This is a genomic window from Desulfoplanes formicivorans, from assembly GCF_001748225.1.
GTDB lineage: Bacteria > Desulfobacterota > Desulfovibrionia > Desulfovibrionales > Desulfomicrobiaceae > Desulfoplanes > Desulfoplanes formicivorans.
Genome location: NZ_BDFE01000016.1, coordinates 230687 through 286024 on the forward strand (window position 1 = coordinate 230687; position 55338 = coordinate 286024).

The following is a 55338-nucleotide window of genomic DNA, read 5'->3' on the forward strand; positions in this document are numbered from 1 at the left end:
CCAGGAAAAAGGCCAAAAACCCCGTGAAATCGGGTACGACAAGCTGGTCCTGGCAACGGGAAGCCGTCCTCGGCCCCTGCCCATCCCCGGGACCGATCTGCCCGGCTGCCTGGCCGTGGGTTCCATGGAAGACGCCCTGACCATCAGGGAGATGGTCACCACGGGAAAGGTTTCCCGAGCGGTCATCGTGGGTGCCGGGTTCATCGGGCTGGAAATGGCCGAGGCCCTCACGGACATGTGGGGAATTGAAACCTCGGTCATCGAGGTTGCCGACCAGGTTCTTCCCGGTGTTGTCAGCAGGACCCTTGCATCCATGGCCCAGAAGCACCTCGCGGACAACGATGTTTCCCTGCACCTCGCGGAAATGGTCACGGCCATTGAGGGTGAGGGCAAAGTGGAACGGGTCATTACCACCAAACGGACCCTGGAGGCAGATCTGGTCATCCTGGCCGCAGGCGTGCTGCCCAATGCCGAACTGGCCCGGGATGCCGGATTGAGCGTGTCCTCGTCAACAGGCGCCATTCTCGTCAACAAGACCATGCAAACCTCGGATCCAGACATCTACAGCGGCGGTGACTGCGTAGCCATTGAGAATCTGATCACAGGCAAACCGGCCATGTTTCCCCTGGGCTCCATGGCCAACCGCCAGGGAAGGGTCATCGGGACCAACCTGGCCGGAGGACGGGCAACCTTTCCCGGAGCAGTGGGTTCCCTGTCCATCAAGCTCTTTGATGCGGGTATCGCCGGAACCGGCCTGACCCTGAAACGAGCCCAGGCCGAAGGATTCGATGCCATCAGCGCCCAGGTCATTCAGTTCGACCATGCCCATTTCTATCCGGAAAAAACCCTCATCACCCTGGAACTGGTGGTGGAAAAAGGCACCCGGCGTGTTCTCGGCATCCAGGGCATGAGCAAAAACCTCGAAGGTGTGGCTGGCAGGATCAATGCGGTTGCCGCCATCCTCAAATACAAACCCACCATCGAGGATATCAGCAATCTCGAACTGGCCTATTCCCCCCCGTTTGCCGCAGCCATGGACGTGCTCAACGTGGTGGCCAATGTGGCTGACAACATCCTTGCCGGACGAAACACACCCATCACGCCGGATGAATTCGCCCGCATGTGGGCCGGCCGCAAGGATGACAATTTCATTGTCCTGGACTGCCGCGACAGGGATAATGCCATCAAATTCCTGGAAAAACATCCTGATTTCTGGATGAACATCACCGGAGAAACCATTCAGGAACATGTGGACGAACTCCCCAAAGACAAAAAGATCGTTTTGATGTGCAACACCGGAGCCCGTTCCTACGAAGCCCAGGTCAAACTGACCAAGGCGGGACTGAACGACACGGTCAACCTCCAGGGCGGGTGGGGCAACCTGCGTCAATGGGGACTTGATCCCACAACGGAGGACTAAGCCACGGTTCTCCCCTTGCTGAATAATCAACCAGACAAGGGGGAACCGGCCGAAGCACACCCTGTTCACGTCATCCCGGACCTGATCCGGGATGACGTGAACACGAAAACCCGTTTTCATCATTCCCTTTGACCGGTGCAGCATTCCGGACCAATACAACCTGCGCACTGCGCACTTTCCACCAGGAGTTTTACATGTCCCCCTGCCCAGCCCACCATCTGCGATTGACCCGGGAAGATATCCGCCAGATCCAGCTTGAGCGGCTGCAATCCACCCTGCACAGGGTTCGACGCCGGGTGGCCTTTTACAAGCAACGCTTCCAGGAGACGGGATTCAATCCCGACCAGTTCGAATCTCTGGATGATATGGTCAAGCTCCCCTTTACCACGGAGCAGGATCTGTCCGATGCCTATCCCTATGACATGTTCTGCATCCCCTTGCGCGATGTTGTCCGCATCCATACCACCACGGGACGGGGCAACTCCCCCATTGTCATTGGCAATTCCGAACGCGACCTGACCAACAGGGCCAAGCTTCTGGCTCGGGTCTACACCTCCATCGGTTTGACCAGTGAAGACGTTTTCCAGATCACCCTGCGCTATGGCCTGGGGACCGGGGCCTTTTCCTTCCACGATGCAGCCCGGGAAATCGGCGCATCAACCATTCCCACCTCGGTGGGTCATACGGACAAACAGCTCAAAATCATGCGCGACTTCGGCACATCCTGCCTCATCGCCACCCCGGGATACGCCAGGATTCTCCTGGAAGCCATGGAATCTCGCGGTATGACCCCCTCCATGCTCCGGCTCAAGGCCATTCTGCTCACGGGCGAGCCCTGGTCCACCAACCTGGCGGCCGACCTGGAGCAGGGATTCCAGGCCCCTGTCTATGACATCTACGGACTCAGCGCGGTCTGCGGACCTGGCATTGCCGCCCAATGTCAGGAAAAAACAGGGCTGCACCTGCAGGAAGACATGGTTTATGCGGAAATCATTGATCCCCAATCAGGCAAGCCTGTCGCGCCCGGCCAATGGGGCGAACTGGTACTGACCACCCTGGTGGAAGAGGCCGTTCCGGTGATCCGCTACAGGACAGGAGATAGGGCCAGATTGCTTACCTCACCCTGTGCCTGTGGCAGCACGTTCCGACTTTTGGACCATGTTCCGGGCAGGATCGACGATGTTCTGATCGTCAAGGGAATCAATATCGCCCCGGAAATGATCGAACGGGTGCTTACGGATGTTTTGGGAACCGCGGTTTCCTGGAAAGCCGAAGTCACGGGAGAAGGTCCGACCCAACAGCTTGTTCTGCGCATCGGTATCACCGAACCCCTGTTCTTTGATCAGATGAAACGCCAGCGGGCCATGGTGGATCGTCTCCGTCACGCCTTTGCCCAGTGGATCGGTGTCACGCCCAGAATTCTCCTGGTAGAACCCCAAAGCGTGAACAACGGGTAACAGACAAAATCAACCGGTAACAACAATCCCCTGGTTTTCCCGATCATGGAAACCAGGGGATTGTTGTTTGGACGAACATGCCGAAAATCCGGCAACTTCAGGTCCTCGTTCTCCGGTCATACAGCGAATGGCTTCTGATTCTTTACGAAACTGTTGCAGAACGACTTTCAGCGTGGGAACAATTGTGTGTCACCTGCTTGAGCACATCCATCTCCTCAACCAGCCGGGCAATGATTCCCAGAGCCTTCTGAACATCGGAACAGGTGGTTGCAGCAAACAGATTCATTTTGTGCAGGGCAGAATCCACCTGCTCGGCAGTGGTGGACTGGGCTTCCGACCGAAGCAGAATCTCTTGGGAACCCGCTTCAGCCTCCCTGGAAAGGGAAACAATTTCTTCAAGACTTTCACGGGATGCAGCAGACATGGTCACGCAATGATCAACAGCCTTGGCTGCATTTTTCATCCGCGTCGTGCTTTGCAGAATCACCGAACGCGTGGAATCCACATTGGCGGTAACTTCCTTGGTTGCGGACATGGTTCGTTCCGCAAGCTTGCGCACTTCATCGGCCACAACGGCAAACCCTCGCCCGGCCTCTCCGGCACGAGCCGCTTCAATGGCCGCATTCAGGGCCAGCAGGTTGGTCTGGTCAGCAATGTCTCCGATAATCCCGGCAATGGACGTGATCTGACCGAGCATATTACCCAGCCCATCCAAATCAGCCTTCAACTTGTCCGTCATTTTGCTGACCGAAGAAACAGCATCCACGCTGGCCTGGACGCGCTCCAATCCGTCATCGGCCTTCTGCCTGACACACCGGGATCCCTTGACTCCATGTCGAGCTGCCGCAGCAACATCTTCCACCGCTTGGAGCATCACGGTCATGGCTTCGGAGATCTGGGAAGCGTGCTCTTTTTGGTCCCTGGCCCCGCCACCCACGGTGTTGAGTTCCAGATTGAGTTCTCCGGCCAGATCAAGGATGACCAAGGTCAGCTCATCAGCCTTGCGAACCAGGGTATTCAGGGTTCCAAGCATTTTGGCCAGCTGTTGCTGCTGGGCCTCGGTCTCGGCCTCGGATTCCTGGGCGCGCTTGGCATGTATCTCGGCCTGTTCGGCTTTGTGTCGAGCATCGTCAGTCTGCGTGCGCAGATTTGAAACCATGATGAAAATGGCCTTTTTGAGGACCTCCCATTCAGGCCTGAATGTCGCGTCCATCTTGGCTTCCAAATCACCTTGGGCCACAGCACAGGCAAACCCCTTGATACGCTCCAATGGTCTGAACAATTCCCGGCTGAGAAAAAAAACAGCCAAAACAACCACAACCACTGACAGCAGCATCCCCAGAATGAAAACCTGATGTCTGAGATGGACCGTGGACTCAAGGATCGTGCCCATATCCGCGCGGGTAACCAGGGCCCATGCATTGGAGCCCATGTTAAAAGGAGCAAAGGCCACAAGGAGTTCATTGCCCAAGCGGTCCCTGGCCGGAACAATCCCGGTCTCCCCCTTGAGAGCTCGTTGGACCGGATCATTCAACCCGGGCAGAAAAAACGTGGCAACCGGCTCCTGTTTTCTATGGCGCCCCAAAAGATCCTGACCAAAAGCCAGGGTCTTGACCCCGTCTGCCTGGACACCCGTACTGTCCAGAATGGATGCCAGATGATTCGGCCCGACAACAAGGATGGCTGCTCCGGCGTGCTCGCCGGTATGGTCTAGAACCGGCGCACCCACAAAGGCACAGGGCTCCCCACCGGCGGGTTCATAGGGCAACAAATCCGAAACGCTTTGACGGCCCTGCATGGCCTGCTTCCAGACATGAGCAAGGGGCTTGTCACACAAAAATTCATGGTTGAGGTCTTGGCCAAGATCACTCCTTTTTTTCAGACTGAACACAATACGACCATAATCATCAATCAGGAGAAGATCTTCGTAGCCCAGCAGCCCGGAATAGGCCTGGAAGGAAGGGAGTACATAGGTGTAATTGTCTTCATATTCGGGAGTGTCCACATTTGCAGGCTCCCCTTTTTGGGCAGAAGCATCACTGAAATAATCCTGGAACATGACAATGGCGTTGTAGACCTCGCTTCTGCCTGCAAGCAGCGCAACCTCCCGCTTCCACACCTCAAGCTTCTGATGTAGACCATCCCGGGCAATATCCCGTTCCATTGCCAGTCGCTCTTTGGCCTGCTCAAGGAGACTGTCCGCGGCTTGACGTACGGCAATCTCTCCTACACAACCCACCGGAATGATGGACATACTCAGACAAAACATCAGGAAAACGACTCGAATGGAACGCTTCATGGCATGACTCCGAAAAAATGAAAACCAGAGTTCATTTACCCGGAGTTTGTGACATTTTCTTGCCCTTTGTATGACAATTTGCGAATTGGATTCTGTTTTTCCTGTTGTAAACGGTTTTGACACAAGGGCTATCAAACTCCTGCGCAAAAAATTCCCGCTCATGGTAAAGATCACACTCAATTCACAGATTTTTGCACGTTGTCTTACCAAAATAGACTACGACTGTCCCCTGTTCCCAGGAATCACTCCTTGACGAAACGCGCAATATAGTCCATCGAATCATATAGTTCGTTACTCAATAATTGATATACAAATACAATACAAAATATTGGCCACTGTTTCATGATACCTGCTTCCACATTGCGTTCACCTCTTTCCGCCAAGAGCCAATTCCATGTCCACGACTGGCTCCTGGATCGACTACGCGCAATCGAACTGTCTGTCAGGGCGAACGACCGGGATCAGGCCCTGAAACTTCTGGAAGATCTCCGCAAGGGTGTGGCTGCAACGGAACAAGGCGACGACCTTCCAGATTCCGTGTCAATCAATGTTATGGAATCTGAAATCTGCCGACTTCAAGACCTTGTTGCCACTACCCGGGACAAGCTTGAGACTGTTATCGCCATACAGCGCGGCAACGCAGAAACCTTTGCCCGGTTTGACCAGGCCATCAAAATGCTTCAAAACGCAGAAGATTTTAATCAAGTTCCTGCTATCATTGTAAAAATCGCCAAACTGCTTAATACGGACGGTATACGGCTCTTCCTTGACAAGGATTTATATGGAGACTTTGTGCCCGAGGGCATAGACATTCTTAACCAGGAGACCTTGCAGGCGATTTGCGCGCGGATCGCTTCGACAGAAGAACAACTTTTTCTTGGACCGTGCAGGGATATGCAGCACATTGATATGCCGGGAGGTATGGCGGATTTGTTCGCTTTTCGGAATACAGCATACCCCCGGGGATCCTGCCTAGTGTATCCGTTTTACGAACGGAGAAACAATGATTGCCCGGCTGGCCTCATCTGTCTGCACGACCAGGCGCCGGATCGGTATTCCCCCAATAAGGCTACGGATTATCTCAAACATTTCTGCTATATTTTCGGCTGTACCGTTTCCATGCTCCGGGCCCAGAAATTTCTGGAAAAAGAACGATTCACCGACCCCCTCACAGGGGTTCCCAACAGGGCTTATCTCATGGCCTACGGGCAACAGATACTGGAATTTGCCGAACGGAAAGCCTTTCCGGTTACCCTGCTGTTCATCGATCTGAATGAGTTCAAGGCCGTCAACGACAACTATGGACATCATATCGGTGACGATCTTCTCAAAAAAGTTGCCTCATGTCTCAAGAATCTGGTGCGCAAGTATGACATGGTCGTTCGTTTGAGCGGAGACGAATTCGTGATACTTCTTCCTGGAGTGGCCCATGAAAAAACCAAACGGCTCATCGCACGGATGGAAGCCCGTATTGCTGACATTCCCGTGGGCAACGAAACTTCTTCCACAAGTCTTTCCGCATCTATTGGTGTTTCCGGATTCAAACCGGGTCAGACCATGCAGGAACTCATGGTGCATGCCGACCAGGCCATGTACGCTATCAAGCGTCAACGATACAAATAGCCCCCTCTTCAGCATTATCCCCTCCTTTGCTCTCCGGGGTGCGACCTCATCCCCATTGACAACATGATATCCGCTTGCCCTCAAGCGTAACGATTTCGTTCGTGCAGGCCATGATCCGATCAAAAAGGGCTTTGCGAAATCGGGGCAGGGGAAACCATTTGTTTCTTCCAGCCCCGTAAAGGACGCCTTCGTTGCACAGTCGAAGCAGGATGTCCGCTCCCAATCGATCCCGACCGCCCCTGCCGCGAGCCGCATCAAGAACCTCAAAAACGGTTTTCTTCGGGGTATCCACCACACAGCCTTTGAAAAAATTGATAATCCGTGCGGTCACAAACAGGGTGTAGATATCATCCCGAGTAAAGGCTTCGGTTGTAACGGCCATGGCTGTGGAGCGCGAGGCAAAAATGTCCTCGGCTGTCATGGGCGGAAAATCCCGGGCAAGGGCACTCCCCGGTGTGAGATAAAAAATGGAGGCCCCCACAAGCACCGGAAGCCGGGCCAAAAGCACCAGGGTTTGGATCATTTCATCCAGGGTTTCCCCTGGCAGGCCAAGGATGAGGTAGGCCACGGTGTGCATTCCGATTTCACAGGCGGCCAGGGCCACCTCCTTGAATCGGGCCACGGGATGGGGCCGATGCATCCGGGAAAGGGTTGCCGCCTGGGCCGAAACAAGGGAGAGGTTGACGTGGGTGAAACCGACCCGACGCATCTTTGCGAGCAGCTCCCTGTCCAGATGCAGATAGGAAATCCCATTCATGGCCAGAAAGCGAACCTGTTTGCCGGCAAAGGTCTCCATGAGCAGATCCAGGAGGGTCGAAAAATCGTGTTTGTTCAAGGTCAGGTTGTCGTCCTCAAAATCAAAGACACGATAGCCCTGAGCGTATCGCAAACGGATTTCCTCCACAATATCAGCTGGATCACGGTGCTGATACCCATGTCCAAAGGTCAGGTGTACGGAGCAGAAAGCGCATCGATGGGGACAGCCCCGGGATGTGGTCACAAAACACATGGGCTGCCCCTGAAATGTGTAGTCCCGGGGATCAAGATCCGAGAGATCGGGAAAAGGCAATGAAGCAAAGGGATAATTGGGTTCCACCGGATTGAGAATGCACCGGCCCTTGTTTTTCCATCCTAGGTTGGGGACCCGTTCCCAGGCCCGGTCACTGGTCAAGGCTTGCAAAAAGGCGACAAAAGGCCGCTCTCCCTCACCCTGGATGACAAAATCCACGTTCCTGTCTTCAAGCAGGGTCAAGGGCGCCGCACTGGCATGACTGCCCCCAATCAGAATGGGAAGATCAATGCACTGTTTGATGGCCCGGGCACAGGCAAGGACTTCCCGATAATACGGAGAAAAAAGTGAAGAGATTCCCACAAGATGGGGTTGGTATTCCTGCACGAAATGGGCTATGGTGTCCACATCGGCTCCAAAATGGAAGTATTGGGAAAATGACGAGAACGGACTTTGATCGTGCCCGGGGTAATAGGTCTTGAGATAGCGCAATTCTCTGGGCAGGGAGATGGTCCGACGACCACACCCCTGATGAAAATCCTTGACCAGAACCTCTATTTCAGGGAATGCCCGGTTAACGACAGCCTTGAGATAGCAAAGTCCCAACGGCTGGAGACGAACGTCGGTATCGTAGAAATCCTCTATTGGCGGCTGTATGAGAAGTATCTTCACGCCATACACTCTCTTGGAAACGGGGGTTGGGGCAACCGTTGCTGTCTGCTGCTGCAGGCATCAACCAACAGGATGATTGCCATGGACAAGGTGCTCAAGATATTGATCGTGGACGATGAAGCAGGGGTCCGCGAAAGCCTGGCCGACTACCTGGAGGACCTGGGATTTACGGTGTTCACGGCAGAAAACGGCGAAAAGGCATTGGACGTGCTCGCCGACCATCCCATGGACTTGGCCATTGTCGATGTTCGACTGCCCGGCATTGACGGAACCCAAACCATTGTCAAGGCAAGAAACATCCAGCCAGACCTCAGGTATATCGTTCATACGGGCTCGGTCACCTATCAAATCGCACCAGAGCTCAAGGCCATGGGCATAACGTCCGAACAAATCCTGCACAAACCCGTTTCCAATCTGGAAACGATCATTCAAACCATCCGCAGGGTCATGCACGTATCCACCGAATGAACAAGCGTTCCTGTACTCCGATCTTCCCGCACAGCATCCACCAGGCTTCCGCATACCTGCATCCCGGCATGATCAAAATCCTTGTTTCCCTGTATCTCTATTTCCGCGTCGCCCCTTTTCCCCATCTGACCAGCATCAAGGTCTCCCTGCTGTCCTGGATGGCCGGGATCAAGGCCAGGGAACTCCTGGTCACGGACATGGTCGGATGGGCATGGATGTTCATGATTTTATGCGGTCTGTTTGCATGGGGCGTGATTCTCTGTCAGGCCGATGCCCTGTCCCGTTTTCAAGAATTCAAGAGGTTGGTGGAAATCACGAACCGGTACGGATTCCGAACCCGCTTTTTCAAACTGTTTGCCTCATCGCGTTGCCAACGCGACGCCGCTCTGGCCGCAGCCCGGCAGGCAGGTCTCTGTCACCAGGCCAGGGAGTATTTCAAAAGTCTCGGGTACAAATGGTACCACATCCTTCCAGATACCATCCTCCAGAACCCCTTGTGCTTTTTTCATCCCGGTTTCCTCATGGCCACCTTCATTCCCCGGCAGGTACGCAAACGATGGCGACTGGCGGACACCCCCCGCCGTCTGGCATAGCCACCATAATGTCCTTGACAAAAATCACTGGTTTTTTTTTAGTATAGAACGTCTGATCCCCCTGCTGTTTTCTCCCTCGCCATAACCTGGAGGTTGTGCATGCGCGCTCTGAAAATCATTCTCATTATCTGCTGCATCCTGATCATCCTAGTTGGCGGAACCATGGCCGCTCTTTTCTTTCTCGTCGATCCCAACGACTACAAGGAGGACATAGCTGCCGCAGTCAAAAAACAAACCGGCAGGGAACTCACCATCCCCGGAGATATCAATATGTCCGTGTTTCCCTGGCTGGGCCTCGAACTGGGTCGGGTCAGCCTGGGGAATGCGCCCGCATTCTCGGACAAGATGTTTGCCGAAATTGACAAGGCCCAGATACGCATCAAGCTCCTGCCCCTGCTGCACAAGGAAATTCGCATTGGAACCATTGTCCTGGACGGATTCCGACTCAACCTGGAAAAAGGACCCCAGGGAACCACCAATTGGTCGGATCTGGGCACAAAGGATACCCCCCCATCCGACAAGCCGGTTCCGGACCAACAACCCCAACAAGCTCCCGATGCCCAGCGCAAGGGCCTTGCTCTGGCCGCCCTGACCATTGACGGGGTGCGGATCACCAACGGTCAAATTACCCTGCACGACCTGGTCAACAAGGTTTCGACCAAGCTGACCAATGTGGAGATGTCCGCCGACCATATCACTCTGGGTTCTCCCTTTGACCTTTTTTTCGCCTTTGATGTGCAGATGTCCGAACCCCAACTCACGGCCCGAATCACCTTCAAGGGAACTCCCCTTGTCGATCCCCAGTCCGGAACCTACTCCGTATCAGCGGCCGCCCTGAACATGAGCGGAACAGGTCAGGCTCTTCCCGGCGGCAAACTGGATCTCGACCTGACCATGGACATGGCCGCCGATCTCCGTCAGGAAACCCTGACCATCTCCCATATCCAGCTGTCCTCCCATGGCCTGCAGCTCACCGGCGCCATCAACGGCCAAACCATCCTTGCCGAGCCCAGGCTCAAGGGGGACTTGCACCTGGCCCCCTTCAATCCCAAGAAATTTTTGACAACCATGGGACTTCCCCCCGTGCAGACCGCCGACCCCACTGCCCTGACCAACCTGCAGGCAGACATGAACTTCTCGGCTGGAAAAGATCAGGCAGCCCTGACCGCTTTGACCATGAAGCTGGACGCGACCACGGTGCAGGGAACCGGTCAGGTCAAGCATTTTGACCATCCGGCCATAACCTTTCAGGTTCACGTGGATACCATCAATGTAGACCGGTATCTTGTAGCCGCCCCGGACGACGGGACCAGCGAATCGGATGCTGCCCAATCGAACAGGCAAGCCTCTTCTCCGAGCCGATCATCCAAAACGGCCACCAGCACCCAAACGGAAGTCGTCCCCATTCCCCTGCCCCTGGACACCTTGCGAAACCTGGATGTCAACGGCAAACTGACCATGGACACCATCACGGTGAACAAGCTCAACCTGTCCTCCCTGCTGGTCCAGCTGGTTGCCAAACAGGGGCTGATCACCATGGATCCCATCGCGGCCAACCTGTATGAAGGAACCTTTGACGGAACTACCGTGCTTGATGTGCGGGGCAAGACCCCCAAGATGCATGTGACCCACCGGATCTCCTCCATACAAATGGGACCGCTGCTCAAGGACATGACCGGTAAGGACACCCTCACCGGAACCACCATGAGTTCGGGCTCCCTGAGCACTTCAGGGATGAGCGTCAACGAACTCAAGGCCGGACTGAACGGCAAGATGGCCTTTGAATTCAAGGATGGAGCCATCAAGGGAATCAACCTGCCCAAAATGATCAGGGACGCAGTGACCAGGATCAAGGGCGGAACACCCGACCCCTCTGATGTCAACCAGACGGACTTTGCCTCCCTTGGCGGGACAGCCACCATCACCCGGGGAATTGTGGACAACCGGGATCTGCTCATGATGTCCCCGCTCATGCGGGTCAATGGTTCCGGAACCTTTGATCTGCCCAGGGAAGGCATGGATTACCTGCTCAAGGCCACCATTGTCTCCAGCCTCAAGGGTCAGCAGGGAGAGCCCCTGGCCGAGCTCGCCGGACTGACCGTACCCGTGCGTATCTCCGGCACCTTTGCCAAGCCGTCCTTCCGGTTGGACATCGGGAGTCTGCTCAGGGACAAGGGGTTGCAGGAACTCAAGGAAAAGGCCACGGAAAAGCTGTTCAAGGACAAAAAGCCCGGCGGCATCGACCCGGGCAAAGTGCTGGAAGGCTTGTTCAAGTAACACGGCAGAATCCGTTTCAAAGGCGGAATCCTGTTCATGCAACAAAGGCTGCCCAATGGCAGCCTTTGTTGCATGAACACACCCGATGCGTTCTGTCAGAATGAACACGTATACCCCTTCTACGATGATCCGCGAGCACGCCGTTGGGGCCACTCGGCCAGAACCATGGCCCCGAAAATGAAAAGGGCCCCAAGCCACCCCCACTTGCCCAACCGTTCATGGGCGAACACATGGGCGTACACGGCCCCAAAAACCGGTTCCAGACAAAAGATGAGGGCGGTTTTCACCGGGGAGGTATACCGCTGCATGGACGTCTGAACCAGAAAGGCAAAAACCGTGGCAAAAACCACGCAAATAACCATGGCCCAGAGGATGTCCGGTTCCCAGAAAACCACCTCATACCCCCGGGTCCAGGCGCACATGTTGGAGCACAGGGCCACCATGCCGATTTGAACGGCCGTAAGCCAGTAGGCGTCGCAGTTTTGAACAAACCTGGCCGTATAAATGATGTGCAGGGCAATGGAAACAGCGCAGAGAATGACAATGAGATCTCCCTTGTTCACGGCCATGGTACCGTCGGTACACAGGAAGAACAGCCCGGCCCCGGCAAGAGCCACGCTGATACCGAGCTTGAATCCCAGGGGTCGGCCAAAAAACAGCCCGCCCAGAACCGGAACCAGAATGACGTTGAGCCCGGTGACAAACCCGGTGTTGGAAGCGGTTGTGAACAGCAACCCCATGGTCTGGAAGGCATACCCGCCGAACAGAAGCAGGCCGAGCACCCCCCCCTTCCAGAAAATGTCCCGGGAAAAACCCTGGCGTCTGTACAGGCAAAAGGGAAGAAGCAGCAGGGCCGAAAGGGTGAACCGTTGTCCGAGAAAGGCAAACAGGTCCACCTGGGCAATGGCATCCTTGACCAGGGTAAAGGTGATTCCCCAGAAAAAGGTCACCACCACAAGCATGGCCTCGGCTGCCCAGGTATGGTCTTGGAAAAAGGATGGTTTCATGACAGAAGGGCATGTACGATAGAAGCTACCGGGCAGCAAGCCCGGACCCAGGCCCTTGGCGCCGGTTTTTTTCGTTGCACTTTGGGGCCAGAAACTATACAGAATGCATGTTTGCAGCTGTTCAAACGCTTATACATGCATTTCAACTATTTGAAATTCAAAATTAATTTGAAATTTTAACCCGAATTGTCAAAAATGTTGAAACCCGGGAAATGCCAAAGCCGGGTGGCAGAAAGGCCAACCACCTGACATTTCCTGAACATATGAACCTTTTGACATCCAGGATGCTGCATGTTGCAAACGCTCCTGAATGGTTGCATGTGTTGTTGTGCTGTTGCATTTGTGGATGATCCTCTTCAGGACCATCCGTTCAAACGGCCAGAAGGTCACATCGCATTGGCAACGATCCCTGATCCCCTCCGGTCCGTTGCAATCCCATATTCGCGTTTTTACCCTGAACACGACTCTACGACAATCACGGAGGACGCATCATGATTCCCGACAATCTCTTGTACACCAAATCACACGAATGGGCCAAAATCCAAGGCGAAGAAGCCGTTATCGGCATCACCCAGTTCGCCCAGGAACAGCTTGGCGACCTCACCTTTGTGGAACTTCCTGAAGCAGGGCAAACCATATCTGCTGGTGAAGAAATGGGCACGGTCGAATCTGTCAAGGCGGCCAGCGAAATCTACGCCCCCATCTCCGGCGAGGTTGTGGAGGTAAACAGCGAGCTGGAAGATGCCCCGGAAAAGGTGAATGAAGATCCCTACGGCCAGGGATGGCTCATCAAAATCAAGATCGCCGAGGTTCCGGAAAATCTGCTTTCTCCCTCCCAGTACGAGGCCCATATCGCCGAGGAAGCCCACTAGGCCAGCAACATGATTATCCCTGACAGATCCCTTTTTCCTGACAGGAAATCAACACCATCGAGGCGTGCCCTGTGGCCCGCCTTTCTTTTTTGAAACACTGGAGTACCCCATGCCCTACATTCCGCACACCCCAGACGAGCAGCAGGCCATGCTCGCCACCATTGGCGTTCCGGACATGGCCGCCCTGTTTGCGGACATTCCCCCGGAGCTTCGACCCAAAAGTTTTGACCTTCCCCAGGGCCAAAGCGAGATGAGCGTGCTTTCGCACATGGAAGAGCTCGCTGCTCGCAACAGCACCGATCTGACCAGTTTTCTCGGTGCCGGGTTCTACGACCACTACAATCCGGCAGCCATCAAGGCCCTGGCCTCGCGGGGAGAATTTTTCACCGCCTACACTCCCTACCAGCCCGAGGCCTCCCAGGGCACCCTGCAGGCCATTTTCGAATACCAGACCTCCATTTGTCGCCTTCTGGACATGGAGTATTCCAACGCCTCCCTGTACGACGGGGGCACGGCCATTTATGAAGCCATAATGATGGCCGTGCGCAAAACCAGAAAGCGCACCAAAATTCTGGTCTCCCAGGGGGTCAACCCCATCTACAGGACCATGCTCGACTCCTACACCACCAATCTGAATCTGGAGTTGATCACGGTTCCCCACAACCAGGGACAAACCGATGTGGCGGCCCTCATGGACCATCTGGATGAGGACATTGCCGCCATCATTGTCCAGAATCCCAACTTTTTCGGTTCGGCCAACGACTTTACCCAACTCTTTGAACAGGCCCGGAAAAACGGGGTGGTCTCCATTCTCTCGGTTTACCCGGTCATGCAGTCGGTTCTCAAAACCCCGGGGGAGATGGGCGCCGACATTGCCGTGGCCGAAGGCCAGTCCCTGGGTCTTCCCCTGAGTTTTGGCGGTCCCTACCTGGGCATCATGACCTGCACCAAACCCCTCATCAGACAGATGCCCGGACGCATCGTGGGCAAGACAACCGATGTGGACGGCAAAACCGGGTACGTGCTCACCCTGCAGGCCAGGGAACAGCACATCAGACGTCACAAGGCCACGTCCAACATCTGCTCCAACCAGTCGTTATGCGCGGTCTGTTCCCTCATGTATCTGGCCCTGCTCGGCCCCGAGGGTCTCAAACGCACGGCCGAACTTTCCATACAGCAGGCCCATTACGCTGCAGAACGCCTGACCAGTATCCCCGGGGTGTCCTTGTACAACAAGACCCCCTTTACCAACGAATTCGTGCTCAGTCTGCCCTGCGAAGCCTCCAAGGTGATCAACGCCCTGGTGGACAAGAAGTTCATCCCGGGATTTCCCCTGGGACGGTATTATGAGGGGATGGACAATATGCTTCTGGTGGCGTGCACGGAAAAGACTTCCAATCAGGACATCGGCATCCTGGCAGAACTCATGGGAGGTGTGCTGTGAAAACCATGTTCCAAACATCCACTCCCGGCCGCAAGGGTGTATGGCCCAAGGCCGCTGACAAAGGTGCAGCCCATTTTCTTCCGGACAATCTCCTCAGGGGCAGGGATCTTCCCCTGGCAGAATTGAGTGAACTGGATGTGGTCCGCCACTTCACCCGCCTTTCCCGCCTCAACTTCAGTGTGGACGGCAACATGTATCCCCTGGGTTCCTGCACCATGAAGTACAATCCCAGGTTCACCGAAGAGGTGGCAGCCCTTCCGGGATTTGCCAGACTCCATCCCCTGGTTCCCCAGATTCGGGGGGCCGGCAAGCTCACCCAGGGCGCATTGGAGGTGATCTATCACCTGGAAGAATTGTTGTGCGAACTCACGGGCATGGCCGGATTCACCCTCCAGCCCATGGCCGGAGCCCACGGCGAGCTCACCGGGGTCATGCTCATCGCGGCCTATCATCGGGACAAGGGGAACAAGAAGACCAAGATCATTGTTCCCGACTCGGCCCATGGCACCAATCCGGCCTCGGCAACCATTGCCGGATTTAACGTTGTGTCCATCGAATCCAAGGACGGAATCATTGATCCCGAGGCCCTGGAAGCGGTCATGGACGATCAGGTGGCCGGCATCATGATGACCTGTCCCAACACGTTGGGGCTTTTTGAGCGCAACCTCCCCAAAATCGTGCAACTGGCACGAAAGCACGACGCCCTGCTCTACTATGACGGAGCCAATTTCAACGCCATCATGGGCAAATTGCGACCAGGAGACGCCGGGTTCGACGTTGTCCACCTGAACCTGCACAAAACCTTTGCCACCCCCCATGGCGGCGGCGGTCCGGGATCAGGCCCTGTGGGCGTATCCGAACGACTTCTGGAGTACCTGCCCATCTCCCGGGTTGTACGTCTTGAAGACGGCCAGTACTTTCTGGATTACGATTATCCCAAATCCATCGGATACATTGCCCCGTTTTACGGGAATTTCGGCGTGTTCCTCAAGGCCTACGCCTACATCCTCCGTCTGGGCAGACAGGGCATCATCAATGCCACGGAGAACGCCGTGCTCGCAGCCAACTACCTGCGCAAACGCCTCGAAAACCACCTGGAAATTCCGTACAACCGGATCTGCATGCACGAGTTCGTATCTTCGGCCGTGAACCAGGCCAAAAAGGGCGTCCGGGCCCTGGATATTGCCAAGGGTCTTCTGGACAAGGGTCACTACGCCCCGACCATCTACTTCCCCCTTATCGTGCACGAATGTCTGATGATCGAACCCACGGAAACCGAATCCAAGGAGACCCTGGACCGGTTCGTGGACGACCTCATTGACATCCTGGCCAAGTCGGAAACAGATCCGGAATCCCTGCACCAGGCACCCGTGACAACTTCGGTCCGCCGACTGGACGAGGTCAAGGCGGCCCGTGCCATGGAGTTGAAGGAATAAAAGAAAGTGCGCAGTGCACAGGACGCAGTGCGCAGATGCACAACAGATTGCCGATACATGGCAGGGGCGGCGCTCCGTCCCTGCATGTTTTCGGCATCTTTTCCCGGAGGGACCCATGCAAACATACGATCTGATCATCATCGGTTCCGGACCGGGCGGGTATGCAGCCGCCCTGGCCGCCGGCAAGGCAGGACTTGTGACCGCTCTTGTGGAATCCGGACCCCTTGGGGGCACGTGCCTCAACTGGGGCTGCATCCCCACCAAACTCTTTTTGGGAGCCACCGAACCCATTGCCGGAATCAGGGCCCAGGAACGTTTGCGTTTGGCCTCCGGGTCCATGACTGTTGATCTTCCGGCCCTTCAGAGACGCAAGGATACCATGGTCGGAGCCAGCCGCAAAGCCATTGAGCAATCCCTGACCAGGGTAAACGTGGAGCTCATCCGGGGACGGGCCCGGCTCGCCTCGCCCACATCAATCATCGTGAATAACGCGGATAATGGCGAGGAGACCGAATTGGGATTCGCCAAGCTGATCATTGCCACGGGATCAAGCCCCTCTTTTTTCCCGGGCATGGAACCCGATCACCAGACCATTCTTGATTCCACGGATCTGCTCGATCTTGCCGAGGCACCCGAATCCCTGGCCATCATCGGTGCCGGAGCCATCGGCCTGGAAATGGGCCAGTTCTGGGAACGCCTGGGCACAAAAATCACCCTCATCGAGGGCATGGACCGGGTAGCGCCCACCGAAGATCCGGAAATTTCCAAGGTGATAACCACAGCCCTCAAACGGGCCAAATGGAAGATCAGTACAGGGAAAAAAGTCGCCAGTATCCAGGCAGAAAACAACAAAGCCGTTGTCACCCTGGAAGACGGAACCACCTTTGAAGCGGACAAGGCCCTGGTGGCCGTGGGCAGGAAGCCCAATACGGAAGGTTTGAACCTGGAAGCGGCAGCCATCGCCACCCAGGGAAGAGGCTGGATCACTACAGACGATTGTCTCCTGGCGGGCGAAAACATCTACGCCATCGGCGACGTCAACGGCCGGACCCTGCTGGCCCATGCGGCATCGGACCAGGCCGAATATGTTATCCGGCACATTCTGGAACAAACATCCGATCCCTACGGACCCGGTCCCATCCCCGGGTGCATCTACGGCTCCATGGAAGCCATCCGCACGGGGTTCACGGCCGAGGAACTGACCACGCAGGGCAAAACCGTAACCATATCCAGGGCCATGCTCAGCGCCAATCCCATCAGCCAGTCCCACGGCGCACCAGCCGGCCTGGTCAAGGTTGTCTGGTCCCAGGGAAAAGTCATGGGCATCAGTGCCGTGGGCCACGGGGTATCCCATCTGATCACCCTGTGCGAGGTCGTGGTCAAGGAAGGCTGGACAAGGGAAAAGGCCGAGAACATTGTTTTTGCCCATCCCACGCTGGACGAGGCATTGAAAGAGGCCTTGCTGGCCCAACAGGCGTAAAATTCATGGAGACGGGAGACAGGAGACGAGACCACCTGTCTCCCGTCTTTCCTTATCAATCCTTTATCCTTCTTCAAGAGCCCCCATGTTCCAGATGACACCCCGCGGTCCCTTCCGCATCAATCATCCCATCATCCTGGCCTCGGCATCCCCCAGGCGGCAGGCCCTGCTCAGTTCCCTGGGCATCCATTTCGAGGTCATTCCGGCCAGGACCAAGGAACCGGCTCCTGATGCAGACGAAGCCCCGTGCGCCTATGCCCAGCGCATGGCCGTGTTCAAGGCCCAGGAGATCGCCAACAAGCGTCCCGAGGCCATTGTCATCGGCGCCGACACCATCGTGATCCAGGGTTCCACCATCCTGGGCAAACCCCGTTCACGGGAAGATGCTCTAGCCATGCTCACCCGCCTTTGCGGTACCACCCACGAGGTCATCACGGGGTGCTGCATCATGCACAAGGCAGACAACCGCTGCGAGCGCACAAGCGTCTCCACCCGGGTCAACATGCCTCCCCAGGACCAGGCTATCATTGAGGCCTACATCGCCACGGGCGAGCCCATGGACAAGGCAGGCAGCTACGCCATCCAGGGGGTGGGCGGTTTTCTGGTCAGCGACATAAGGGGATCCTACACCAATGTGGTGGGACTGCCCCTGACAGAAATCCTGAAGATTCTGCTGGATTGGGAAGCAGTGATCCCGGCGGGAACGAAAATCCGGTCATGATCTGTAGTAATGCAAATCTTTGATTGCTGTGCACCCAAGTCTTTCCACAAAAGACCGAACTGCGGCCCCCCTTTGTATCCCTCAATGTTCTTTCAATACACCGCACCAAGCCCCTCTATGAGTAGCTTCAGGCCAGCTACAGAATTCCGCAACATCGGAGACAGACCGGCCTGAACGCATTCCGCTCCTTCTGCCCCCTTGCTACCTGCTCCTTGTGAACGCTTGGTTGAGGTCACTGCCAGCACTGCAGTCCTATCAAAAAGCGTTCACCATCCGACAACCAGGAGTGCACTCCCCCGAGATGAAAAGCCCAACGCATGATGCCTGGAAACCATTCATCCACCTGCTGGCAGAGTCTCCTCTACCAGACACAACAGAAGAATCCAGCGGCTGAAATTGGCATCCCAGACAAACAAGCTCATCCAATTCGTTGGACTGACTCATGCGGGGTGGAAACCGTAATCAATGAAGTTCTCCAGAACAAGGCTAATTTGTCCATCCAAAAGGGATGTTTGACGTGTCATGTCGGATTCGGATATTTGAATGAAGTTTTTCTTCAAACAGATGTATTCTGTCCTTTTCCTCCACGGCCCATAAGAGAACTGCAAAAACCTTGGGGGACCAATAACACCGTTTATAAATGGATTAAGCAGAGTGAAATGCCGACGTACCTCAGGGGTCGTCTTTGAAAATGGGAAAAACACAGGTTGATGTCGGGATCGAGACTGGCAAGGCTACGCATCACAATAAGGTGTAACCAGAAAAATGATTACGAACTATCATGCAAATTATTATGCTCATGAATTGAGTCGCATCGGTGGAACCGGCGCGGACCGCCTTGACCGTGCATTATTTGATGCGTGCGTAGATCTAAACCCACACCAGATTGAGGCTGCCCTTTTTGCCTTACGCTCACCATTATCCCAAGGGGTGCTGCTGGCCGATGAAGTCGGTTTAGGAAAAACCATCGAGGCTGGACTGGTCGTGTGCCAATACTGGGCAGAACGAAAACGAAACATCATGGTCATTAGTCCTGCCTCCCTACGCAAGCAGTGGGCGCAAGAATTGTCCGAAAAATTTAACCTTCCTTCCATTGTACTTGATGCTAAAACCTATAATGACCTGCAGAAATCTGATATTTCAAATCCGTTTAGGAATAGACAAATCATTATTTGCTCGATGCATTTTGCCGCCAGACGAGCTGAAGAGATCAAAGAAATCGCCTGGGACCTTATAATTATCGATGAAGCCCACAAACTCCGCAATGCCTACCGGACAAGCAATCATTTGGGACAACGCATACGTTGGGGCACTGAAGGCCGGAAAAAATTACTCCTGACCGCGACACCATTGCAAAACTCGCTGTTGGAACTGTACGGGCTCTCCACACTGATTGACCAAAGACTGTTTGGTGATCTGGCTTCATTCCGAACTCAATACGTAAACTATGGAGGAAATCTTCCGGATTTACGAGATCGATTGCGTAATTTTTGCTGGAGAAACCTGCGTCGCCATGTCGTTGAATTCGTACGTTATACTGAACGTAAGCCCATTACAGTACCTTTTAAACCTACTACTCAGGAACAAAAGCTGTATGAGGCTGTTTCCAGCTATCTCATGCGTGAGGAAACGTATGCACTTCCATCGGGACAAAAACATTTGCTCATACTTCTTGTTCGGAAGGTTCTTGCATCCTCGCCCCGCGCTCTTGTCGGAACACTTGAAATCATGCGCGATCGTCTGCTTAAACTGCGAGACAAGACCAAACAAGACGCAACCATCCTTGATAAATTGATTTCCGACGAAGATATCGACAATGATCTCCTTGATGAAATTCTCGACGGCCAGGAAGATGTGTCCCCCAAGGATAAAAACCCGATACCAGCGCCGCAAGCTCAAACGATTGACTTGCAAAAACTCAACGCAGAGATCCAGGAGCTCACCGACTATATCCGTTGGGCCAAAAATCTTGGTATTGACACCAAAACCAAAGCGCTTTTGAAAGCCTTGGACATCGGCTTTAATGCCATGGAGGAAATGGGTGCTGCCAAAAAAGTGGTCATTTTTACCGAATCCCGTCGGACACAAATCTGGTTGCAAAACTTCCTTGAAGAAAATGGCTATGCCGGACAGGTGCTGACATTTAATGGGAGCAACCAGGATGATGCTTCCACCCAAATTTATCATGACTGGCTTGCGGCCAACAAGCAATCAGGTCGCGCAACGGGATCACGCCAGATAGATATCAAAACAGCCATCATTGATCGTTTCCGGGACCAAGCAAATATTTTGATCGCGACAGAAGCTGGGGCTGAGGGCTTGAACCTGCAATTCTGTTCAGCTGTTATCAATTTTGATTTACCATGGAACCCCCAGCGTATCGAGCAGAGGATTGGCCGGTGCCACCGATACGGCCAAAAACATGACGTCGTGGTCATTAATTTTCTCAACGAGAAAAACGAAGCCGATCGGAGAGTTCACGAATTACTGGAACAAAAATTTAATTTGTTTACCGGTATCTTCGGGGCCAGTGATGATGTGCTCGGTTCCATCGAATCCGGGGTAGATTTTGAACGTCGCATCCTGGAGATCTACCAGGGATGCAGGAGTGAAGAAGAGATCAGGGCCGCCTTTGAAAAATTGCAGACCGAACTGGATGAACAGATTCAAACCAAAATGCGTGACACCAGGAAAATACTCCTGGAACACTTTGACGAGGACGTACACGAACGGTTGAAAGTGAATCTGGCAGGAACCCATGAACGGCTAGACCGCATCGGCCGTCTATTCTGGGCTGTGACAACGCACGTATTGCATCATCATGCCAAGTTTGATGATCAGAACTTCTCCTTCATTCTTCAAAACAGCCCGATTCAACAGGTATCACAAGGGCGTTATCATCTCATCTCCAAAACCCATGAAAACGTGCCTGGTGAATATCTATACCGTCTAAGCCATCCATTGGGAGAGTACGTCATCCACAAAGCTGCAAACTTGGCGTGCCCTCCTGCAGAAGTACTCTTTGATATTTCGAACCACTCAACTCGTATCGCCGTGGTGGAACGCCTCAAAGGACGATCTGGATGGCTCAGCCTCCAACACCTGCTCATCAATTCATTCGATGCCGAGGAATATCTGCTTTTTTCTGGAATGGACGATACTGGCACCCCCCTCGATCAGGAGACGTGTGAGAAACTTTTTCATTGTAGCGGTCAGGTACGTGCCATTACCGAAATTCCAAGTTCTGTTCTGGAAAACCTCAAAGCGAACCAGAAGCGCCACGCCCAAGCAACCTTGGCTAAAAATCTTGAAGAAAACAATCGCCACTTTTCTGAGGCGCGTGACCAGCTCGACAAATGGGCTGAAGACATGGAAATGGCGGCCCAAAAAAAATTGGACGACACCAAACGACAAATTCGCGACCTGCAACGGCGCAGCCGCCAAGCCCCGACCATCGAGGAGCAGTACAGTTTACAAGCAGAAATTGCTCAACTCGAGCGGAAAAAACGCACCTTACGCGAGCAAATCTTTGACATCGAGGATGAGATCGCTGAAAAACGTGATCGCCTCGTTGAATCGCTCGAAAAACGTATGCAACAGAAAACAAAAGTCACGCCAGTGTTCACTATTCGGTGGAGCGTGATTTAAGGAAGCAGGAGATAACCATGCCATCTGTCGAACAACTTCGCAGCCGCCTTTTGAAAAAACTTTCCGAGCTGTTTCAACTCGATCAGCCGGATCTCGATTTCGGCTTTTACCGCATCATGCACGCCAAGGCACAGGAAGTTCAGGATTTCATCAGCACAGACCTGTTGAAAATCGTGAAGGATGCCTTTGGTGAGGTGGATGAAGCCCGAAAGGCTGATCTACAGGCAAAGATAGATGAAGAAATCAAAGCAGCAAAAGAATACGGTGTTGCCAATCCCGAAAATTCCCCCAAGGTCAAGGAAGCTTTAGCAGCCTTCGAAACGGCCAAAAATACGGCCAGCGCTGAAGCCGATGTGTATGACCACCTGTATCGTTTTTTTGAGCGCTACTATGACGACGGGGACTTTATCTCCCGCCGCTATTACACTCGGGAAACATCCGGCAAGGCCGCACCTTATGCCGTGCCCTATAACGGCGAAGAAGTAAAACTTATCTGGGCCAACATGGACCAGTATTACATCAAAAGTGCCGAGTACTTCTCCAACTTTACGTTTGATCTGCAACAGGCCAGGGAAGTTCAGGCCAAAACAGGGGCGCTTGATTTCGGAACGCAAAAGAAGCCGCTTCCAGTGCATTTCAGAATCGTGGACGCCACTGAAGGCGAACACGGTAACGTCAAGGCCAGCGATCAGAGCAAGCGTTTCTTTATTATCCACAAAAAAAATCCAGTGGAATTCACAAAAACCGGTGAGCTGATCTGCAATTTTGAATACCGGCCTGATCCGGAAAAAACCGGTCAGGAAAAAAGCTGGCGCGACAAGCGCAATGCCGAGGCGGTGGAGGTAATTCTGAATCACCTTGAGGGCATGCCGGAGGCTGCGGACTACCAGCGCCTGCTCCAGATTGCGGCCCCGACGGAGAAAGACAAAAAACGCCCACTGCTGGCCAAATACGTCAACCAGTACACCGCCCGCAACACTATGGACTATTTCATCCATAAGGACTTGGGCGGTTTCCTGCGCCGGGAGCTGGACTTCTACATCAAGAATGAGGTCATGCGCCTCGATGATATTGAAAACGCCAACGCCCCGGCGGTGGAAAGCTATCTGGCCAAGATTAAAGTGCTGCGCAAGATTGCCACCAAGCTGATCGACTTTCTCGCCCAGCTGGAGGATTTTCAGAAAAAGCTCTGGCTCAAGAAGAAGTTTGTGGTCGAGACAAACTACTGCATCACGCTGGATCGGGTGCCAGAGGAACTGTATCCGGAGATTGCGACCAATGAGGCACAGATTGAAGAATGGATCAAGCTCTTTTCCATCGACGAGATTCAGGCCGATCTGCACAGCCCGGGATTCTCACTGCCTTTAACGGTCGATTTCCTCAAAGCCAACAACAAGCTGGTGCTGGATACCCGCTTTTTTAATGACAGCTTCAAGGCGCAGCTGGTGGCGTTGATTGAGAACTTTGATGAGCAGTGCGATGGATTGTTGATTCATTCGGAAAATTTCCAGGCGTTGAATTTAATTGCCGACACTGTTTCACAAAACATTTCAAATATCTTTATTGACCCACCGTACAATACCGGGGACGACGGTTTTGTTTATAAAGATAATTATCAGTCTTCGTCATGGCTAACCATGATCAGCGACAGGATAAATTCTGGAATACGCCTTATAAGTAATGATGGTGTTTTATTTGCGAGTATCGGCGATGAAGAACAGGAACACCTATCTACTCTTATCCGGCAACAATACGGAAAAAGGAATTTCTTCGCAAATTTAATTTGGGAGAAAAAGAAAAAAGGGAGTTTTTTAAATGGGAAAATTGTGAGGATGAAGGATTATGTTCTTTGTGTTTCAAAGTCTGATGCCGCTTTTCGGGGACTTATTGGTGAGGTCGCTCGCAAGTCTGAAACTTATCCAGTAATCAAAACGACGAACGCTAGGGGTGTCAGGACGATTAAAGCTGGTATCTCCAGTAAATATAGGGAAAAAAATTGCCGGGTTGCGGCTGGAACCCGAATTAGTTCCGGAAATATGGAGTTAATTCTTCTTTCGGACTTGGTCATCGAGAATGGTATTCTCGCGCAAGATGTCGAAGTTGATAGCAATTGGATTTATGGGCAGGATTCGCTTGACAAGTATGCGGCGGATAAATCGCTTTATATTACTCAGGATTTGTATTTCCGCCGCGTCGTAAATGAGCCTCGTTTCAAAAGAATGCGGGATATTCTGCCGAGAGTTGGCGATGAAGGCGAGACTGACTTTCGTGCTTTCGATGTTGAGAACCTTAACAAGTATGGTTGGGGATCCAACGAAGATGCGAATGACGAATTGCATCAAATCCTAGGTGAGCAATATGTCGTTTCGTACCCAAAACCATCAAAGCTAATTACCCTTCTCTTTGCGGCGTCTAGGCATAATGAGGGTGTTTGGATGGATTATTATGCTGGTTCGGGGACATCTGGTCACGCCGTCATCAACCTCAACCGGGGAGACGGCGGCAAGCGCAAATACATCCTCGTGGAGATGAGCGATTATTTCGATACGGTGCTCAAGCCCCGTATCGCCAAGGTGGTGTATTCCAAAGACTGGAAAGACGGCAAACCCACGGCCCGCGATACCGGCATTTCCCACTGTTTCAAATACCTGTGTCTGGAATCCTACGAAGACACGCTGAACAATCTGCGCTTTAATGATGAGCCGAGCAAAAGCCCGCTGTTGAAGAATGCTTCCCTTAAGGAAGACTACATGCTCCGTTATCTGCTGGATGTGGAGACCCGGGGCAGTCAGTCGATTTTGAATATTGATGCCTTTACCGACCCGACCGCCTACACCCTGAAGGTGAAAAAGCCGGGCACGGACGAGTATGTGACCCGGACGATAGATCTGATCGAAACCTTCAACTATCTGATCGGCCTGCGCGTGGAACACTACAGCGCGCCGCAGACCTTCACCGCACAGTTCAAGCGCACTACCGACCCGGAACTGCCTGAGGACCAGCGCACCAGGCTTGCGGTGGATGGCCGCATCCAACAGGATGACAATGGTCCATGGTGGTTCCGCAAGGTCGAAGGCTGGGTGCCTGCGGATCGGGCTCATCCCGATAACGGCCAGCGGGAAAAGGTGCTCATCGTCTGGCGCAAGCTCACCGGCAACATCGAACAGGACAACCTGATGCTGGACGAGTGGTTCCGGAAAAACCGCATCAGCACCCGTGATTTCGAATTCGACACCATCTACGTTAATGGCAGCAACAATCTGCCCAACCTGAAGCAGGACGATGAACACTGGAAAGTACGGCTGATTGAAGAAGCGTTCATGAAGCGGATGTGGGAGGTGGAAGGGTGAAGCCATATCAACCCGACAAGCTGCCTCTCGATGGCCTGGACTATAAACGGTTATTGGCCCTGGTTGGGGATGCCAATGCGGAACTGGCCCGTTACGACGGCCTGCTGCAGGGCATCGTAAATCCCGCGATTATGCTCTCGCCGTTGACCAACGAGGAAGCCGTGCTTTCTTCAAAAATTGAAGGAACCCAGGCGACTGTTGACGATGTATTGGAGCAGGAGGCCGGCCTTCTTAAAGACGGCGAAAAGGCCAAGGATATTCAGGAGATTATCAATTACCGCGAAGCCCTGCGCGCCTCGCATCAGTATCTGAAAGAGCGTCCTATTACCCTGGCATTTGTGCGGGAGCTGCACAAAATTCTGCTTAGCAGTGTGCGCGGTCAGGACAAAACCCCGGGCGAAATACGTACAGAACAAAACTGGATCGGCCGTTATGGCTGCACCATGGAACAGGCTTCTTTTGTGCCGCCAAGCCCTTTGCAGCTTCAGGATCACCTCGATGCCTGGCAGGCTTATCTGGCCGATGATGATATCGATATTCTGTTGCAAACGGCGGTGATGCATGCCCAGTTTGAACTCCTGCACCCGTTCAAGGATGGAAACGGTCGCATCGGTCGAATTCTGATCCCTCTATTTCTCTATCAGAAAAAAAAGATTTCTCAGCCCATGTTCTACTTGAGTGCTTACCTGGAAGCCCACCGGGAAGAATATTATTCACGCCTGCAGGCCATTTCACGGGACGGTGATTGGAACAGCTGGATTGCTTTTTTTCTGCAGGCCATCACGGAACAGGCTAAAAATAACAGCGCCAAGGTGAAAGCCATTATGGGGTTGTACGATGACATGAAGAAGCAGATTCATGAGATCACCCATTCTCAATATACCGTTCATCTGCTGGATGCCATTTTTGATCGCCCGATTTTTGACAGCTCCCATTTGGTCAAGCATGCAGATATTCCTGTTGCATCGGTGAAGTCATTTATTCCCAAACTGAAGAAAGCAGGCATTTTGACTGAAATTCGTCCTGCCCGGGGGCGAACCCCGGCTGTTCTCGCCTTTGGCCAATTGCTCAATATCGCGGAGGGGAAACATGTCTTTTAGTCTTGCCGCTATCCGGATAGCCCCAAATCCTATTGTGGCTATTGTTTTTAATTTTAGTAGCCATAAAGACATTTATGGCTTGCAGAATATCCACAACCTGCTTGGTGGATGGGAAGTGATCAATAACGGTACTCGAACAGGCGGAGATGCTCTTTATACGGCCCAAAATCAACGAGGCACAAATGGCCAAGCGTAAACCAAGAGGCCCAAAGCAGCATGCCTTCCGCAACAAACTGCTGCTCAATCAGTGGCTGGAGAGTCTGTTCGGTATTGATCCGTTGGCGGAGCATACCCTGCGCGGTCGAAAGGTCCGACCGTTCCATTTGTTGGCAGATCCCATCAAAGATCCCCGGTTGGAAGGGCTGGACCACGATAATCTGCACCATTTCTATCATGCGTTGGTGGACAGCAAACCGTTCTGGACCAACAGATGTGCGCTCAGCAAAGAGCAGATTCTTGTTTACGAAGAAAACATCGTGCGCCACACGCAGGCTATCAATAAAAAACGCAACCGGCCGATAGTGTGGAAATATTACCAGTGGCTTAGCCTGCTCTTTGTCGAAATCTATCTGGATCGCTTTTTCGGTAACCGCGAAAGTCTGCTCAACGAGCTTAACACCTTCGTGAAACGTTTTAATTACCAATGGTCAGATTACGCCGATGTACCACCATACACCGATGATGACCTGAACAAAATCTGTATGCAAAACGCAACAGGTAGCGGTAAGACGCTGCTGATGCATATCAACCTACTGCAATTCCGTCACTACGCCGCAAAGCATAGGAAAGAAAAAGAACTTTCCCGGGTCATCCTGCTGACGCCCAACGAAAATTTGTCCGAACAACACATCGCCGAATTCCAAGACAGTGGTATCGAGGCAGGCAGTTATCTACAATCCCGAGGCAGTTTCTTTGGCCTTGCCCAAGGCCTTAATCGCGTGGACGTGCTGGAAATTACCAAACTGGCCGACCAGCAAGGACCAAACACCATTGCAACACGGAGCCTGGGCGATCAGAACCTGCTGCTGGTAGATGAAGGTCATCGCGGTATGAGCGGCAAGGACGAAGGTGCCTGGTTTACCCGACGATCTGATCTCTGCGCCAAGGGGTTTACCTTTGAATATTCGGCGACCTTTGAACAGGCGGTTCAGGCGTCAAAAAACTCCGATTTTGAAAACAGTTATGCCAAAACCGTTATTTTTGATTACTCCTACCGGTGGTTCTATGAGGACGGTTTCGGCAAGGATTATCAAATTCTGAATCTGCCGGAATCGTTCTCTGAGATCCGAGCGGTATATATGACGGCCTGCCTGCTGAAGTTCTATCAGCAGCTCCGCATTTACGAGGAGAAAACAAAAGAGTTCGAGCCGTTCAATCTGGAAAAACCGCTCTGGGTCTTTGTCGGCAGCACCGTTTCTTCCGGGAAGCTTAAAAAAGATGAACAACGGGTCGCGACAGATGTAGCGCAGATTATCCAATTTATCGCCGACTTCCTTGACAACAGCCAGGCGGCGACGCGGCGTATCCAGGAAATCCTCACCGGCAAGGGACAAGATACCGGCCTGCTGGACAAAGAAGGAAACGACATCTTTGCCGGAGCCTTTACCTATCTGGGCCGTGCGATGAACGGCGGCGAAACAGCAGAGACCATTTACCAGGACATTCTCACCAGACTTTTCAATCATGCGGCGGGCGGCCATTTGTCACTGGAGCGTATCAAGGGCGAATCGGGAGAAGTGGCCTTGCGTGCAGGCACAAGTGAAACGCCCTTCGGCCTGATTAACGTCGGGGATGCCAAAAGCCTATGCGACCATGTAGTCGAGGTGGCGGAACAGAACGGCACAATACTGACCGTGGAAGATAGCAACTTTACGGAAGCGTTGTTTGCCTCGGTGAGGGATTCCGCATCCCCAGTCAACCTGCTGATCGGCTCCAAAAAATTTGTGGAAGGCTGGGACTGCTGGCGCGTCAGCACCATGGGCCTGATGCATGTCGGCCGCTCGGAAGGCTCGCAGATCATTCAGCTTTTCGGCCGCGGTGTACGCTTGAAAGGCTATGAATGGAGTCTTAAACGCAGTGGCCATTCCCATGCTCCGGTCCGCCCGACTTTCATCGAGGAAATCGAAACCCTCAATGTATTCGGCATCGAAGCCGACTTTATGGAAAAATTCCGTGAGTTTCTCAAAGAGGAAGGGCTTCCGGGCAATGAACGTCGCAAAATCATTACCATTCCGCTCAACGTCACCTATGATTTCGGTAAAAAGCTTAAAATCCTACGCCCTAAACGGAAAGCCTCGAACGGCAAGGAATACGACTTCAAGAAAGATGCTGCAGTGCCCGCGGTCGGAGATATCCCGGAGTACATGACGCATAACACGGTGGTGGCCGACTGGTATCCGCGTATCGCCGCCATGCGCTCCCGCGGTACCGCACTGGCAACCCGCAAAGACAAGGTGATCTTGCGCCAGCAGCATCTGGCTCTACTGGATTATGATGCACTTTATTTTGAGCTGGAGCAGTTTAAACGCGAACGAAGCTGGTACAACTTTAACATCACCAAGGAAGGCATTAAACAACTGTTGGAAAATCCCGTCTGGTACACCCTTTACCTTCCCGAAACCCGCCTGAACCCGACTACTTTTGACGGGGTGCTATTGCTGCAGCAAGTGGCATCCGAGCTGTTGAAGCGCTACTGTGACCACTACTACAACTACCGCAAGCGCGAATACATCGAACCGCGACTGGAACTTCGTGAGCTCACGTTCAATGATGACAATATTCCGCAAGAGGAATGTTATCAGCTCATTGTGGATGGCGATGAAGAACAGGTCATTCAGGGAATTCAACAGATCAAGAAAGACCTGGAACTGAAAAAAAATGAGCTACTAAAGGTTGGTGATCTAAACGCCTGCAATTTCGGCAGACATCTGTTCCAGCCACTCTTTCACGTCCGGCGCGGAGGAAAAATTACGATTCTTCCGGTCGCCCTGAACGAAAGCGAATATCAGTTCGTCACTGATCTGAAAACCTGGTGCGACACCCGAAAAGCCGATTTGGAAAAAGAAGGAATGGAACTCTTCCTGCTCAGGAATATGAGCCGGGGCAAAGGCGTTGGATTTTTCGAGGCGGGTAACTTTCACCCCGATTTCATTTTGTGGATGTTGGTGGAGGGTAAGCAGTACGTTACTTTTATCGAGCCGCACGGCCTTTTGCACGAAGGCCCGGGCAGCGAGAAGGTTCTGTTCCACGAGCGAGTCAAGAATATCGAACAACGTCTGAATGATCCAAACGTGATCCTGAACAGTTTCATTCTTTCCTGGACACGGTACCCGCAACTGCAATGGGACAAAACCCAAGACGAACTCGAGGAGATGCACGTACTGTTCATGACCGATGACCAAGACAGATACATCGACAAACTTTTTGCTCGGCTGAGGGGAATGATGGCATAAACATGCTCAGCAACCTTTGCGGTACCACCCACGAGGTCATCACGGGGTGCTGCATCATGCACAAGGCAGCCAACCGCTGCGAACGCACAAGCGTCTCCACCCGGGTCAACATGCCGCCCCAGGACCGGACTATCCTTGAGGCCTACATTGCCACGGGCGAGCCCATGGACAAGGCAGGCAGCTATGCCATTCAAGGGGTGGGCGGTTTCCTGGTCAGCGACATAAGGGGATCCTACACCAATGTGGTGGGACTGCCCCTGACAGAAATCCTGAAGATTCTGCTGGACTGGAAAACCGTGATCCCGGCAGAAACGAAAATCCAGTCATGATCTCCAAGGCTCGCGGCATGGTCTGTTCCATTGTCTCAACCGCGAGTCTTGGCACCCTTGCCCTTGTCGTCAGGGCAGGGATGGCCATGAGCATCTATCCTTTCAGTCACGGTTCTTCATCACAAGCTGCATGATCTTCTCTGCCCTTGAATCATGAGGACAAAGCCCGCACCCTACTGTCTCCCCGACACCATCTCCCCCAGCCAGATCACCGAATACATGGCCACACCCATCAGGCCGAAAAAAGAGATCAGGGACATGGAGAAGATCTTCAGCACCACATGCTGCAGCATGGGCGAAGAGATATCCCTGATCCACAAAAGATGGGTCGGATCGGTCAGATCCCAGATATGGAGCATGGTCCATTTACTGGTCAGGGCCATGATGGTCAGCTGGTACAAAAAAACCATAATCGCTGTACCCCAGCAGCAATAGGCCGACCAAATCAAACGTAATTTTTTTCTTCCATCCATTGTTCATCCTCTGTATGTTGTACCTGTTGTCATACTACTGGTCCCTTTGACTCATGAAACAGGGTGCACAAAAAAATATGCGCATCTTCTGAAACCAGGAACACCCCATGACTACCAGACATCTTTCCATGACCGACACCCTTCTCATGAACATCGCCACCCTGTGGATAGCCGGACGCGGCCCCAAGGCGCCGGGCACATGGGGATCACTGGCGGCCATGCTGCTGGCACCCTTTGCCTTTCTGCCGCTTCCCCTGCCCTACCGAATCATGATGCTCGCAGTGGTCTTTGTTCTGGGAAGTCTGGCCGCGGCCCGGGTGGAAGTCATCATGGGACAAAAGGACCCGGGGTGCGTGGTCATTGACGAACTTGTGGGCCTCTGGGTCTGCTATCTTTTTTTCCCCTGGCTCTCGCCGCTGCTCTTGGCCATCGGCTTTGTTCTCTTTCGCATCTTTGACATTGCCAAGCCCTGGCCTGTGCGGGCCTCGGAAACCTGGCTCCCGGGTGGATGGTCGGTCATGCTCGACGATGTTTTTGCAGGGGGGTATGCAGGTGCATGCCTGTGGCTGGTCTGGTTTGTGCTGCAATAAAAACCTCGCCCGTGTCGTTGGCATGCAGGGCAGCAAACCGCAGAATGCACTGCATTGCCAAGCCCTTATGGGCTGATGAATCAATTGATAACAGCCAGGGCCCGTACAGGAGAACCATCGCCGTGTCGAATCCTGAGGGGCAGGGCGGTAAAGTAAAATCCCTCCCGGGGCAATTCCCCCACATTGGTCAGATTTTCGATAATCAGGATATTGTGTCCAAGTAAAATGCGGTGGATGGGCAGTTCTTCATCCTCCATGCGATCCATGGAGATGGCATCCACCCCCACCCCCTTGAGACCAAAGCCCGCAAGATACCGGGCCGCCTTGCGGGTCAAAACGGGAAAGCCCGAAAAATAGGCTGGCGTTCCCCACTTCTCCTGCCAGCCTGTCCGAAGAATCAGAAAATCAGCCCGTTCAAGGGATGCTTCCAGGGGAACAAGATCATTCTCGGTAATTTCTGTTTTTCCCCGTGCGTCCAAAAGGCATGCCGGTCCCATGAACCGCTCAGGAGACACAGTGTCCAGACCACCCTGACCACGCAGAACATGCGAAGGATTGTCCATGTGGGTTCCCGTATGCGTGCTCATGGACACAAGCCGTTCTTCAAACCCGTGTTCATCAAGGGTATTGGCCGTATGGATACGGACCGGGGGTGTTCCGGGGAAAACAGGCATTCCGGAATGAATTTCATGGGTTAAATCAATGACGTGCATCGTTCTATCCTTATTGTCATTTGCATAAAAAACGCGGGACCGTTCCTGAAAACAATATCGGCCCCGCGTTTTTTTACTCCCAACTCATTGCGGAAATAAGGTAGAGGGATACGGATCTCCTTTTCCCTGTTTTTCCATAGTGTACCCCCGAACCCATTGCCTTGCAGGGAGAATGTTCATCAATTGCCAGCCTCTGGTTGGATGATTCTAGCACTATCGTCTGCCATCACTTTTTTCTACCGACAAAGAGCAACAAACCATCTCAACATGTCTGGCCTCCCACTTCAACCTGTCGGTCGATTGTTTTCGTCCACAAAAACCACCTTGGGGACATGCTTTTTCGCCTGATCATGCTCCATGCACTGCCAGGAGGCAATGATAACGATATCCCCTTGGGAGACAAGATGTGCAGCAGCCCCATTGATGCAGACCACTCCGCTTCCGGCTCGACCTGCAATGGCGTAGGTATGAAGTCTGGTCCCAGTTGTCACGTTCCAGATATCCACCCGTTCGTTGGGAAGGATATCGGCCAGGGTCATGAGTTCTGCATCAAGGGTAATGCTGCCTTCATAATTGAGATCTGCATCCGTCACAGAGGCACGATGGATTTTGGATTTAAGCATAGTTCGGGTCATAATAAATTTATCCCATAGAAGATGAATATCAATGCAGAACAAAAGCCCCTTAACAAACGATGCGTGCGGGGAGACAGGACACAATCAAAGGCCCATGAGGGAACAAAGTAACTCCGGCATAAAGGAACAATTTTGTCAAAAGAATCCCTTTCAGGGGCCAAAACACATACAATTTTGTCAAAAATTTGCGATCAAAGAAACCCGTTTCAAACATTCTGGTGAAGAAAACCGCGCACATCCACATGCCAATTCGGCAGGCAAAAGGCATGAAAATGGGGCATGCGAACATCAAGATGGTGCAAAAACATGGTGATTGCGTTGTCACCCTGTACCCCTGGCTTGCCGTACAGGGGATCGCCAACAATGGGGTAACAACAGGCCGCCAGATGGGCACGGATCTGATGCCGCTGCCCCTTGCGGATTGCGGCCCTGACCAGGGTATGCTTCCCGATCCGTCCCAGGGGAGTGACCATGGTATGCCGAATGGGATCACTGTTATCCGCAGACAGGACCCGAACCTTGTTCCGCTTGGCTGAATCAATGGCCCGCTTGATGCATATTTCATGATCCGCCTGACCATCCACCAAGGCCAGATAGGTCTTGAGCACCTTGCCGCTCTCCTGCAGCTCAAGATACCTTGCGCGGGCATCCGGAGATCGACCCACCAGGACCAGACCACTGGTCAGATAATCCAGTCGGTTCAACAAGACAGGACATTCGCCCGGAAACAGGTTCGTCAAGGCCTCCTCGACGCTCCCCGGACTTTTCCCCCGCACCGAATGAACACGGGCCGGCTTGAACAGGGCGGCAAACAGGGAAGATTCGGCCACCACCCGGATTCCGGTCACGGCAGTCTTCCTTTTCCCGACGTCAGAACGCGGCGTCACATCCACGATTTGCCCTGCGCGCACCTTGAAGGCTGGCGGACATGACCGCCCCTGAACCCGGATATCCATACGGTGCCACAGGGCGCGCCTTGCCCTAAGGCCCAGATCAGGAAATATCACGGCAAGGGCGGCATCAAGACGAAGGCCGTCAAAATCCCGAGTAACTTCGAAATGGTGTTCACTTCCCAAGGGCTTACAATCCTCAACCAACGGACACGATCCACACGTTGGTTTTGTGCCTTTTCGAACAATATGGCAGGCTCATTGATTTTGCGCATATTCTAACCAGCTACGTGTCAGGGTGGGCTGGTTATTACCGGCCCATCTGATCCACTTCCTGCGGGCCGTGCGTTCGCAGGAACACATAATCCTTTTCCCATCTTTGGCAACCAGAAACATCAGCCCGGAGAAACCATCCATGTGTCGTTTATTCGCCCTCACCAGCCAAGAACCGGTCTCGCCCATGCAGGCCATCAAGGCTCTGGACGTCATGCGCGAAGGCCATGACGGATCAGGCGTCGGCCTTTTTCTGAGTGGCCTGAGCGGTCCCTTTGAAGATCTCAAAGACTGCCCGGTGCTTTCGGGTATATTCACCACCCCAGGGATCCGACGCCTGGATCAGTTCATGATGGATCACGACTTCATGACCAAATACAAGACATCCACCCGGCTGTCCGAAGATCCTCCTACGGGAACCCCCAAACGGGATGTCTATCTTGCCCGAGCCTATGAAAAACCCGAGGCCTGGAAACATCTTTCCCCGGAAAAACAGGAAGAGGAAATGGTGCGCATACGTCTCCAACTGCGACGCATGGGCGAAGCCAACAACGACATGACCGTGTTCAGCTTCTGGCCGGACACCATTATGATCAAGGAACTGGGCGATCCCCTGGCCGTTGGCAACTACCTGCAGCTCGACCGCAAGGAGTTCGATGCCCGTGTTGTTCTGGCCCAGGGCAGGCAGAACACCAACTATGCCATCAACCTGTATGCGTGCCACCCCTTTTTCATCCAGGGCATCTGCACCATGACCAACGGCGAAAACACCGCCTTTCTGCCCATCCGGGAATTTCTGGAATCAAGCAACATCCTTGGATACGAAGGCTATCAGTCAGATTCCGAGGTGTTCACCCATATTCTGCACTTCACTCTCAAACGCCTCGGTCTGGATATTGATGCCTACAAGCACATCATCACGCCCCTCAAGGACAGGGATCTGAACAACCATCCTGACGGCCCGTTCCTCAAACAGCTCAAGGAAACCTGCCGCAAGCTGATCATTGACGGACCCAACTGCATCATCGGGTGTCTGCCCGACAAATCCCTGTTCATGGTCCAGGACAGCAAAAAACTCCGTCCAGGAGTCGTGGGCGGCCGTCCAGGCATGTATGCCTTTTCTTCGGAAGTCTGCGGTCTGGACGCCGTGCTCCCGGACCGGGACGTCACCAAGGACATCCAGCCCATGCATCTTGACACCGTCATTGTACCCCCAACCCGCCAGGAGATCCGCATATGTCGCCAAACAGACCCATTACACCTTCAACATTAAGCCCCAAGGACCTCCCCTGGCAGATCGACTGGAACAAGTCCAAGTGCACCTTGTGCGGCCAGTGTACAACGGTCTGTCCGGTCAAGGCCATTGAACTGGGGGTCTTTCGCAAACGCAAGGTCAAGACGCCCATCGGGCTTATGACCCCGCCCGAAAACGAATATTCCATATTTTACGGCATCAGGCAGAAGACCGACCCGGCCTTTTCGTGCATTGGATGCGGCATGTGTTCCATGGTCTGTCCCAACGGAGCCATCATGCCCCGCCGCAACGACGAAAAGGATAAATTGTGTTTTCACAAAAATGCAGGCGGCAAACCCAGAACCCGGGGCGGCAGACGCAATGACAACGACTCCCTGCTGGACCGGATCAAATTCATTCGCATTTCCATGCTCACGGATCCTGCACTGGACGCCGGCCGCCACGAATTCGACCTGCGTACCCTGCTTGGCCGCGTTCTTCCCCCGGAAGAGGGACTCAAGACCTTTCGGGAACAGGGGTGGGCTCCGCCGGTACGAGAAATCTATCCGCTGATCATCGGGGGCATGTCCTTTGGGGCCTTGTCCCCCAACATGTGGGAAGGACTGCAGATGGGCGTTGCCTACCTGAACGAGGAAATGGGCATGCCCGTGCGCATCTGCACGGGGGAAGGAGGATGCCCTCCCCGATTGCTGCGCTCCCGGTTTCTCAAATACGTCATCCTTCAGGTTGCCAGCGGCTATTTCGGATGGGACGAAATAATCCATGCATTGCCGCACATGAAGGAAGACCCGTGCGCCATTGAGATCAAATACGGCCAGGGCGCCAAGCCCGGTGACGGCGGTCTGCTCATGTGGCACAAGGTGAACAAACTCATTGCGGCCATTCGCGGGGTCCCTGCCGGGGTCAGCCTGCCAAGTCCCCCTACCCATCAGACCCAGTATTCCATTGAAGAATCCGTGGCCAAGATGATCCAGTCCATGAGCATGGCCTGGGGATTTCGGGTTCCTGTCTATCCCAAGATTTCGGCTTCTTCCACATCCCTGGCCGTACTGAACAACCTGACTCGCAACCCCTATGCAAGCGGCCTGGCCATTGACGGAGAAGACGGAGGAACAGGTGCTGCCTACAACGTATCCATGAATCACATGGGCCATCCCATCGCCTCGAACATCCGCGATGCCTATTTGAACCTGGCCCGTCTGGGCAAACAGAACGAGATCCCCATCTTTGCCGGAGGCGGCGTGGGCAAAAACGGCAACCTGGCCGCCAATGCCGCAGCCCTGATCATGCTGGGAGCCAGCGGCATCCAGATCGGCAAATACATCATGCAGGCGGCAGCCGGCTGTCTGGGTTCCGAATCAGATCGGTGCAACGTGTGTAATATCGGAGTCTGCCCCAAGGGCATCACCTCCCAGGATCCGCGCATCTACCGCCGTCTGGACCCGGAAAAGGTGGCTGAACGGGTGGTGGAGACCTACCTGAGTTTCGATACCGAACTCAAAAAAATCATCGCCCCCCTGGGACGGTCCACCTCGCTGCCCATTGGCATGTCCGACGCTCTGGGCATCAACGACAAGGCGGCAGCTGATCGCTTGAGCATCAAGTATGTGGTGTAAAGACAAATGCGCGGGGACCAGAGTGCGCAGGTGGGATGTTTCCTGAATCTACAAAGCCTGCACCAGTCCGGAAAGGCCTGGTAGGGGCAATTCTCCAATTGCCCGTTTGAACGAATACCGGGAACCCGCATGCACCCAGACTCCGCCATATACAGCCCGTGAATGAACCGGTTTTTGCCTGTGCACTGCGCACTGTCTACTGCGCACTTCCTCTTGCGCACTGCCAAAATGCGCTCTGCCAAATGAAAAACCCGCAACCTACCGAGTCCTTATCATGACTAAAACAAAACACATTTCCGGCCTGCAAAACGGCGTGCGTATCGAATCCCGCATTCTGGAAGAACAGATCCAAAACGCGGTACAACAGGGCGCCAGAATCCTTGAGGTCAAGGCCCTGGGTCAGCACGGCATCGGGGGAAGACTTCCTGTCAGTGAACAGGAACCCGTGCATATCACCATCACCGGATCTTCGGGACAGCGCACCGGATCCATGGGCTTTCCCGGAACCTTTATCGATATCCACGGACCGGCTTCGGACGATATCGGCTGGCTCAATGCGGGCGCGGAAATCACCGTACGCGGCAACGCCTCCAATGGGGCGGCCAACGGCATGGCCCAGGGCAAGATCTTTGTGGACGGTTCCATAGGAGCCCGGGGCATGACCATGACCAAACACAACCCCCGGTTTGCCCCGCCCGAGTTGTGGATCAGGGGATCGGCAGGTGACTATTTCGCGGAATTCATGGCCGGAGGGATCGCGGTTGTTTGCGGCCTTGACGCCCAGACCCCGGACAACATTCTGGGCTACCGCCCGTGCGTGGGTATGGTCGGCGGCAAGATCTTTTTCCGCGGCCCCATTCAGGGCTTCAGTGAGGCTGACGCCAAGCTCCTGCCCATGGATGACGAAAACTGGGACTGGCTATCAGCCAACATCAAGATTTTTGCCGATCGCATCGACCGGCCCGAAATCATTTCCCTGCTGTCCAACAGGGATGAGTGGCAGATCATTGAAGCCCGAACGTCTTCGGAAAAGGTGATCAAACGCCACCTGTCCATGGCTGAATTCCACGCCAACGTGTGGGACAGGGAGCTGGGTCGAGGAGGCCTTGTGGGCGATCTCACCGACCTTGACCGTTCCCCTATCCCGCTGATCACCACGGATACCCTGCGCCGGTTTGTACCCGTATGGGAAAACTGCAAATACATGGCCCCCTGCCAGGCCAACTGTCCCACAGGCATTCCCGTTCAGAAAAGGTGGCAGCTGATCCGTGAAGGCCAGCCCGAAAAGGCCATTGATATGGCCCTCAAGTACACTCCTTTTCCGGCAACCGTGTGCGGCTATCTCTGTCCCAATCTGTGCATGCAGCATTGCACCCGCCAAGTGCAACACATGGCCCCCATTGACGTCCATGTGCTGGGCCAGAAATCCATCCAGGCCGAGGTTCCCCCACTTCCTCCCCTTTCCGAGAGCAGGGTTGCGGTCATCGGCGGCGGACCGGCCGGGATCTCGGTGGCCTGGCAGCTGCGTCTTGCCGGACATGGAGCAACCGTATTCGACAGGGACAAGACCCTTGGCGGAAAAATCACCTCAGCCATTCCGACATCACGCATCCCCAAAGATATTTTGGAAGCGGAACTTGCCCGAGCCAGGGAAATCATTGATCATGTCCAGCTGGAAGAGGACATGACCGCTGAAAAATTTGCCCAGCTGTACCATGATTTTGATTTTGTGGTGGTGGCTGCGGGCGCTTCCACTCCAAGGACCCTGCCTGTCCCCGGCAAGGAACGTCTGATCACGGCCCTTGATTTTCTCAAACGAGCCAAAACCGGAGACATCCGGCCCGGGAAACGCATGGTCATCATTGGTGCGGGCAATGTGGGCTGCGATGTGGCCACCGAGGCCGGACGACTGGGGTGCACGGACATCACCCTCATTGATATTCAGGAACCAGCCTCCTTTGGCAAGGAACGGGAAGAAGCGGAAAAATACGGCGCCGTGTTCAAATTCCCATGCTTCACCAAGGAAATCACCGACAAGGGCGTGGTGCTCACCACAGGCGAACTGGTACCCGCAGACATGGTCATTGTGTCCATTGGCGACCAGCCCGACCTGTCCTTTCTCCCGGATACCATTGCCACCCAGCGGGGCTGGATCACGGTCAATGATGTCTTCCAGACCACCGACCCCAAGGTCTTTGCCATCGGCGATATTGTCAAACCCGGTCTGATCACCGATGCCATAGGTGCGGGCCGCCAAGCGGCCATTGCCATTGATGCCATGCTTACGGGCAAACGCCCGGTGGGTGATCCGTCAACCATGCTTCAGCACACGGCCACCAGCATCGAGTATGTCCAGCTCGAGGGAGAGCAATCGGAGATGATTGATTATTCCCGCATGACTCTGGAATACTTCAATCCCCGGGTTACGCAATTTGACTCCCTGGAACGCTGCGCCCAAGAGTGCTCGTCCTGTGGTTCATGCAGGGATTGCGGCCTGTGCGCGACCATCTGTCCCAGGACGGCCATTTCCCGCAAAACCCTTGAAAACGGTGGTTTCGAGATGGTTTCCGATCCCAAGCGGTGTATTGGCTGCGGTTTTTGTGCCGATGCCTGCCCGTGCGGCATATGGAACATGGTTCCCAATACCCCCCTAGGGTAAGGATGCGGATTGCCGCTTGAACAGGCGAAAGGTTGTGCAACCCGGGAAGACGGTTGTGAAAAAAGAACATGGCACCTGGAAGCGCACATCCGTCCGCTTCTTGACATGTAAGACACCTGCGCCTATGCAACTTAGGATTACACGATCAATCTCAACCACCCCTTTGACCATGCACATTTCCGGCATTGCGTATCCATACTATTATTACCGTATGAACATGATGTCGGGGGTATGCTGACCTGAAACCCAAAGGCCGCAAACCACCCTGTTGCGGTCAATGCATCCATCCCAAAGGCCGTGACAACAACACGGCCTTTTTTGTTGCAAGGAGAACGACCAGATGAACGTGCTTGAAGAACTTGAGAAACGGGGATTCATCGAAAACAAAACCCACGACAAGGAACTTACCGATTACATCGAAACCGGTAAGGCCACCTGCTATGTCGGGTTTGATCCGACAGCATCAAGCCTGCACGTGGGTCACCTCATTCCCATCATGTCCCTGGCCCATATGCAGCGCCATGGGCACCGCCCCATCGCCCTGGTGGGCGGAGGCACGGCCCGCATCGGCGACCCCAGCGGACGCACAGAACTCCGGCAGATGATGACCTATGAGACCATTGAGCAGAACGTGGCCGGGATCAAGAAACAGCTCTCCCATTTTCTGGACTTTTCCGATGGCCATGCCATCCTGGCCAACAACGCCGACTGGCTGGCCAAGCTGGAATACATCCCTTTTTTGCGGGAAATCGGCCGCCATTTCAGCGTCAACCGCATGATCAAGTTCGAAAGCTACAAGCAGCGGCTCAATTCTGATGAAGGACTTAATTTCATTGAATTCAACTACATGCTCCTGCAGTCCTATGACTTCCTGAACCTTTTCGACACCCACCAGTGCCGGTTGCAGATGGGCGGATCCGATCAGTGGGGCAATATTGTCGCCGGAATCGAACTGACCCGCAAGATGCGCCAGGAAACCGTGTTCGGCATGACCTTCCCCCTGATCACCAAGAGTGATGGCACAAAAATGGGCAAAACAGCCAAGGGCGCGGTATGGCTTGATCCGGCAAAAACATCTCCGTACGAATACTTCCAGTTCTGGATCAATACCCAGGATGCTGATGTGGCCAAGTTCATGAAGCTGTTCACCCTGCTTCCTCTCCAGGAGATCCAAGAGGTCGAATCCATCAAGGACGCGGCCATCAATCAGGCCAAAACCATCCTGGCCTACGAGGCCACCAAACTGGCCCATGGCCGGGAAGAGGCGGACAAGGCCCTGGCAGCTGCCGCATCCATGTTCGGAGCCCGCGAAATCCCCGCCACCCTGCTGCCGTCAAGCACGGTGCCCCGCAAGGCCATGCGAACCGAAGCCTCGGTTCCGTCTTCATCCATGTCTGTCAAGGAGCTTGAACAGGGGATTGCCGCGTTCAAGCTCTTCCAGATGACGGGACTCTGCGCGTCCGGCGGCGAGGCCAAACGGCTGATCAAACAGGGAGGGGCCAGTATCAACGGGAATAAGGTCACCAGCTTCGATCAGATCGTGACCCCGAAAGATATCCAGGAGGGAAGTCTTCTCCTCAAGGCCGGCAAGAAGAGGTTTCATAAAATCGAGATAAACGACTGATCTTTACCGATAATGCCAGGAGATGCAGGGTCCGGCAGGACTCTGCATCTCTTTTTTTCCTTCCCATCCTCTTCACGCCGGAATCCCTGTCCATGAAAAACAATGAAATCTACATCAGTCTTTTCCAGAACAACCATTCGGTCATGCTCGTCATCCATCCCGACACGGGTGAAATCATGGATGCCAACGATCAGGCATGCCGCTACTACGGATATTCCTGGGAGGAGATGACCAACATGACCATTCTGGACATCAACACACTCACTCCGGAAGAGGTCAAACAGGAAATGCATAAGGCCAAGCAGGAACTTCGGAACCATTTTCTCTTCCGACACCAACTGGCCAATGGTGATATCCGGGATGTGGAGGTCTATAGCGGCCCCATCATGTTCAAGGGAGAAAAACTCCTCTATACTATTGTTTATGATATCACCGAGAGGAACAGGAAGGAAAGGGAACGGGAAGAGCTCATCGAAAAGCTGGAAAAGGCCCTTACTGAAATCAGACAGCTTCAGGGAATTATCCCCATTTGCGCGTCGTGCAAGCAGATCCGCGATGACAAGGGGGCATGGAAACAGCTTGAAGCCTACATATCAGAGCATTCAGAAGCCGAATTCAGCCACGGCATCTGCCCGGACTGCGCGACCCGACTCTATCCGGAACTGCGACTCAACGCGCCAATCAACACCAGGGCGACCGGAATGAAATAGTTTCAACGTGACCGGATAATCACTCTTGCACACACAAAGGCACTCACCTTTGAAGATGTGCTGACAACCATGTGGACACCTCTCTCCCAAGAACAGACGAGCCCAGTCCTTCAGGCGACCACATCACCTCTTGACTGGCAACCCCAGCATGCTGCCATCTCGCCCATGAAAACAGGGCATCTTACCGGTCCGTTTTTCCTGGTGGCACCTTTTCCGCAACAACTTTCTCCACCCGCACCGCGCATTCCTTGAAGGCCGGAATCCCGGAATCATTATCCGTGATGGCACTGGTCAACCGGTTGATGGGCACCTCACTAAAGTGGAAGGTGGCAAAGACCAGTCCCGGAGCCGAACGATCCGTGAGCACACATCGGGCCGTGACCGATCCGCGACGGGAAACGATCCTGACCAGGTCGCCGTCGGTCAGTCCCAGGTCTTTTGCGTCATCAGGATGGATCTCCACGCGTTCGGCAGGCGCCATCCGGTCCAGTCCCCTGGAACGCCTGGTCATGGTTCCGGTATGAAAATGATATCGGGATCTCCCTGTTGTCAGATACAGCGGATACTCTGCATCGGGAACTTCCTCGGGCTCGTTGTAGGTGACAGGAAACATCCTGGCCTTGCCTCGGGAAAATCCCCGAGCGTAAAGAAACCGCGTTCCGGGATGTTCCACATCAGGGCATGGCCACTGCAAGCCGCCCTCCTCTTCCAAACGTCCATAGCTGATTCCAGCGTAGGCCGGTACGGTTTGCCGGATTTCTTCAAAAACGTCCCATGCCGAATCATGGCTCCAGGCACGCAATTGTCCTGTGTTTCCCCTGTGCCGCAAAATGTTTTCGGCCAATTGGGCAATGATCTTCCACTCCGATTGGAACCCGTTTCTGGGTGAAATGCCTCTGCGCACCCGCTGAACCCTGCGTTCGGTGTTGGTGAAGGTCCCGTTTTTTTCCGCAAAGCTGACCCCCGGCAGGACCACATGGGCATGGCGGGCTGTTTCCGTAAGAAAAAGGTCCTGAACCACGAGAAAATCAAGTTGCTCCAATCCCTTGAGCACATGGTTACCATCGGCTTCGCTCAAGACGGGATTTTCCCCCATGATATACATGGCTTTCACATCACCTGAACGGGCCGCCGTAAACATCCTGGTTGCGGGCAGGCCGGGATGACCAGGCAATGATGCTCCCACTCCCCAGACATCACCAAACCGGGCCTGGACCGCATCAGACCCGACCGGCACATACCCGGGCAAAACATTGGGCAACGCCCCCATGTCGCAGGCCCCCTGGACATTGTTCTGCCCGCGCAAGGGGTTGATCCCGGTTCCGGGTCTGCCCACCTGACCGCAGGCCAGACCGAGATTGGCCAGACTCTTGACATTGTCCGTGCCGTATTCGTGCTGGGTGATACCCATGGTATACAGAATCATGGCCCTGGGTGATCGGGCATACACAAGGGCTGCCCTGACCAGATCGTCTGCCGGGATACCGGTCAGCTGTTCCACCTTATCCGGGGAATAGGCCCGAACGGTTTCCCGCAGCTGTTCCAGCCCCACGCAATGCTCGTGCACAAAGGACGGGTCCCACAATCCCTCGCTGAAAATGAAATGAAGCATTCCGTTGATCCACGCCACATCCGTGCCCGGCCGGGGACGCAGCCACCCATGGGCAAATCGGACCAATTCAACCTTGCGGGGATCAACCACAATGAGTTTGGCACCCTTGCGTTCAACAGCCCTGCGGATTTTGGCCGCAATCAGGGGATGGGTGGTTGTTGTATTGCTCCCGGCAACAAGAATGCAGTCGGTTTCCTCCAATTCGTCCATGGAATTGGTCATGGCTCCACTTCCCAATGCTGCGGCCAGCCCGGCCACCGTGGGAGAGTGTCAGAGCCTGGCACAATGATCCACGTTATTTGTACCGAGAACCGCCCGGAACAATTTCTGGAACAGATAGTTTTCCTCATTGGTGCATCGGGCCGAACTCAGACCCGCCACTCTGTCGGGCCCATGATGGCGCACGGTTTCGTGCAACCGGAGGGCCGTGAATTCCAGGGCCTTTTCCCACGAAACCTCATGCAGGGTACCGTTTTCCCGGACCAGGGGGGCGGTAATTCGTTCGGGAGAATGGATGAACTCGAGGCCAAACCGTCCCTTGGCGCACAGAGAACCATCATTGACCCCGCCCCGGCAGGACGCAGCCCCCAGCACATGGTCCGCATGTATCCGGAGATCCATGGTACACCCGCACCCGCAATAGGGACAGATGGTTCTGATCTTTTTCACCCGTGCTCCGTCAGGCAGGGCCTCGACAACATGGGTCTCGGTGAGGGCGTTGACCGGACACACGGCCATGCATTCCCCGCAGGACAAACACTCGCCGGAAAATTTTCCGTCTTGCTCCATGGGTGCGATGGTGGTTGCCGCCCCCCTGCCCGCAAAGGACAGTACGGCCTGCTCGCTGATTTCCTCGCAGGCCTTCACACACCGGCCGCATCGTATGCACCGATCCGGATGGTAGGTGATCAGGGGGGTCGCCCCGTAGGTGACCGGTCCCCTGGGTACGGGACAAAACCCCAGTTGATCGATTTCCGCCTGGGTAATCCCGTAACACCGGGCCAATTCCTGAACACGACACGCCCCGTCCAGCTCACAGGAATCGCAGTCCAGACGATGATCCACAAGAAGCAAAAGCAAGGTGTCCCGACGGAGTTTTTCCAATGCCGGGGTATGGGTCCGAACGATCATACCCGACCGGGCAGGGGTGGTGCATGCGGCAACAGGGGATCCGCTCCCCTCCACCTCCACCATGCACAACCGGCATGATCCAATGGGTTTCAACCGCTCGTGGTGACAGAGGGTCGGAATACGGATTCCGTTTGCCCGGGCCACCTCCAAAATGGTCTGCCCGGCATGCCCCTCGCAGGGAATATTGTTCAGGATGATGGAAATAGACGTTGTCATGGGGTCGTTCTTTTCTCCTGCATGGCCATACCAATCGGTCCACGGTCCACGCATCAAGACCGGTGGCGGTACCGTTTCAAGAAAACAAAAGGACAGGAAATATCACGTGTTTTCCAGATGATAACAAAAAAAATCACAAGGTCCTTGGGACACAACATGCCTTGCCTCAGCAGGTTCAGCCCCGACCGCAAGGATCTTCCCAACCGATCATCACGATGCGGTAACATCGCAAACATCTGTCGGCCTCAAGCAGAGCGTCTCCAGGACAAATGGCCTCTTCCACCTGGGCAAAATCCCTGATCCTTTCGGAAACGCTACGTTCCCGCATTTTCATTCTGTCGAATCCCCGGGGAGGACGATCGATAACGTCCTTGTCCAGTCGAGCCAGAAGGTCATAGACAAAACGAAATTGTTCATCCCTTTCCATGGCATGGGGGATGTTGCGAAGATACTGGTCAATGGCCCGCGCGGCCCGCTCTCCAGCGGCCAGGGCCTCCACCAGGGTGGCTGGTCCCGAGGTACAGTCGCCACCGGCAAAGATCCCGAAAATACTGGTTTCCATGGTCTTGGGATCCACCTGAATGGTTTTCCAGGAGGTTGTTTCCAAAGAAGATCCCTGCTCCAGCCAGGAAAGATCCATACTCTGGCCAATGGCCGGAATGACCATGTCGCAGGAGATGACAAATTCCGAGCCCGCTATGGGCTCGGGTCTGCGCCTGCCCCGGGCATCAGGAGAGCCCGGCTGCATGCGCACACATTCCACCCCGATCACTCCGTTGGCATCACACAGAATACGCACCGGATTGACCTGGAAATGGAAGCTCACCCCTTCTTCCTCGGCCTCGTGGATCTCCACCTTGTCTGCAGGCATGGCCGCCCGGTCCCGCCTGTACACAAGATGAACCTCATCAAACCCGAGCCGCAGGGCGGAACGGGAACAGTCCATGGCCACGTTTCCCCCACCCACTACCAGCGCCCGGGTTCCCCGGCGCACGGGTCTGTCCAGATTGACCTGGCGAAGAAAATCCACCCCGAGCATATAGCCCGGGGGATGCTCCTCTTCCCCGGGAATACCCATGGGGCGCCCTTTTTGGGTACCAATGGCCAGAAAAACAGCGTCAAAGGTTTCCTGCAACTCCTGCAGCCCCACATCCCGGCCAAGGACCGTGGAATACCGGATCGTGGCTCCCATGTTCTCAATGACCCGAATTTCCTGGCGAAGAATACTGCGGGGGAGTCTGTAATCGGGAATGCCAAGGGCCGCCATGCCCCCGGGTTCCTCCATGGCCTCCAGCACGGTGACTTTGTGACCGCGCTGGAGCAGAATATACGCGGCCATGATTCCGGCAGGACCGGAACCCACAATGGCCACGTGATGGGCACTGGACGAGATGTGGCAGGGGGATGTTTGGGCACGTACGGCCGCCTGGAGCTCCACATCGGAAACAAACTGCTTGAGGTGCTTGATGTCCACGGGATTATCCAGCATGCCCCGCCGGCAGGCCTGTTCGCAGAAGCGCACGCAAACCCGGCCGCACACCGCAGGCAGGGGATTGTGCTCACGAATCACAGCCAGGGCCTGGGCATACCGACCGGCACTGATCAATTCGATGTACCTGGGGACATCCAGATGTACGGGACAGGCCTCAATGCACGGGGCAGTGACCTTGAAATCGTACGTGCCCCGTGGTCTGCGTGTCGGCCGTTGAACCGCATCCAGGAACTGATCCCGGAACTGATCCATGAGCTCCTTGACCGTGACAATAGCCTGATGCCCCATCTCGCACATGGACCCGGCCCGAACGACCTCGATCATCCTCTCAAGAGTATGTATATCCTGCTCACGACCGTGACCATCGCACATATGCGTCAGCAGATCGGCAATGATCCGCGTTCCCGTTCGACACGGCAGACATTTGCCGCAGGATGTCTCCTGAATCCTGCAGGCATACGCCCGGGCCATATCCACGGGATCGGCTCCCGACCCCAGGATGAAAAACCCCTTCCACCCGGCCACACAGGTTATCCTGGCTCCGGGTACGCCTCTGCTCATCTCGCAAAGGGCATGCAGGATATTCTTGGTCTCGGAAGGCAGATTTTCAAGATCCTCTCCGGCATACCGGACTCCATTCCAATATCCGGACAGGGACTGTGACTGTGTTTGATTCATGGACAAGAGGATGTTTATGATCCCTTTTGATCGTTAGGTGCCAGGCCACAGGTTGCAGGAAGCCCGGATGGTGCCGCTGCCTTTTTCCCTGTCCAGTCCTTGCTCCACGCCTGCGTTTGTCTTTCAAGCCTGCCGGCTCAAAGCGTATCAAAGATTGACGAATTCCTTTTTGGCCAGAACCACCTTTTGCACATACCGTCGGGTTTCCCGGGCCGGATGTTTGGCCACCAGGGTTTTGTACACATCACCCGGATGCATGCCATTGATCTTGTTCGGTGCCTGGTCGCGGTTGCTGGAAAAGGTCTTGAGCACGGAACCGGCCCCGCCATTGTACGCTGCAATAACGCAGTATTCCCGGGACACGGGATCCTTGATCTTGGCCAGATATTTGTAATTCAGAATATGCAGATAAGCGGCCCCGTACCGGATGTTGTTGGCAGGAACAAACAAAAAATCCCGGGAAGGGACCCCCTGCTTGTCTCCGAGAAATCCCGACACATCCTGGCCTGCGGTTGCAGGAACAATCTGCATCAACCCGTATGCCGGGACATGGCTGACGGCATACGGGTTGAAGTCGCTCTCGGTCTTCATGATGGCGTAAATCAGGTTGGGACTTACCTTGTAGGCCCGGGCACAATCCAGAACATACGGCTTGAACTTGCGGGCACGGACCATGAGATGATCCTTGACCATGGGGATGGTCACATAATGGACCGTCTTGTTCCGCCCATCAACCCTGATGGTCTTGGACTGCATGGCCTCCCGGACCAGGATGTTGGCGAAACGATTGGCCCGCCACTGCCAGCGTATGGGTTGGCCATCCCTGTCCAGAATCTCTCCGTACAAAAACGGGGTCTCGCCCAGAACCACGGATTTGGCCGAGTAGAGATCAACCCCTCTGGGGTCGTTGGGGGTCAGCAATACGGTGACAATGGCTTCCTGCAGGCTGGCTGAAGGCTGAGTGGCGTCCAGGGTTTCAACAATGACGATGCCCTTGTCAAAATCAACACGGGCTCGGGATTGATAGTTCTGGGTGTACTTTACATACGTTTTGGGTGAGGGCTCCCGGGTCTCCTTTTTGCCCCACTGGGGGGCAACCGCCTTGCGAAACCGGTCAAGCATGTCGGCAAAGGCCTTCAATCGACTGGCCACCACCTGGGGGTGGGAAACATAGTAGACCCCCTTGCGCGCTGCCAATCGCCCCACTGCCGTGACATCACCCGAGACGGTTGCCGTGGTCACGGAAATGATCTCCCGTGTGGAGCAGGAGGAAAGGGACAGAAGGTGCAGACAAATAAACGTATGAACAAGGATTCGTTTCATGACCAGACTTCGAATAAAGGAAAAGGGACACCCATAGGCCAACCGATTCCCCCATGGGTACAAAGCTCGTCATCTCAAATCAAGCTCGAAATGGTGCATCCATTCTGCCCCAAGAGTGGTGCCAGGCTGTTCCATATCCCCTTGATCAGGACGTTTCCCCTATCTTTTGCGCCACAAGATCACCCATTCTGGAACCACCGACCAGCATTTTTCCTTCTTCCATGATGTCACCGGTACGGTATCCGGCTTCAAGGACATGGCGCACAGCGGTTTCCACAGCCAGGGCTTCCTTGTGAAGGTCAAGGGAATAACGGAACATCATGGCCAGGGAGAGGATGGTCGCCAGAGGATTGGCCTTGTCCTGCCCGGCAATGTCCGGGGCCGAACCATGAATGGGTTCGTACAAACAGGGACCTGTTGAGCCCAGGGAAGCCGAAGGGAGCATCCCGATGGATCCGGTGAGCATGGCGGCCTCGTCGGAAAGAATGTCTCCGAACAGATTGCCCGTGACAATGACATCGAACTGGGAAGGATCGCGCACCAGCTGCATGGCCGCATTGTCCACGTACATATGGGTCAGTTCCACCTGGGGATAGTCGGCCGCAACCCGGATCACGGTTTCCCGCCAGAGTTGGGAAACTTCAAGCACATTGGCCTTGTCCACGTTGCACAAACGCTTGCTCCGCTTCATGGCCGTTTCGAACCCGATCCGGGCGATGCGTTCCACTTCAGAGCGTTTGTAGACCATGGTGTTCAGGGCAGCCTGCTCACCGGCCCGGGTTTCAAATCCCTTGGGTTCGCCAAAATAGATCCCGCCTGTGAGCTCCCGGATAACCATGATGTCGATTCCCCTGGCCACGATGTCGGGACGGAGAAAGGAGGCATGGGCAAGCTCGGGAAAGAGCATGGCCGGACGCAGGTTGGCAAACAGTCCCAGCTTTTTGCGAATGGCCAGAAGCCCCCGTTCCGGACGGATGTCCCGCTCAATGGCGTCCCACTTGGGACCACCCACCGCACCAAGCAAAACCGCGTCGCACCGCTGGCACGCCTCCACGGTCTGATCGGGAAGGGGAACGCCCTGGGCATCAATGGCCGCTCCCCCAATAAGCGCGGTCTCGGTGGTCAGGCAGTGGCCGAACCGTTCATTCACGGCCGCAAGCACTTTCACGGCCTGGGCAATGATCTCCGGACCGATCCCGTCTCCGGGAAGAAGACAAATGGTTTTTTGCATGAGGAACCTCGAAAAGAAATGGATGATAGATGTATGGTGCAGGAGGATGATCACCTGTGATAAAGGATGCGGCAATCCGCCACCGGGGCAGACACCACAGTCTGACCCGACGCTCTTTCAGACTTCCTGTTGTCTGCCAGTGACCATCCCGGCATGGGCATATATGCATTGTCGCCGGAAAACAGCCGTTTGCATCACGCTGACTTCTGCCGTTTCACATATTCAATGAGCCCGCCCCCCTGGAGAAGCTCCTGCATGAATGCAGGAATGGGCTGAAACCTGATTGTCGTTTTCTGGGTCACGTTTGTGATAACCCCTTCCTCAACCTGGATATCCAGCTCATCCCCATCGTTGATTCCCTCTATCTGATCACCGACTTCGAGGAGCAGCAGCCCCATATTGAAACCGTTGCGATAGAAAATCCTCGCAAAGCTGTGGGCAACAACCACAGGCATACCCGCACCGAGAATGGCCAAGGGAGCGTGTTCCCTGGATGATCCGCAACCAAAGTTTTTGCCGGCAACAAGGATGTCCCCCTCTTTGACCCGATCTACCCAGCCGGGAGCAAGCCCCTCCATGCAGGAAGCACCAAGTTCCCTGACGTCTGAAGTGACCAGGAATCTGGCTGGAATAATGGCGTCCGTATCAATATGGTCGCCGACCTTATGTACCTGTCCGGAAAAATGCATTGTTTCTCCTTGGTTGAATACGGTTTTATGTTTTAGGTTTTAGGTTGCTTCGCTGCGGGCTGTCGATGTATGGGCAAAACAGGCACTTCGCGACCGGAGTATGGGATCTTGGAGGACACGAGGGGAATGCAAAAAACCCAGGAAGTAACCTCACCCATGAAGATCCCGGATCAAGTCCGGGATGACGTTTTTTCCCGTCTCCCCTCTCCCTGCCTCCCGTCTCCCAGGCATCCTCTACGAATTTGTAACGGTCCTGCATCGTTCCCTAAAACATAAATCCTAAAACCTAAAACAGCTTTTATATTGTCTCCGGATGGACGATTTCACCCGCAACCGCCGTGGCCGCGGCAACATCGGGCCCGGCCAGATAGACCTCGGCGTCGAGGCTGCCCATGCGGCCCCTGAAATTCCGGTTGGTGGTGGCCAGGCATTTTTCGCCGCCGGCCAGGATGCCCATATGACCGCCCAGACAGGGGCCGCAGGTGGGAGGACCCACAATGGCACCGGCGTCCATGAAGGTCTCGATGAGTCCCTCTTTGAGAGCCTGTTTGTAGATACCGGGTGTTGCCGGCAGGACCACGAAACGGACTCCCTTGGCCACCTTTTTGCCTTTGATGAGCTTGGCAGCCCGGCGCAGATCCGAGATGCGACCGTTGGTGCACGAACCGAGAACTACCTGATCCACCCGAACGTCCTTTACTTGGCTGACCGGTTTGACATTGTCCGGCAGGTGGGGACAGGCGATCTGCGGTTCCATGCCGGTCACGTCCATGTGCATCACCCGGGCATAGGAAGCATCCGGGTCCGGAGCAAGAAGCACATCCCCTGAACGCCCATGATCCCGGGCATAGACCAGGGTGGTTTCGTCCACAGGAAAGAGTCCCACCTTGCCCCCGGCCTCAATGGCCATGTTGGCCATGGTCATGCGGGCTTCCACGTCCATGTCCCGGATCACGGGTCCGCCAAATTCAAGGGCCTTGTACAGGGCGCCGGACACCCCGATTCTGCCGATCAGATTCAAAATCAGGTCCTTTCCGGTCACATAGGGATCCATATGCCCGCTGATCTCAACCCGGATAGTCTCGGGTACTTTGAACCAGGTCTCTCCCAAGGCCATGGCTGCTGCCACATCCGTGCTTCCCAGACCCGTGGCAAACGCGCCCAACCCGCCATAGGTGCAGGTGTGGCTGTCGGCACCCACAACAATGTCCCCGGGACCGACAATGCCCAGCTCCGGAAGCAGGGCGTGTTCCACGCCTACCTCACCGCCTTCGTAGTAATGGACAATACCCTGGGCACGGGCAAATTCCCGGACGAGCTTGACCTGTTCGGCCGAGGCAATGTCCTTGTTGGGGGTGAAATGATCGCAGACCAGGGCCACCCTGGATGGATCAAACACCGCATCCACCTCCATGGCCTTGAGGGATTTGATGGCCAGGGGAGCCGTGATATCATTGGCCAGGGCCAGGGAAATGTTGCATTTCACAATCTGTCCCGGTCCGGTAATCTGTTCACGGCAATGGGTCTGAAGAATTTTTTCCGCTAGGGTCTGGTGCATATGATCTCCTCTTCTTCCTTTTTTGCCAATCGATTGAGTGCATTAATATATGCTTTGGCGCTGGCAATGATGACATCGGGGTCCGATGCCCTGCCAACGGATGTCTTGCCCCCTTCACCCAGCTTCACCGTGACCTCGCCCAGGGCGTCGGAACCACCGGTAATGGCGTTGACACTGTACCTGAGCAGGTCGGGCTGCTTGCCCACAAGCTGGGAAATGGTGTTGAACACCGAGTCAATGGGGCCTTCCCCGAATCCGGCCAGCTGTTTTTCCTTGCCGTCCACCTCCATCTTGATGACGGCCGTGGGAATGGCCATGTTCCCGGACATGGCGCTCAGGTAGATCAGCCTGTACTTGTCCGGCAACCTGAAGATCTCCTCCAGGACAACGGCTTCGATATCCTCAATAAACACTTCCTTTTTGCGATCAGCCAGTTTTTTGAACGCCCCAAAAACAATGTCCACATGTTCTTCGGAAAGCCGGTATCCCAGCCCTTCCAACCGTTCCTTCAGGGCGTGACGCCCCGAATGCTTGCCCAGAACCATGTCCGTGGTGGTCCGACCCACATGCTCGGGTGCCATGATCTCGTAGGTCTGACGATTCTTGAGCACCCCGTCCTGATGAATACCGGATTCATGGGCAAAGGCATTATCGCCAATAATGGACTTGTTGGGCGGAATGGGCTGGCCGATGATCATGGAAAGGAGTCTGCAGGAAGGATAGAGCTGCTCCTTTCTGATATGGTTGGTCAGCTTGTAGACGTCCGAACGGACATCCAGGGCCATGACCAATTCTTCCAGGGCCGCATTGCCGGCCCGTTCGCCAATCCCGCACAGGGTCACCTCGGCCTGTCTTGCTCCGGCTTTGATGGCGGCCACGGTATTGGCCACGGCCAGACCGAGATCATTATGACAATGGACACTGAAAACGGCCTGGTCACTATTGGGTACCTGCTGCAGAAGATAGGCAATGAGGTCGCCGAATTCGTCCGGCTGGGCATACCCCACGGTATCCGGGATATTGATGACCCGGGCGCCGCAGGAGATGGCCAGTTCCACGATGCGGGCCAGAAATTCCGGATCGGACCGGGAAGCGTCTTCAGCCGAAAATTCCACATTGGATGTCAGGGACGCGGCATGGGTGACCGCCTCTCTGGCCATTTCCAGAACCTGCTCCTTGTCCTTGCGCAGCTTGTACCGCATGTGGATGTCTGAGGTGGCGATGAAGGTGTGGATACGGGGATCAGCAGCATCCTTGATGGCTTCCCAGGCCCTGTCGATATCAGACTTGATGGCCCGGCACAGCCCGGCCACCTGGCATTCCCGAAGCTCGTTGGCAATGGCCCTGACCGATTCGAAATCCCCGGGGCTGGCTGCTGGAAACCCGGCCTCAATGGTATCCACGCCGAGCTGTTCCAGTTGCCGGGCCAGGCGAATTTTTTCACGCAGGTTCATGGTGGCACCGGGAGACTGCTCCCCGTCGCGCAATGTGGTGTCGAAAATGAAAATGTTCTCTTCCATGGGTTCCTCCAGCTTGGATTGAGGATAGAGGCATGCGAAGAAGATCGTTGGGATGTGACAAGGACGAGCCAGGTACCCCGTACCTGATGACGCCCCCGGATGCCGACCGCCCGCATGCTCAAAAAAAAAGACGAGAAGGAATGATTCCGACTCGTCTCGCTCCAACTATGTTGGTGATACAGATGTGTTGAGCTTGCTATGATAGCCTGGCGGACGGTCTCCGTAGTTTATAGGACCGTAGTAGGGGTAGAATAATGTAGGAATAAATGGGGCCGGAAAGAATATAGCCGATAAAAAAGATGAATCCGAGCAACTTCGGTTCCGAAGCAACCAGGATGAAGAGCATGATCACGGTGACCGTGGCACTGAAACGGTGGGCCTTGACCACCTCGAAATCCTTGAAGGATGCATACCGGACATTGCTGACCATGAGCAACGACAGGACAATGGCCAAACCGACGCAAAAGGCGGGCAGGATTGAAGTGGCCAGACTTTCGGGCAGATAGGGAGCAAAAAGGACCAGGCAGGCCAACGTGCAGGCAGAAGCCGGAATGGGCAGCCCCACAAAGAACTTTTTGGAAACCACGTCCACCTGTACATTGAATCGGGCCAGACGAAGGGCGCCGCACACAATGAGCATGAACGAGGACACAATACCCAAACGACCGTATGCGTGGGTATGCCAGAGATAGATCATGACTGCCGGGCTTACCCCAAAAGCCACCAAGTCGGCCAGGGAATCAAACTGGACCCCGAAATCCGAGGCGGAATTGGTCAAACGGGCAACCTTGCCGTCCAGACCGTCAAACAGACAACTGAACAGAATCGCCAAAGCGCACTTTTCGATCTGCCCGTCAATGGCCCACAATATCCCAAGAAAGGCCGTGAACAGGCTGGCCGTTGTCATGAGATTGGGCAGGATATAAAATCCCTTGTACATGGGTTTTTGATGGGGCATGATGTATGTCCGCTTGTGGTGGTTCTCTGGGTGCAGCGACTATTCGTGCTCTTTGGAGGCCAGAATGGTCTGCCCGGCAAGTACGGTGTCGCCAATACGTACACACGGCACATAGCCACCCGGCAGGTAAAGGTCAAGCCTGGACCCGAACTTGATCAGGCCGAACCGATCTCCCCGGGCAAGGTTGTCCCCGGGTTCCGTCCAGCAGATGATCCTGCGGGCAATGAGACCGGCTATCTGGACCACGGTCCACCCATTGCCGTCCTTGTCCTTGATTCTGACGGCGTTGCGCTCGTTGTCCGAAGAGGCCTTGTCCAGGGAAGCGTTGAAAAACTTGCCCGGATAATAGCGAATGGCTTCCACCGTACCGCTCACCGGCGCCCTGTTCACATGAACATTGAACACGTTCATGAACACGCAGATAGCAGTTCGATCCTCGCCGGTCAACGGATCGCGCATGGTTTCGATCTTGACCACCTTGCCGTCGGCCGGGGAAACGGCCACGCCCTGTTCCTGGGGAATGACCCGTTCGGGATCCCGGAAAAAGTTCACGACCCAAAAAAGCAGAACAAAGGCCAGCAATGCCGGAATGGCCCACTCAAGCAGGGCAAAGACCAGAACGAGCAGGGCGGTAAGCCCGATGAACGGCAGCCCTTCCAGGCTGAGACCTATGGATGGTTTTTTCATGATCATTCCTCGACTTTCGGGGTTGCTCTTGCTTTTCAAAGCAAAATAAACGTGCTGAAATGATTGAATTTTTACTTGAAGAGATCCTTGTAATTTAGTATTTCTGTTGTTGCCACACAATAGAAAACAAAAAACAAGGATCTCAAAT

40 protein-coding genes (1 of these 40 running past the window's edge) are annotated in these 55338 nt (G+C 54.5%); 24 read left to right on the forward strand and 16 right to left on the reverse strand.

Annotated features, from left to right (window positions below):
- Together DPF_RS09010 and DPF_RS09015 are read left to right on the forward strand one after the other, a co-directional pair.
- Nucleotides 1-1420, forward strand: the 3' portion of a protein-coding gene (locus DPF_RS09010) for an FAD-dependent oxidoreductase (protein ID WP_069859238.1). It extends 299 nt beyond the left edge of the window; the window shows 1420 of its 1719 coding nt (coding positions 300-1719); its start codon lies beyond the left edge, outside the window; the stop codon is at nt 1418-1420.
- Between the two features lie 194 nt (nt 1421-1614).
- Nucleotides 1615-2877, forward strand: a complete 1263-nt coding sequence (locus DPF_RS09015) for a phenylacetate--CoA ligase family protein (protein ID WP_069859240.1) — start codon at nt 1615-1617, stop codon at nt 2875-2877.
- A gap of 142 nt (nt 2878-3019) precedes the next feature.
- Here the strand turns inward: DPF_RS09015 and DPF_RS09020 are convergent, their stop codons facing one another.
- Nucleotides 3020-5176 (reverse strand): methyl-accepting chemotaxis protein, encoded by a 2157-nt coding sequence (locus DPF_RS09020; RefSeq protein ID WP_176724218.1) that lies wholly within the window; start codon nt 5174-5176, stop codon nt 3020-3022.
- A gap of 342 nt (nt 5177-5518) precedes the next feature.
- On the opposite strand from DPF_RS09020, the gene DPF_RS09025 reads away from it, so the two are divergent.
- Nucleotides 5519-6799 carry a GGDEF domain-containing protein gene (locus DPF_RS09025; protein ID WP_083254597.1) on the forward strand — a complete coding sequence of 427 codons (1281 nt, stop codon included), beginning with the start codon at nt 5519-5521 and terminating at the stop codon, nt 6797-6799.
- A 46-nt stretch (nt 6800-6845) separates the two neighbouring features.
- Here DPF_RS09025 and DPF_RS09030 read toward each other — a convergent pair whose 3' ends face one another.
- Nucleotides 6846-8480, reverse strand: coding sequence for a B12-binding domain-containing radical SAM protein (locus tag DPF_RS09030; RefSeq protein ID WP_069859246.1), 1635 nt, complete (start codon nt 8478-8480; stop codon nt 6846-6848).
- An 81-nt stretch (nt 8481-8561) separates the two neighbouring features.
- On the opposite strand from DPF_RS09030, the gene DPF_RS14080 reads away from it, so the two are divergent.
- The 3 genes from DPF_RS14080 to DPF_RS09045 all read left to right on the forward strand — a co-directional run bounded on the left by DPF_RS14080 (nt 8562) and on the right by DPF_RS09045 (nt 11818).
- Entirely contained in the window at nt 8562-8948 is a 387-nt protein-coding gene (locus DPF_RS14080) for a response regulator (RefSeq protein WP_069859248.1), read from the forward strand.
- A 68-nt stretch (nt 8949-9016) separates the two neighbouring features.
- Nucleotides 9017-9541, forward strand: a complete 525-nt coding sequence (locus tag DPF_RS09040) for a hypothetical protein (RefSeq protein ID WP_069859333.1) — start codon at nt 9017-9019, stop codon at nt 9539-9541.
- 99 nt (nt 9542-9640) lie between these two features.
- Complete coding sequence (locus tag DPF_RS09045) at nt 9641-11818, forward strand: AsmA family protein (protein WP_069859250.1); 2178 nt, start codon at nt 9641-9643, stop codon at nt 11816-11818.
- Between the two features lie 119 nt (nt 11819-11937).
- On the opposite strand, the gene DPF_RS09050 is transcribed toward DPF_RS09045, so the two are convergent.
- A complete protein-coding gene (locus tag DPF_RS09050) occupies nt 11938-12825 on the reverse strand; it encodes a DMT family transporter (protein ID WP_069859252.1) in 888 nt (295 codons plus the stop codon).
- A 491-nt stretch (nt 12826-13316) separates the two neighbouring features.
- Between DPF_RS09050 and gcvH the strand changes: the two genes are divergently transcribed.
- The 12 genes from gcvH to DPF_RS14085 all read left to right on the forward strand — a co-directional run bounded on the left by gcvH (nt 13317) and on the right by DPF_RS14085 (nt 30791).
- Entirely contained in the window at nt 13317-13697 is a 381-nt protein-coding gene (gcvH, locus tag DPF_RS09055; protein WP_069859254.1) for a glycine cleavage system protein GcvH, read from the forward strand.
- A gap of 109 nt (nt 13698-13806) precedes the next feature.
- On the forward strand, nt 13807-15141 hold the full coding sequence (gene gcvPA / locus DPF_RS09060) for an aminomethyl-transferring glycine dehydrogenase subunit GcvPA (protein ID WP_069859255.1): 1335 nt from the start codon (nt 13807-13809) through the stop codon (nt 15139-15141).
- Complete coding sequence (gcvPB, locus tag DPF_RS09065) at nt 15138-16577, forward strand: aminomethyl-transferring glycine dehydrogenase subunit GcvPB (protein WP_069859258.1); 1440 nt, start codon at nt 15138-15140, stop codon at nt 16575-16577. Before gcvPA ends, gcvPB begins: the two co-directional genes overlap by 4 nt.
- 115 nt (nt 16578-16692) lie before the next feature.
- Nucleotides 16693-18057, forward strand: a complete 1365-nt coding sequence (locus DPF_RS09070) for a dihydrolipoyl dehydrogenase family protein (RefSeq protein WP_069859260.1) — start codon at nt 16693-16695, stop codon at nt 18055-18057.
- A gap of 85 nt (nt 18058-18142) precedes the next feature.
- Nucleotides 18143-18778: a Maf family protein gene (locus DPF_RS09075; RefSeq protein ID WP_369689589.1), complete on the forward strand. Its 636-nt coding sequence runs from the start codon at nt 18143-18145 to the stop codon at nt 18776-18778.
- A gap of 765 nt (nt 18779-19543) precedes the next feature.
- Complete coding sequence (locus tag DPF_RS09085; protein WP_069859264.1) at nt 19544-22426, forward strand: SNF2-related protein; 2883 nt, start codon at nt 19544-19546, stop codon at nt 22424-22426.
- Between the two features lie 17 nt (nt 22427-22443).
- Nucleotides 22444-25776, forward strand: a complete 3333-nt coding sequence (locus tag DPF_RS09090) for a DNA methyltransferase (protein ID WP_069859266.1) — start codon at nt 22444-22446, stop codon at nt 25774-25776.
- On the forward strand, nt 25773-26876 hold the full coding sequence (locus DPF_RS09095; protein ID WP_069859268.1) for a Fic family protein: 1104 nt from the start codon (nt 25773-25775) through the stop codon (nt 26874-26876). The genes DPF_RS09090 and DPF_RS09095 overlap by 4 nt, the downstream gene beginning before the upstream one ends.
- Nucleotides 26866-27072, forward strand: a complete 207-nt coding sequence (locus tag DPF_RS09100; RefSeq protein ID WP_069859269.1) for a hypothetical protein — start codon at nt 26866-26868, stop codon at nt 27070-27072. The genes DPF_RS09095 and DPF_RS09100 overlap by 11 nt, the downstream gene beginning before the upstream one ends.
- On the forward strand, nt 27059-30328 hold the full coding sequence (locus tag DPF_RS09105; protein WP_069859272.1) for a DEAD/DEAH box helicase family protein: 3270 nt from the start codon (nt 27059-27061) through the stop codon (nt 30326-30328). Before DPF_RS09100 ends, DPF_RS09105 begins: the two co-directional genes overlap by 14 nt.
- Nucleotides 30329-30330: 2 nt before the next feature.
- The gene (locus DPF_RS09110) at nt 30331-30657 is read left to right on the forward strand and encodes a Maf family protein (RefSeq protein WP_069859274.1); all 327 of its coding nucleotides are present in this window, start codon (nt 30331-30333) and stop codon (nt 30655-30657) included.
- On the forward strand, nt 30654-30791 hold the full coding sequence (locus DPF_RS14085) for a hypothetical protein (RefSeq protein WP_176724219.1): 138 nt from the start codon (nt 30654-30656) through the stop codon (nt 30789-30791). Before DPF_RS09110 ends, DPF_RS14085 begins: the two co-directional genes overlap by 4 nt.
- Before the next feature lie 39 nt (nt 30792-30830).
- Here the strand turns inward: DPF_RS14085 and DPF_RS09115 are convergent, their stop codons facing one another.
- Nucleotides 30831-31130 (reverse strand): hypothetical protein, encoded by a 300-nt coding sequence (locus tag DPF_RS09115; protein ID WP_141721102.1) that lies wholly within the window; start codon nt 31128-31130, stop codon nt 30831-30833.
- Between the two features lie 107 nt (nt 31131-31237).
- Between DPF_RS09115 and DPF_RS09120 the strand changes: the two genes are divergently transcribed.
- Nucleotides 31238-31720 (forward strand): phosphatidylglycerophosphatase A family protein, encoded by a 483-nt coding sequence (locus DPF_RS09120; RefSeq protein ID WP_083254599.1) that lies wholly within the window; start codon nt 31238-31240, stop codon nt 31718-31720.
- An 80-nt stretch (nt 31721-31800) separates the two neighbouring features.
- Here the strand turns inward: DPF_RS09120 and DPF_RS09125 are convergent, their stop codons facing one another.
- From DPF_RS09125 to DPF_RS09135, 3 genes are all read right to left on the reverse strand, one after another.
- A complete protein-coding gene (locus DPF_RS09125) occupies nt 31801-32433 on the reverse strand; it encodes a cyclase family protein (RefSeq protein WP_069859277.1) in 633 nt (210 codons plus the stop codon).
- 284 nt (nt 32434-32717) lie between these two features.
- A complete protein-coding gene (panD, locus tag DPF_RS09130; RefSeq protein WP_069859339.1) occupies nt 32718-33068 on the reverse strand; it encodes an aspartate 1-decarboxylase in 351 nt (116 codons plus the stop codon).
- 206 nt (nt 33069-33274) lie between these two features.
- Nucleotides 33275-34144 carry a pseudouridine synthase family protein gene (locus DPF_RS09135; protein WP_069859279.1) on the reverse strand — a complete coding sequence of 290 codons (870 nt, stop codon included), beginning with the start codon at nt 34142-34144 and terminating at the stop codon, nt 33275-33277.
- 229 nt (nt 34145-34373) lie between these two features.
- Between DPF_RS09135 and DPF_RS09140 the strand changes: the two genes are divergently transcribed.
- The 5 genes from DPF_RS09140 to DPF_RS09160 all read left to right on the forward strand — a co-directional run bounded on the left by DPF_RS09140 (nt 34374) and on the right by DPF_RS09160 (nt 42095).
- Complete coding sequence (locus tag DPF_RS09140) at nt 34374-35504, forward strand: class II glutamine amidotransferase domain-containing protein (protein WP_069859281.1); 1131 nt, start codon at nt 34374-34376, stop codon at nt 35502-35504.
- Nucleotides 35468-37102 (forward strand): glutamate synthase-related protein, encoded by a 1635-nt coding sequence (locus DPF_RS09145; protein ID WP_069859283.1) that lies wholly within the window; start codon nt 35468-35470, stop codon nt 37100-37102. Before DPF_RS09140 ends, DPF_RS09145 begins: the two co-directional genes overlap by 37 nt.
- 274 nt (nt 37103-37376) lie before the next feature.
- The gene (locus DPF_RS09150; RefSeq protein WP_069859285.1) at nt 37377-39761 is read left to right on the forward strand and encodes an FAD-dependent oxidoreductase; all 2385 of its coding nucleotides are present in this window, start codon (nt 37377-37379) and stop codon (nt 39759-39761) included.
- Between the two features lie 340 nt (nt 39762-40101).
- A complete protein-coding gene (gene tyrS / locus DPF_RS09155; protein ID WP_069859287.1) occupies nt 40102-41385 on the forward strand; it encodes a tyrosine--tRNA ligase in 1284 nt (427 codons plus the stop codon).
- A 92-nt stretch (nt 41386-41477) separates the two neighbouring features.
- Nucleotides 41478-42095: a PAS domain S-box protein gene (locus tag DPF_RS09160; RefSeq protein WP_069859289.1), complete on the forward strand. Its 618-nt coding sequence runs from the start codon at nt 41478-41480 to the stop codon at nt 42093-42095.
- Between the two features lie 181 nt (nt 42096-42276).
- Here the strand turns inward: DPF_RS09160 and fdhF are convergent, their stop codons facing one another.
- The 9 genes from fdhF to DPF_RS09210 all read right to left on the reverse strand — a co-directional run bounded on the left by fdhF (nt 42277) and on the right by DPF_RS09210 (nt 55190).
- Entirely contained in the window at nt 42277-45108 is a 2832-nt protein-coding gene (gene fdhF, locus DPF_RS14310; protein WP_369689591.1) for a formate dehydrogenase subunit alpha, read from the reverse strand.
- Between the two features lie 121 nt (nt 45109-45229).
- Entirely contained in the window at nt 45230-47224 is a 1995-nt protein-coding gene (locus tag DPF_RS09175; RefSeq protein ID WP_069859294.1) for an FAD-dependent oxidoreductase, read from the reverse strand.
- Nucleotides 47225-47371: 147 nt separating this feature from the next.
- Nucleotides 47372-48547 (reverse strand): murein transglycosylase domain-containing protein, encoded by a 1176-nt coding sequence (locus tag DPF_RS09180; RefSeq protein ID WP_069859341.1) that lies wholly within the window; start codon nt 48545-48547, stop codon nt 47372-47374.
- Nucleotides 48548-48692: 145 nt separating this feature from the next.
- On the reverse strand, nt 48693-49778 hold the full coding sequence (gene leuB, locus DPF_RS09185; protein WP_069859296.1) for a 3-isopropylmalate dehydrogenase: 1086 nt from the start codon (nt 49776-49778) through the stop codon (nt 48693-48695).
- 194 nt (nt 49779-49972) lie between these two features.
- A complete protein-coding gene (locus tag DPF_RS09190) occupies nt 49973-50467 on the reverse strand; it encodes a 3-isopropylmalate dehydratase small subunit (RefSeq protein ID WP_069859298.1) in 495 nt (164 codons plus the stop codon).
- 298 nt (nt 50468-50765) lie between these two features.
- Nucleotides 50766-52025, reverse strand: coding sequence for a 3-isopropylmalate dehydratase large subunit (gene leuC / locus DPF_RS09195; protein ID WP_069859300.1), 1260 nt, complete (start codon nt 52023-52025; stop codon nt 50766-50768).
- On the reverse strand, nt 52010-53545 hold the full coding sequence (locus DPF_RS09200; RefSeq protein WP_069859302.1) for a 2-isopropylmalate synthase: 1536 nt from the start codon (nt 53543-53545) through the stop codon (nt 52010-52012). The genes leuC and DPF_RS09200 overlap by 16 nt, the downstream gene beginning before the upstream one ends.
- Nucleotides 53546-53741: 196 nt before the next feature.
- Nucleotides 53742-54503 carry a CDP-diacylglycerol--serine O-phosphatidyltransferase gene (gene pssA, locus DPF_RS09205; RefSeq protein WP_069859304.1) on the reverse strand — a complete coding sequence of 254 codons (762 nt, stop codon included), beginning with the start codon at nt 54501-54503 and terminating at the stop codon, nt 53742-53744.
- Nucleotides 54504-54542: 39 nt separating this feature from the next.
- Complete coding sequence (locus tag DPF_RS09210; protein WP_069859306.1) at nt 54543-55190, reverse strand: phosphatidylserine decarboxylase family protein; 648 nt, start codon at nt 55188-55190, stop codon at nt 54543-54545.
- Nucleotides 55191-55338: the final 148 nt, after the last annotated feature.

What these genes read in the sequence shown, in the direction of transcription:
- DPF_RS09070 (WP_069859260.1), top strand. Translation starts at nt 16,693, where the DNA reads ATGCAAACATACGATCTGATCATCATCGGTTCCGGACCGGGCGGGTAT.
- pssA (WP_069859304.1), bottom strand. Translation starts at nt 54,503, where the DNA reads ATGCCCCATCAAAAACCCATGTACAAGGGATTTTATATCCTGCCCAAT.
- DPF_RS09120 (WP_083254599.1), top strand. Translation starts at nt 31,238, where the DNA reads ATGACTACCAGACATCTTTCCATGACCGACACCCTTCTCATGAACATC.
- leuB (WP_069859296.1), bottom strand. Translation starts at nt 49,778, where the DNA reads ATGCAAAAAACCATTTGTCTTCTTCCCGGAGACGGGATCGGTCCGGAG.
- DPF_RS09125 (WP_069859277.1), bottom strand. Translation starts at nt 32,433, where the DNA reads ATGCACGTCATTGATTTAACCCATGAAATTCATTCCGGAATGCCTGTT.
- DPF_RS09210 (WP_069859306.1), bottom strand. Translation starts at nt 55,190, where the DNA reads ATGAAAAAACCATCCATAGGTCTCAGCCTGGAAGGGCTGCCGTTCATC.
- DPF_RS09175 (WP_069859294.1), bottom strand. Translation starts at nt 47,224, where the DNA reads ATGAATCAAACACAGTCACAGTCCCTGTCCGGATATTGGAATGGAGTC.
- leuC (WP_069859300.1), bottom strand. Translation starts at nt 52,025, where the DNA reads ATGCACCAGACCCTAGCGGAAAAAATTCTTCAGACCCATTGCCGTGAA.
- DPF_RS09090 (WP_069859266.1), top strand. Translation starts at nt 22,444, where the DNA reads ATGCCATCTGTCGAACAACTTCGCAGCCGCCTTTTGAAAAAACTTTCC.
- DPF_RS09075 (WP_369689589.1), top strand. Translation starts at nt 18,143, where the DNA reads ATGTTCCAGATGACACCCCGCGGTCCCTTCCGCATCAATCATCCCATC.
- gcvH (WP_069859254.1), top strand. Translation starts at nt 13,317, where the DNA reads ATGATTCCCGACAATCTCTTGTACACCAAATCACACGAATGGGCCAAA.
- DPF_RS09110 (WP_069859274.1), top strand. Translation starts at nt 30,331, where the DNA reads ATGCTCAGCAACCTTTGCGGTACCACCCACGAGGTCATCACGGGGTGC.
- DPF_RS09150 (WP_069859285.1), top strand. Translation starts at nt 37,377, where the DNA reads ATGACTAAAACAAAACACATTTCCGGCCTGCAAAACGGCGTGCGTATC.
- DPF_RS09015 (WP_069859240.1), top strand. Translation starts at nt 1,615, where the DNA reads ATGTCCCCCTGCCCAGCCCACCATCTGCGATTGACCCGGGAAGATATC.
- tyrS (WP_069859287.1), top strand. Translation starts at nt 40,102, where the DNA reads ATGAACGTGCTTGAAGAACTTGAGAAACGGGGATTCATCGAAAACAAA.
- DPF_RS09085 (WP_069859264.1), top strand. Translation starts at nt 19,544, where the DNA reads ATGATTACGAACTATCATGCAAATTATTATGCTCATGAATTGAGTCGC.
- DPF_RS09100 (WP_069859269.1), top strand. Translation starts at nt 26,866, where the DNA reads ATGTCTTTTAGTCTTGCCGCTATCCGGATAGCCCCAAATCCTATTGTG.
- DPF_RS09115 (WP_141721102.1), bottom strand. Translation starts at nt 31,130, where the DNA reads ATGGATGGAAGAAAAAAATTACGTTTGATTTGGTCGGCCTATTGCTGC.
- DPF_RS09025 (WP_083254597.1), top strand. Translation starts at nt 5,519, where the DNA reads ATGATACCTGCTTCCACATTGCGTTCACCTCTTTCCGCCAAGAGCCAA.
- panD (WP_069859339.1), bottom strand. Translation starts at nt 33,068, where the DNA reads ATGACCCGAACTATGCTTAAATCCAAAATCCATCGTGCCTCTGTGACG.
- DPF_RS09105 (WP_069859272.1), top strand. Translation starts at nt 27,059, where the DNA reads ATGGCCAAGCGTAAACCAAGAGGCCCAAAGCAGCATGCCTTCCGCAAC.
- DPF_RS09200 (WP_069859302.1), bottom strand. Translation starts at nt 53,545, where the DNA reads ATGGAAGAGAACATTTTCATTTTCGACACCACATTGCGCGACGGGGAG.
- DPF_RS09140 (WP_069859281.1), top strand. Translation starts at nt 34,374, where the DNA reads ATGTGTCGTTTATTCGCCCTCACCAGCCAAGAACCGGTCTCGCCCATG.
- DPF_RS09020 (WP_176724218.1), bottom strand. Translation starts at nt 5,176, where the DNA reads ATGAAGCGTTCCATTCGAGTCGTTTTCCTGATGTTTTGTCTGAGTATG.
- DPF_RS09145 (WP_069859283.1), top strand. Translation starts at nt 35,468, where the DNA reads ATGTCGCCAAACAGACCCATTACACCTTCAACATTAAGCCCCAAGGAC.
- DPF_RS14080 (WP_069859248.1), top strand. Translation starts at nt 8,562, where the DNA reads ATGGACAAGGTGCTCAAGATATTGATCGTGGACGATGAAGCAGGGGTC.
- DPF_RS09160 (WP_069859289.1), top strand. Translation starts at nt 41,478, where the DNA reads ATGAAAAACAATGAAATCTACATCAGTCTTTTCCAGAACAACCATTCG.
- DPF_RS09050 (WP_069859252.1), bottom strand. Translation starts at nt 12,825, where the DNA reads ATGAAACCATCCTTTTTCCAAGACCATACCTGGGCAGCCGAGGCCATG.
- gcvPA (WP_069859255.1), top strand. Translation starts at nt 13,807, where the DNA reads ATGCCCTACATTCCGCACACCCCAGACGAGCAGCAGGCCATGCTCGCC.
- DPF_RS09180 (WP_069859341.1), bottom strand. Translation starts at nt 48,547, where the DNA reads ATGAAACGAATCCTTGTTCATACGTTTATTTGTCTGCACCTTCTGTCC.
- DPF_RS14085 (WP_176724219.1), top strand. Translation starts at nt 30,654, where the DNA reads ATGATCTCCAAGGCTCGCGGCATGGTCTGTTCCATTGTCTCAACCGCG.
- DPF_RS09190 (WP_069859298.1), bottom strand. Translation starts at nt 50,467, where the DNA reads ATGCATTTTTCCGGACAGGTACATAAGGTCGGCGACCATATTGATACG.
- DPF_RS09040 (WP_069859333.1), top strand. Translation starts at nt 9,017, where the DNA reads ATGATCAAAATCCTTGTTTCCCTGTATCTCTATTTCCGCGTCGCCCCT.
- DPF_RS09045 (WP_069859250.1), top strand. Translation starts at nt 9,641, where the DNA reads ATGCGCGCTCTGAAAATCATTCTCATTATCTGCTGCATCCTGATCATC.